Source organism: Bifidobacterium miconisargentati (genome assembly GCF_019331675.1).
GTDB lineage: Bacteria > Actinomycetota > Actinomycetes > Actinomycetales > Bifidobacteriaceae > Bifidobacterium > Bifidobacterium miconisargentati.
Map to the genome: position 1 here is coordinate 57,672 of NZ_JAHBBJ010000009.1, position 53,844 is coordinate 111,515.

Annotated in this window: 66 protein-coding genes and 2 pseudogenes (2 of these 68 running past the window's edge); 53 read left to right on the forward strand and 15 right to left on the reverse strand. The window is 64.4% G+C overall.

Translation table 11 applies throughout. The features are described from left to right. From KIH81_RS06870 to KIH81_RS06895, 6 genes are all read left to right on the forward strand, one after another. On the forward strand, window positions 1-230 hold the 3' portion of the coding sequence (locus tag KIH81_RS06870) for a hypothetical protein (protein ID WP_214304679.1). It extends 22 nt beyond the left edge of the window; only the last 230 of its 252 coding nucleotides appear in the window; its start codon lies beyond the left edge, outside the window; it ends in the stop codon at window positions 228-230. Next, window positions 227-517 carry a hypothetical protein gene (locus KIH81_RS06875; protein WP_214304680.1) on the forward strand — a complete coding sequence of 97 codons (291 nt, stop codon included), beginning with the start codon at window positions 227-229 and terminating at the stop codon, window positions 515-517. The genes KIH81_RS06870 and KIH81_RS06875 overlap by 4 nt, the downstream gene beginning before the upstream one ends. Before the next feature lie 104 nt (window positions 518-621). Next, the gene (locus KIH81_RS06880) at window positions 622-915 is read left to right on the forward strand and encodes a helix-turn-helix transcriptional regulator (RefSeq protein ID WP_214304681.1); all 294 of its coding nucleotides are present in this window, start codon (window positions 622-624) and stop codon (window positions 913-915) included. Then, window positions 912-1,136, forward strand: a complete 225-nt coding sequence (locus KIH81_RS06885; protein ID WP_214304682.1) for a hypothetical protein — start codon at window positions 912-914, stop codon at window positions 1,134-1,136. The genes KIH81_RS06880 and KIH81_RS06885 overlap by 4 nt, the downstream gene beginning before the upstream one ends. Next, the gene (locus KIH81_RS06890) at window positions 1,133-1,408 is read left to right on the forward strand and encodes a hypothetical protein (RefSeq protein ID WP_214304683.1); all 276 of its coding nucleotides are present in this window, start codon (window positions 1,133-1,135) and stop codon (window positions 1,406-1,408) included. The genes KIH81_RS06885 and KIH81_RS06890 overlap by 4 nt, the downstream gene beginning before the upstream one ends. After that, window positions 1,392-1,853, forward strand: a complete 462-nt coding sequence (locus KIH81_RS06895; RefSeq protein WP_214304684.1) for a RusA family crossover junction endodeoxyribonuclease — start codon at window positions 1,392-1,394, stop codon at window positions 1,851-1,853. The genes KIH81_RS06890 and KIH81_RS06895 overlap by 17 nt, the downstream gene beginning before the upstream one ends. On the opposite strand, the gene KIH81_RS06900 is transcribed toward KIH81_RS06895, so the two are convergent. Further along, the gene (locus KIH81_RS06900; protein ID WP_214304685.1) at window positions 1,846-2,010 is read right to left on the reverse strand and encodes a hypothetical protein; all 165 of its coding nucleotides are present in this window, start codon (window positions 2,008-2,010) and stop codon (window positions 1,846-1,848) included. The genes KIH81_RS06895 and KIH81_RS06900 overlap by 8 nt on opposite strands. 71 nt (window positions 2,011-2,081) lie before the next feature. Between KIH81_RS06900 and KIH81_RS06905 the strand changes: the two genes are divergently transcribed. From KIH81_RS06905 to KIH81_RS06975, 15 genes are all read left to right on the forward strand, one after another. Further along, window positions 2,082-2,474, forward strand: coding sequence for a hypothetical protein (locus KIH81_RS06905; RefSeq protein WP_214304686.1), 393 nt, complete (start codon window positions 2,082-2,084; stop codon window positions 2,472-2,474). Next, window positions 2,471-2,701, forward strand: coding sequence for a hypothetical protein (locus KIH81_RS06910; protein WP_214304687.1), 231 nt, complete (start codon window positions 2,471-2,473; stop codon window positions 2,699-2,701). The genes KIH81_RS06905 and KIH81_RS06910 overlap by 4 nt, the downstream gene beginning before the upstream one ends. Before the next feature lie 4 nt (window positions 2,702-2,705). Continuing rightward, a complete protein-coding gene (locus KIH81_RS06915) occupies window positions 2,706-2,933 on the forward strand; it encodes a hypothetical protein (protein ID WP_214304688.1) in 228 nt (75 codons plus the stop codon). Then, complete coding sequence (locus KIH81_RS06920) at window positions 2,923-3,831, forward strand: hypothetical protein (protein WP_214304689.1); 909 nt, start codon at window positions 2,923-2,925, stop codon at window positions 3,829-3,831. The genes KIH81_RS06915 and KIH81_RS06920 overlap by 11 nt, the downstream gene beginning before the upstream one ends. Window positions 3,832-3,850: 19 nt before the next feature. Continuing rightward, on the forward strand, window positions 3,851-4,720 hold the full coding sequence (locus KIH81_RS06925) for a hypothetical protein (protein WP_214304690.1): 870 nt from the start codon (window positions 3,851-3,853) through the stop codon (window positions 4,718-4,720). Beyond that, window positions 4,720-4,896, forward strand: coding sequence for a hypothetical protein (locus KIH81_RS06930; protein ID WP_214304691.1), 177 nt, complete (start codon window positions 4,720-4,722; stop codon window positions 4,894-4,896). Before KIH81_RS06925 ends, KIH81_RS06930 begins: the two co-directional genes overlap by 1 nt. A gap of 91 nt (window positions 4,897-4,987) precedes the next feature. Next, the gene (locus KIH81_RS06935; RefSeq protein WP_236029387.1) at window positions 4,988-7,276 is read left to right on the forward strand and encodes a bifunctional DNA primase/polymerase; all 2,289 of its coding nucleotides are present in this window, start codon (window positions 4,988-4,990) and stop codon (window positions 7,274-7,276) included. Between the two features lie 193 nt (window positions 7,277-7,469). Then, complete coding sequence (locus KIH81_RS06940; RefSeq protein ID WP_214304692.1) at window positions 7,470-7,844, forward strand: hypothetical protein; 375 nt, start codon at window positions 7,470-7,472, stop codon at window positions 7,842-7,844. Further along, on the forward strand, window positions 7,841-8,041 hold the full coding sequence (locus KIH81_RS06945) for a hypothetical protein (protein WP_214304693.1): 201 nt from the start codon (window positions 7,841-7,843) through the stop codon (window positions 8,039-8,041). Before KIH81_RS06940 ends, KIH81_RS06945 begins: the two co-directional genes overlap by 4 nt. Continuing rightward, window positions 8,025-8,207: a hypothetical protein gene (locus KIH81_RS06950; protein WP_214304694.1), complete on the forward strand. Its 183-nt coding sequence runs from the start codon at window positions 8,025-8,027 to the stop codon at window positions 8,205-8,207. Before KIH81_RS06945 ends, KIH81_RS06950 begins: the two co-directional genes overlap by 17 nt. Beyond that, the gene (locus KIH81_RS06955; protein ID WP_214304695.1) at window positions 8,204-8,521 is read left to right on the forward strand and encodes a hypothetical protein; all 318 of its coding nucleotides are present in this window, start codon (window positions 8,204-8,206) and stop codon (window positions 8,519-8,521) included. The genes KIH81_RS06950 and KIH81_RS06955 overlap by 4 nt, the downstream gene beginning before the upstream one ends. Beyond that, a complete protein-coding gene (locus tag KIH81_RS06960; protein WP_214304696.1) occupies window positions 8,518-8,790 on the forward strand; it encodes a hypothetical protein in 273 nt (90 codons plus the stop codon). The genes KIH81_RS06955 and KIH81_RS06960 overlap by 4 nt, the downstream gene beginning before the upstream one ends. Then, entirely contained in the window at window positions 8,787-9,245 is a 459-nt protein-coding gene (locus tag KIH81_RS06965; protein ID WP_236029389.1) for a hypothetical protein, read from the forward strand. The genes KIH81_RS06960 and KIH81_RS06965 overlap by 4 nt, the downstream gene beginning before the upstream one ends. 78 nt (window positions 9,246-9,323) lie before the next feature. Further along, complete coding sequence (locus KIH81_RS12080) at window positions 9,324-10,073, forward strand: hypothetical protein (RefSeq protein WP_236029391.1); 750 nt, start codon at window positions 9,324-9,326, stop codon at window positions 10,071-10,073. A 321-nt stretch (window positions 10,074-10,394) separates the two neighbouring features. Next, window positions 10,395-10,976: a PBECR4 domain-containing protein gene (locus tag KIH81_RS06975; RefSeq protein WP_214304697.1), complete on the forward strand. Its 582-nt coding sequence runs from the start codon at window positions 10,395-10,397 to the stop codon at window positions 10,974-10,976. Between the two features lie 107 nt (window positions 10,977-11,083). Here the strand turns inward: KIH81_RS06975 and KIH81_RS06980 are convergent, their stop codons facing one another. From KIH81_RS06980 to KIH81_RS12190, 3 genes are all read right to left on the reverse strand, one after another. After that, window positions 11,084-11,281, reverse strand: a complete 198-nt coding sequence (locus KIH81_RS06980) for a hypothetical protein (protein WP_214304698.1) — start codon at window positions 11,279-11,281, stop codon at window positions 11,084-11,086. After that, a complete protein-coding gene (locus tag KIH81_RS06985) occupies window positions 11,271-11,417 on the reverse strand; it encodes a hypothetical protein (RefSeq protein ID WP_214304699.1) in 147 nt (48 codons plus the stop codon). Before KIH81_RS06985 ends, KIH81_RS06980 begins: the two co-directional genes overlap by 11 nt. A 66-nt stretch (window positions 11,418-11,483) precedes the next feature. After that, entirely contained in the window at window positions 11,484-11,618 is a 135-nt protein-coding gene (locus tag KIH81_RS12190) for a hypothetical protein (protein ID WP_274608209.1), read from the reverse strand. 111 nt (window positions 11,619-11,729) lie between these two features. Here KIH81_RS12190 and KIH81_RS06990 point away from each other — a divergent pair, with 111 nt between their 5' ends. From KIH81_RS06990 to KIH81_RS07115, 26 genes are all read left to right on the forward strand, one after another. After that, entirely contained in the window at window positions 11,730-12,038 is a 309-nt protein-coding gene (locus KIH81_RS06990; RefSeq protein WP_214304700.1) for a hypothetical protein, read from the forward strand. A 143-nt stretch (window positions 12,039-12,181) separates the two neighbouring features. Beyond that, window positions 12,182-12,565: a terminase small subunit gene (locus KIH81_RS06995; RefSeq protein WP_214304701.1), complete on the forward strand. Its 384-nt coding sequence runs from the start codon at window positions 12,182-12,184 to the stop codon at window positions 12,563-12,565. 11 nt (window positions 12,566-12,576) lie between these two features. Then, window positions 12,577-14,169: a phage terminase family protein gene (locus KIH81_RS07000; protein ID WP_214304702.1), complete on the forward strand. Its 1,593-nt coding sequence runs from the start codon at window positions 12,577-12,579 to the stop codon at window positions 14,167-14,169. A gap of 13 nt (window positions 14,170-14,182) precedes the next feature. Continuing rightward, window positions 14,183-15,592: a phage portal protein gene (locus tag KIH81_RS07005; protein WP_214304703.1), complete on the forward strand. Its 1,410-nt coding sequence runs from the start codon at window positions 14,183-14,185 to the stop codon at window positions 15,590-15,592. Continuing rightward, entirely contained in the window at window positions 15,582-16,298 is a 717-nt protein-coding gene (locus KIH81_RS07010; RefSeq protein WP_214304704.1) for an HK97 family phage prohead protease, read from the forward strand. The genes KIH81_RS07005 and KIH81_RS07010 overlap by 11 nt, the downstream gene beginning before the upstream one ends. 16 nt (window positions 16,299-16,314) lie before the next feature. Further along, complete coding sequence (locus KIH81_RS07015; RefSeq protein WP_214304705.1) at window positions 16,315-17,514, forward strand: phage major capsid protein; 1,200 nt, start codon at window positions 16,315-16,317, stop codon at window positions 17,512-17,514. A gap of 7 nt (window positions 17,515-17,521) precedes the next feature. Then, window positions 17,522-17,959 (forward strand): hypothetical protein, encoded by a 438-nt coding sequence (locus KIH81_RS07020; RefSeq protein ID WP_214304706.1) that lies wholly within the window; start codon window positions 17,522-17,524, stop codon window positions 17,957-17,959. Between the two features lie 8 nt (window positions 17,960-17,967). Next, window positions 17,968-18,489 carry a hypothetical protein gene (locus KIH81_RS07025; protein WP_236029393.1) on the forward strand — a complete coding sequence of 174 codons (522 nt, stop codon included), beginning with the start codon at window positions 17,968-17,970 and terminating at the stop codon, window positions 18,487-18,489. Beyond that, window positions 18,486-18,872: a hypothetical protein gene (locus KIH81_RS07030; protein WP_214304707.1), complete on the forward strand. Its 387-nt coding sequence runs from the start codon at window positions 18,486-18,488 to the stop codon at window positions 18,870-18,872. Before KIH81_RS07025 ends, KIH81_RS07030 begins: the two co-directional genes overlap by 4 nt. 1 nt (window position 18,873) lies before the next feature. Continuing rightward, the gene (locus KIH81_RS07035; RefSeq protein ID WP_214304708.1) at window positions 18,874-19,155 is read left to right on the forward strand and encodes an HK97 gp10 family phage protein; all 282 of its coding nucleotides are present in this window, start codon (window positions 18,874-18,876) and stop codon (window positions 19,153-19,155) included. Further along, window positions 19,152-19,568, forward strand: coding sequence for a hypothetical protein (locus KIH81_RS07040; RefSeq protein WP_214304709.1), 417 nt, complete (start codon window positions 19,152-19,154; stop codon window positions 19,566-19,568). The genes KIH81_RS07035 and KIH81_RS07040 overlap by 4 nt, the downstream gene beginning before the upstream one ends. A gap of 68 nt (window positions 19,569-19,636) precedes the next feature. Then, window positions 19,637-20,506 (forward strand): Ig-like domain-containing protein, encoded by an 870-nt coding sequence (locus KIH81_RS07045; protein WP_214304710.1) that lies wholly within the window; start codon window positions 19,637-19,639, stop codon window positions 20,504-20,506. 5 nt (window positions 20,507-20,511) lie between these two features. Continuing rightward, a complete protein-coding gene (locus KIH81_RS07050) occupies window positions 20,512-21,327 on the forward strand; it encodes an Ig-like domain-containing protein (RefSeq protein ID WP_214304711.1) in 816 nt (271 codons plus the stop codon). A gap of 17 nt (window positions 21,328-21,344) precedes the next feature. Continuing rightward, entirely contained in the window at window positions 21,345-22,691 is a 1,347-nt protein-coding gene (locus KIH81_RS07055) for an Ig-like domain-containing protein (protein ID WP_214304712.1), read from the forward strand. A gap of 39 nt (window positions 22,692-22,730) precedes the next feature. After that, window positions 22,731-23,237: a hypothetical protein gene (locus KIH81_RS07060; RefSeq protein ID WP_214304713.1), complete on the forward strand. Its 507-nt coding sequence runs from the start codon at window positions 22,731-22,733 to the stop codon at window positions 23,235-23,237. Then, window positions 23,234-23,752, forward strand: a complete 519-nt coding sequence (locus KIH81_RS07065) for a hypothetical protein (protein WP_214304714.1) — start codon at window positions 23,234-23,236, stop codon at window positions 23,750-23,752. The genes KIH81_RS07060 and KIH81_RS07065 overlap by 4 nt, the downstream gene beginning before the upstream one ends. A gap of 124 nt (window positions 23,753-23,876) precedes the next feature. Continuing rightward, window positions 23,877-24,296 carry a hypothetical protein gene (locus KIH81_RS07070; protein ID WP_214304715.1) on the forward strand — a complete coding sequence of 140 codons (420 nt, stop codon included), beginning with the start codon at window positions 23,877-23,879 and terminating at the stop codon, window positions 24,294-24,296. 167 nt (window positions 24,297-24,463) lie between these two features. Further along, window positions 24,464-24,607 carry a hypothetical protein gene (locus tag KIH81_RS07075; protein WP_214304716.1) on the forward strand — a complete coding sequence of 48 codons (144 nt, stop codon included), beginning with the start codon at window positions 24,464-24,466 and terminating at the stop codon, window positions 24,605-24,607. 19 nt (window positions 24,608-24,626) lie between these two features. Beyond that, window positions 24,627-28,298: a hypothetical protein gene (locus KIH81_RS07080; protein ID WP_214304717.1), complete on the forward strand. Its 3,672-nt coding sequence runs from the start codon at window positions 24,627-24,629 to the stop codon at window positions 28,296-28,298. Continuing rightward, a complete protein-coding gene (locus KIH81_RS07085; protein ID WP_214304718.1) occupies window positions 28,295-29,089 on the forward strand; it encodes a phage distal tail protein in 795 nt (264 codons plus the stop codon). The genes KIH81_RS07080 and KIH81_RS07085 overlap by 4 nt, the downstream gene beginning before the upstream one ends. 12 nt (window positions 29,090-29,101) lie before the next feature. Further along, window positions 29,102-30,709 carry a phage tail spike protein gene (locus KIH81_RS07090; RefSeq protein WP_214304719.1) on the forward strand — a complete coding sequence of 536 codons (1,608 nt, stop codon included), beginning with the start codon at window positions 29,102-29,104 and terminating at the stop codon, window positions 30,707-30,709. Then, window positions 30,706-31,824 (forward strand): hypothetical protein, encoded by a 1,119-nt coding sequence (locus KIH81_RS07095; protein ID WP_214304720.1) that lies wholly within the window; start codon window positions 30,706-30,708, stop codon window positions 31,822-31,824. Before KIH81_RS07090 ends, KIH81_RS07095 begins: the two co-directional genes overlap by 4 nt. A gap of 70 nt (window positions 31,825-31,894) precedes the next feature. Then, a complete protein-coding gene (locus KIH81_RS07100) occupies window positions 31,895-33,745 on the forward strand; it encodes a hypothetical protein (RefSeq protein ID WP_214304721.1) in 1,851 nt (616 codons plus the stop codon). 18 nt (window positions 33,746-33,763) lie between these two features. Beyond that, window positions 33,764-34,225 (forward strand): hypothetical protein, encoded by a 462-nt coding sequence (locus KIH81_RS07105; protein WP_214304722.1) that lies wholly within the window; start codon window positions 33,764-33,766, stop codon window positions 34,223-34,225. Window positions 34,226-34,239: 14 nt separating this feature from the next. Next, window positions 34,240-35,133: a peptidoglycan recognition protein family protein gene (locus KIH81_RS12085; RefSeq protein WP_236029395.1), complete on the forward strand. Its 894-nt coding sequence runs from the start codon at window positions 34,240-34,242 to the stop codon at window positions 35,131-35,133. Further along, window positions 35,130-35,447, forward strand: a complete 318-nt coding sequence (locus tag KIH81_RS07115; protein WP_214304723.1) for a hypothetical protein — start codon at window positions 35,130-35,132, stop codon at window positions 35,445-35,447. Before KIH81_RS12085 ends, KIH81_RS07115 begins: the two co-directional genes overlap by 4 nt. 503 nt (window positions 35,448-35,950) lie before the next feature. On the opposite strand, the gene KIH81_RS07120 is transcribed toward KIH81_RS07115, so the two are convergent. Continuing rightward, a complete protein-coding gene (locus KIH81_RS07120) occupies window positions 35,951-37,513 on the reverse strand; it encodes an ATP-dependent helicase (protein WP_214304724.1) in 1,563 nt (520 codons plus the stop codon). Window positions 37,514-37,639: 126 nt separating this feature from the next. On the opposite strand from KIH81_RS07120, the pseudogene KIH81_RS07125 reads away from it, so the two are divergent. Then, window positions 37,640-39,160: pseudogene (locus KIH81_RS07125) on the forward strand (phosphotransferase); the annotation flags it as partial. Window positions 39,161-39,781: 621 nt separating this feature from the next. Then, window positions 39,782-40,006 (forward strand): DUF3107 domain-containing protein, encoded by a 225-nt coding sequence (locus KIH81_RS07130; RefSeq protein ID WP_214304726.1) that lies wholly within the window; start codon window positions 39,782-39,784, stop codon window positions 40,004-40,006. A 378-nt stretch (window positions 40,007-40,384) separates the two neighbouring features. On the opposite strand, the gene KIH81_RS07135 is transcribed toward KIH81_RS07130, so the two are convergent. Continuing rightward, window positions 40,385-41,278, reverse strand: a complete 894-nt coding sequence (locus KIH81_RS07135; protein ID WP_214304749.1) for a PHP domain-containing protein — start codon at window positions 41,276-41,278, stop codon at window positions 40,385-40,387. 230 nt (window positions 41,279-41,508) lie between these two features. On the opposite strand from KIH81_RS07135, the gene KIH81_RS07140 reads away from it, so the two are divergent. Continuing rightward, window positions 41,509-42,087, forward strand: coding sequence for a vitamin K epoxide reductase family protein (locus KIH81_RS07140; RefSeq protein WP_214304750.1), 579 nt, complete (start codon window positions 41,509-41,511; stop codon window positions 42,085-42,087). Window positions 42,088-42,298: 211 nt separating this feature from the next. On the opposite strand, the gene dapF is transcribed toward KIH81_RS07140, so the two are convergent. Next, a complete protein-coding gene (gene dapF / locus KIH81_RS07145) occupies window positions 42,299-43,192 on the reverse strand; it encodes a diaminopimelate epimerase (protein WP_214304727.1) in 894 nt (297 codons plus the stop codon). Between the two features lie 48 nt (window positions 43,193-43,240). On the opposite strand from dapF, the gene murI reads away from it, so the two are divergent. Together murI and KIH81_RS07155 are read left to right on the forward strand one after the other, a co-directional pair. Next, a complete protein-coding gene (gene murI, locus KIH81_RS07150; protein ID WP_214304728.1) occupies window positions 43,241-44,035 on the forward strand; it encodes a glutamate racemase in 795 nt (264 codons plus the stop codon). Between the two features lie 87 nt (window positions 44,036-44,122). Then, the gene (locus KIH81_RS07155; protein ID WP_214304729.1) at window positions 44,123-44,971 is read left to right on the forward strand and encodes a patatin family protein; all 849 of its coding nucleotides are present in this window, start codon (window positions 44,123-44,125) and stop codon (window positions 44,969-44,971) included. Between the two features lie 271 nt (window positions 44,972-45,242). On the opposite strand, the gene KIH81_RS07160 is transcribed toward KIH81_RS07155, so the two are convergent. From KIH81_RS07160 to KIH81_RS07190, 7 genes are all read right to left on the reverse strand, one after another. Continuing rightward, window positions 45,243-46,139 (reverse strand): SPFH domain-containing protein, encoded by an 897-nt coding sequence (locus tag KIH81_RS07160; protein WP_109058217.1) that lies wholly within the window; start codon window positions 46,137-46,139, stop codon window positions 45,243-45,245. Between the two features lie 177 nt (window positions 46,140-46,316). Next, window positions 46,317-47,612, reverse strand: a complete 1,296-nt coding sequence (locus tag KIH81_RS07165; protein ID WP_214304730.1) for an O-acetylhomoserine aminocarboxypropyltransferase/cysteine synthase family protein — start codon at window positions 47,610-47,612, stop codon at window positions 46,317-46,319. An 84-nt stretch (window positions 47,613-47,696) separates the two neighbouring features. Continuing rightward, window positions 47,697-48,926 (reverse strand): trans-sulfuration enzyme family protein, encoded by a 1,230-nt coding sequence (locus KIH81_RS07170; protein WP_214304731.1) that lies wholly within the window; start codon window positions 48,924-48,926, stop codon window positions 47,697-47,699. 298 nt (window positions 48,927-49,224) lie between these two features. Next, on the reverse strand, window positions 49,225-50,133 hold the full coding sequence (locus tag KIH81_RS07175; RefSeq protein WP_214304732.1) for a cysteine ABC transporter substrate-binding protein: 909 nt from the start codon (window positions 50,131-50,133) through the stop codon (window positions 49,225-49,227). A gap of 92 nt (window positions 50,134-50,225) precedes the next feature. Further along, entirely contained in the window at window positions 50,226-51,104 is an 879-nt protein-coding gene (locus tag KIH81_RS07180) for an amino acid ABC transporter ATP-binding protein (RefSeq protein WP_236029398.1), read from the reverse strand. Continuing rightward, complete coding sequence (locus KIH81_RS07185; RefSeq protein WP_214304733.1) at window positions 51,097-51,771, reverse strand: amino acid ABC transporter permease; 675 nt, start codon at window positions 51,769-51,771, stop codon at window positions 51,097-51,099. Before KIH81_RS07185 ends, KIH81_RS07180 begins: the two co-directional genes overlap by 8 nt. Beyond that, window positions 51,758-52,417 carry an amino acid ABC transporter permease gene (locus KIH81_RS07190; RefSeq protein WP_214304734.1) on the reverse strand — a complete coding sequence of 220 codons (660 nt, stop codon included), beginning with the start codon at window positions 52,415-52,417 and terminating at the stop codon, window positions 51,758-51,760. The genes KIH81_RS07185 and KIH81_RS07190 overlap by 14 nt, the downstream gene beginning before the upstream one ends. 458 nt (window positions 52,418-52,875) lie before the next feature. Here KIH81_RS07190 and KIH81_RS07195 point away from each other — a divergent pair, with 458 nt between their 5' ends. Then, on the forward strand, window positions 52,876-53,526 hold the full coding sequence (locus tag KIH81_RS07195) for an alpha/beta hydrolase (protein ID WP_214304735.1): 651 nt from the start codon (window positions 52,876-52,878) through the stop codon (window positions 53,524-53,526). A gap of 142 nt (window positions 53,527-53,668) precedes the next feature. Here KIH81_RS07195 and KIH81_RS12370 read toward each other — a convergent pair. Continuing rightward, window positions 53,669-53,844: pseudogene (locus KIH81_RS12370) on the reverse strand (GTP-binding protein); its annotated part runs 838 nt beyond the window's last position; the annotation flags it as partial.

A 53,844-nucleotide genomic window follows, 5' to 3' on the forward strand; every position in this document is an offset into this window, starting at 1 on the left:
CGGCCGCCAAGGCCGTCGAGAACACGAAGAAACGCATGCTCCTGACCAAGACCCCACGGGTCAGGATCGCCGAGGAAAGCGGCGTAAACCGTCAGACCGTCGCCAAATACATCGAACACTCGAACGACATGACCATCAGCATGTTCGTCGCCGCCCAGCAGCTCACCGGCGGGGATCCCGTCAAGGAGCTCGCCGACGCACTGCAGGCCACGGAAAAGGACCCCGCATGAACAGGCCGGAACCACCCACGCTCCAGTTGGAGCACTCCCCCGGGTTCACGTTGCGCGAATACCGGGATCCCGGAAACGAATGCTCGCTGGTCGTGTTCGAAACCGAACTCGACGAGTTCGGCCTGAGTTTCGCCATCGACCTGTTCGAGGACGGACAGACCAGCAACGTGATCGAAACCAATGGCCCCATCGGCGAGGACCTGACCGCGGAACAACTCAACACGTTCGGCGACCGATGCGACCTGCTGCAGGAATGGTTCGACGACTGCGCCACCGCCCAGGCATGAGCCGACCGACACCGGCGGGAGCTCACGCGGCTCCTGACCGGCCAGACAAAAGAAATGCCGCCGATTGCAGCGGCGGCGACAACCACATGAAAGGAATGATCCAAATGGTCAAATCCAGTATACAGGGGTTCCTCCTCGGCCCGGACGACCGGTACCTCACATGCAAGGAGGCCATGGAGGTGACCGGCAAAAGCTACCAGTCGCTGGCCCACATGCGCCACTACGGGGGCGGCCCCGAATTCATAAAACTCCCGCCCGTCAGAGGCAAGACCCAAGGCAAGCTGCGCGACACGCTGCCCGTCCGCTACTCGCTCAAACGCTGCCAGCGATGGATGGAATCCCGCGGCACCCAAACCAGCACCAGACTGCCCGAACCAGCGAAAGGAACCAGATCATGAAATCAGACAGCACGATCCTCGACGACGTCGACATTCCCGGCGTGAAAACCCAATACTACCGGGACAAGCTGGCCGACGCATTCCAGGTCATACACCAGCTCGCATCCGCCGCGTTCATGAACGGCGACCACAGGATATACGAGCTCGCCAACCAGGCGGAACTGAAGATCCACGTGCTCGACATGGCCGTCGACCAACTCGACAAGAAGGAGGAGTCATGAGCATCGACGCATTGCACAAGAACCGGAACAAACGCCGTCGCCGTTGGCCGAGACCACGGTTGACGGACGCCCGCAGGGCGATGCTCCTGCTCTCATTGGCGTTCACGGAGGGTTGGCTGTGCTGCTACACGGTCACCCACAGCAGGCTCCCCCAGCCGTTGGGCACGGGCACCCCGCAGTGGATGATCACCGGCAGCCTGCTCACGGCCATCATCCTGCCGTTCATATTCCTGCTAATCATCGCAAGGTACGAGCATGACGGCGACCGGTGACGGGTTCACGCTCCTGCTGCCGGGCGATCCGACACCAAAGGGCAGGCCGCGCGTCTACCGGGGGCATGCGGTCACGCCGCAACGCACCGCCCAGGCGGAAAACCGGCTGCGCATGGAATTCCGCCGCAAATACCCGCGGGCGGAACCCTACCGGTGCCCGGTCAGGTTGGACGCGGAGTTCTGGATGAGCCACCGTGGCCGTCCCGACCTGGACAACCTGCTGAAGCTCGTGTTGGACGGGTTGAACGGCGTCGCCTACCTGGACGACCAGCAGGTCGCGGAGACGCATGCGTTCAAACGGGTGCCCGACCCATGGGCGTACGGGGCGCGCGGACGCTACCGGCGGCGCAAGGCCGGCGACCCGTACACATCCTGCGGCCACGAATACGAGCCACACCTGTACATCCGCGTCCAACCGTTGCCGGAATGGACGCCACTCACATGACCATCATCGCGATCATCCTGCTGGCATTCACCGTGCTGGTCGGATGGATAGGAGGCAGACATTGAGCCGCCAGTACATGCCGCGCTGCCGCACCTGCGGCCCATTGGGACCGGCCGGAAACCTCGAACAGGCAGTCCGACAATGCGACGCGCATCATCTCAGACTTCCCACGCACCGGACCTTCTGGATGCCCGTCAAAACAACCGAACCGAACGAAAGGACAACATCATGAACACCGCTCCCATACCCGCCTGCACGCTCGTCGACGGGGAGCCGGACGACGGACTGCGCAGGCAGCGCCTGCTGAACGCGCAGGCCAAACGGATCAGCATCCTGCAGGAGGAGATCGCCACCCGTCAGGAGGAGGTCGAACGGTTGAAGGCGCAGATCCTCGACTCGCATGCGCCCGGCACCTACCAGGCCGGCGGACTGAAGGTCCAGGTCAAACCAGGCAGCCGTCGAGTGGACGCGGCCCGGTTCATGAAGACGTATCCGGCCGACAAATATCCGAACGCTTACCAGTTGAAACCGAAACCGTTGTCCCAGTTGGAACGGTTGCTGACCGCGGACGCGGTGGCCGCGTACGCGGTTTCGGCGAAGCCGACGGTGGTGGTCTCATGAGCATGCTCATCGGCGTGAACGTGACCCGCAAGGCGGTGATCACGGAGAAGGTATGCATCGACTGGCCGGAAGACCGGTTCGGGAAGCCGACCGACGAGAACGTGCTCAAGGCGTTACGAGCCGGTTGGGTCAGCGAGGTCGACAGTCTCGACCTCGACGTGGAGGAAATCCTGTCGAACGAATCCGTGGACGTGTTCGACACGGGCGACGATGAGGAAGAAAGGTGATGAGATGCTCGCCAGCATAAACATCGCGGACATCATCGGCCGCACCATCGTCGACTACGACCTGAAGGACGAGGACGGCGTCTCACCCACGGACGACCTGTACATGATCCGCTCCAGCCAGTTGGACGACCTGTGCACGCGCGCCGCCCTACGCATCCTGCACGCCGAACAACGCCTGCGTCGACGGGTGGAACAGGAAGCCGAAGAGGAGGACGAGTCAGATGGATGTTGACCAGATCCTCGCGGTAGCCCACGCCACCACGTTCGAACCACCGTCCACCCCGGTCGGGGAGGCGACGTTATGGCCGGAGATCCGGGGGCTCATCGAACACGGGATCGCGAACCAGCCGCGCGAACTGCAGAAGGAGATCGGACCAAGCGAACTGGGCACGGACTGCGTGCACTGCCTGGCCGCGAAGCTCGCGGGCTGGCCCGAACGCCGCCAACCCGGATGGCTGCCGTTCATCGGAACATGCGTCCACGAACGCTTCGAGCACATGTTCGAAGCGTTGAACACGGGCGAACAAACGGACGACAGTCTGCCGGACGGACGTTGGCGCACCGAACACCGGGTCACGGTCGGACGCCTGCAGGGATTGCACGGCGGATACGACGTGTCCGGATCCATCGACCTGTGGGACCGGAAGACGTGCAGCACCATCGACTGGAAGATCGTCGGCAACACGACGGTCACCAGGGTCAAGGCGCACGGGCCCAGCCAGCAATACCGGATCCAGGCGAGCCTGTACGGCATCGGTTTGGAGAACGCCGGGGAACAAGTGTTGCGCAACTGCATCTACTTCCTGCCCAGGAACAAGACCAGCCTGGGTGACGCGCTCCCATGGGAGACCGGCTTCGATTCGAAGCCGGGCCGGTGGGCGTTGGCCCGCGCCCAACTGCTCGTCAACCTCATGGACTGCATCGAACAGGCGGCTGGCGTGGACGTGCGCGACAGCTGGATCAGACAGTTGCCGGCGGCCGGCCCGGACAGGTGCTTCGCATGCAAGGGCCGCGTGTGGCCCGACATGCCGGCCCTGCCCGAATTCGACGAAAGGCCATGGCCGGACGTGCCCGGCAAGTGGCTGGACCTCATCCCATTGATCGAACCCGAATACAAGTTCGCCGAATAACGAAAGGAAACCATAGATCATGTTCGGACAGCAACCACAACAGTACGGCTACCCGTCGCAGGGCTACCCTCAGCAGGCCTACCAGCCCGTCGCCCAGCCTGCCGTCCGGTTGAGCAGTTTGGACGACCTGCTCTCCGGCAACAGCGCCAAGGCGTATTTCACCGGGGACAGCCAGCCGGGCGACAGCGTGACCGGCGTCATCGAGAAGATCGAGACCACGCAGGTCAACGACTTCCAGACCAAGCAGCCCGCCTATTGGAACGACGGGCGGCCGAAGGAGCAGATCCACATCATCATCCAGACCCAGCTCAGGGATCCGAGCGTGGATGACGACGACGGCCGGCGCAGCCTGTGGGTCAAGGGTTGGGGCCTGCAGTTGAAGGCGTTCCGTGAAGCGTGCAAGCAGGCTGGCGTGAAGGCGCCGAAACCGGGCGACACGATCACGGAACGGTACATGGGGTTGGGGCAGCGGGGCAACGCGCCCCAACCGCCGAAAATGTACGAGTTCCACATCGAACCCGCCAACAACGTGAACACGCTCATCAACGGCCCGCAGGCCCCACAGCAGCCCGTCCGACCGCAACCCCAGCAAGGTTACGGACAGTCGGCGTACGCCCCGCAGGCGGGCTTGCAGGCCCCGAATCAGGGGTATGCGCCGACTCCCGTGGACCCGTGGAACCCGCAGGCGCGGCCGGTGCAGCTCACCCAACCCCAGGCGCCGGCGGCGGATCCGATGAAAGTCCAGCAGTTGAAGGCGTTGGGCAAGCCGCCGCAGGAGATCGCCGGCCTGCTGGGCGTGCCCGTCGAGGCGGTCACCGCGGTCACCGACCAGGCGCAACCGCAGAACCACGGAGGCAGCGAGCAGATGCCGGAGACGGGTGAGTTCTGATGGACGAGCTCCTCAAACACCTGCGACGCCAATGCGCGCAGCTGCGCGACGACATGACGTCCCTCGGCCACGACCTGGCCGGATTCACCGACGTCGATTCGGAAAGCTGGGAGCTGCTCGCCATGAAGCTCGCGCTCATGGGCTGGCGCAAATCCAAGGATTCCGACGGGGAATAAACCCCAGCCGTAGCCGTATCCAAGCGGCCGGCCGCGTGCAAGGCGCGGAACGGCACCATATGACACGTTATCCACGAGGAAAGGGAAGAGCATGGGAATGACCAGCGTTTACGGTTACGCGCAGGCCGCGCCCCTGTACCGTGCGGCCGGATGGATGCAGGTCATCCCCCTGCCCGAAGGCAGGAAGACGCCGCCGCCCGCCGGTTTCACCGGCCGCAACCGGCAACCCGTCACCGACGACCAGATCATGCTCTGGTCGCAGTGGACTCCGCAGGGCAACACGGGCCTGGTCATCCCCGAAGGCGTGCTCGTCCTCGACATCGACAGCATGCAGGGCCATCAGGCGAAGGCCGACGGCGTACGCAACATGGGTGAGCTCACGCGCGAACTCGGCGAACTGCCCGACACGTGGTCGAGCACCGCGCACGGACAGGCCTCGCCCGCACGCCATTTGTTCTACAAGGTGCCCGAAGGCGTCGCGTGGAAGGGCGGCGCCATCGAAGGCGTCGACATCCTCCAACCCGGCCACCGGTACAGCGTGGTCTGGCCTTCCATCCACCCGTCCGGCGAACAATACCAGTGGTACGCGCCCGACCATACTCCCGCCGACCGGATCCCCCATATCACGGACCTGGCCTCCATGCCCCGCAAATGGGTCGACTGGCTGCGCAAACCCGACCGGGAAGACACGCCGAACCCGGCGCAACCCGCCCCCATACCCGTAAACCCCTCGATTTCGAGGGGTTATGACGCGCGCATGTGCAAGGCCGTGAACACGTTCCTGGACAGGATCCTCGCCAACCCGGCGGCCAAGGGGTCACGCCACGACACCACGCTGCAGGCCGTGTGGACGCTCGTGCATTTCGCGCAGGAAGGGCATCGGGGCGCGTTGGACGCCATCAACCAGCTCAAACCCCGGTTCATCCGCGAGGTCGCACCCGACCGTCAGGGCGGCGAACAGGAAGCCACCCGCGAATGGGCCGGCATCCTGGGCGGAGCCATGGAAAAGGTCACGGGCATCCCAGCCCATGATGACCCCTGTGAGCAATCCAAGATCGAACGGCTCACCCCCGGCGAAGCCGACATGCTCAACCCCGCGACGAGCGCGGAAAGTTACCAGCAGGCCGCGCAAAACGTTGCAACCACGCCGAAACAGGCCGACGCAAGCCAGGACGACACCCCGGAAGACCGGACGCGGGAAAGTTACGACACGCCATCGGCCCCGTCGAGCTGGCGGTTCGAGGACCTCACCCGACTCGCCGCCGGCGTGGAACTGCCACCCACGCCCACCGTGTTCGAACGCGAGGACGGACAGGGACTCTTCTACATGGGATGCGTGAACGACCTGCACGGCGAACCCGGCTGCGGCAAAAGCCTCATCGCACAGATCGCCATCACCCAGGAACTCAACAAGGAACACCACGTGATCTACATCGACTACGAGGACAACGCCAGGAACATCGTCAAACGACTCCTCCTCATGGGAGCCGACCCGCACGGCATCGCCCACCGGCTGCACTACGTGCGCCCCAACGCGAAGCCCAACAGCCCCACCAGCATCGAAGGATGGAAGGAGACCCTCATGTACGCGGACACCGCCACACTATGCGTCATCGACGGCGTCACCTCGTGCCTCGCCTACGCGGGCCTCGACAGCAACAACGGCGACGACATCGCCGCCTGGTACAACACCATGCCCCGCGTCATCGCCGCCCACGGACCCGCCGTCACGCTCATCGACCACGTCATCAAAAACAAGGAAGCCCGCGGCCGGTACGCCGGCGGTTCGATGCAGAAACTCGCGCTCATCGACGGCATCAGCTACAGCGTGTCGATGAGCAAACCGGTCGGCAAAGGACTCAGAGGCCTGATCGTCATCAGTTCGGGCAAGGACAGGATCAGCGAAATCGAGGAGCATTGCGCCGTCACCTGGAGCAACAACGGCTCACACCTCAGGGAGGCTGCCCGCATCAACGTGGACAACACGAACCCGGACCGGATGCGCGTCACCATCGAACGACCCAACATGATGCCCCACGAGGAGCCATCGGCGAAACGGGACGACTTCCGACCGACCGGACTCATGGAGAAGATCAGCAAAATTCTTGAAGTCGCGAACGAGGAACCAAACCAGAAGGAACTGTTCCAAGCTCTGAAGTCCGATGGCTCCAGTGCTCGAACCGCGGTCATGAGCAACGCAGTCGGTCTCCTGCTGGCGGAGGGGTTCATATCGAATCGTTCCGGCCGCAACAACCGGTCGATATTCAAATCGGTACGCCCGTACAGGCAGATCGATGACCCGAAATCCGATGCCTTCGTGGATCGGATGAGCAGGGAGGAGGCAAGTGGGTTGGATAGCGAGAATCAGCTTCCGGTTTAGCTTTTCCTGTTTTTCCCAGTTTTGCCGAGCTTTTCCCGGAAAAACTGGAGCACCGAGTCTAGCTTTTCCCAGCACTTCCCACCCACACTACGTGTGTGGGTGGGTGCGGGAAAAACTACGGCTCGCCCCTCCGGAACACCCAAAAACACCCCTCAACAACACTAGTTTTTCCCAACCTCAAAGGAGACCCAAAATGACCCTCACATTCAAAGAGCAGATCGAAGCGACCGCGTTCGAACTCGGCAACGGCGAAGACAACGTGCCCGGTCTACGCAAGCGGTTCGATGCGGATCCGGACACCCCGAACTTCGATCCGACGAAGGCACTGGAGATGCTGCACATCCTCCAGCTCGTCAACTACAAACAGACCAAAGCGCCCGGAGGGCAAAGGACCCGCAGCCATTACCTGAAGCGGCCCGAATACTCGCTCCTCGACCTCGACCAACCCAAACCCGCACCCAAGGACGAACGGGAACGGGACATGCGCATCCAATGGGCCGACGACCTGCGCACCATCGCCCACTGGCTCGACGCCAACTGCCACACCACCGAAAGCGACACGAAATGACCAACCTCATCGACCACACGCAACTCGCGTTGAACGACCTCGCCGAAGCGGGCCTCGGCAACGAGTCACCGGCCGAAGCATACGTGACCGGCTGGCGGGCCGGCTGGGACAAGGCCCTCGCCTACGCCATCCACATCGAAACCATGCTCAACCAACAGGCCCCCACGGAAGGAGCGGCCGATGAGCAGGCCGAATGACACGCACGCCACACGCATCCGCAGCGACAACACCCGCGGAGGCCGAACCACCAGCCGATACGCGGCCTACCAGCATGAGGATCCCGGCCTCGTGGCCGAAATGCTGCGCATCGCCCGAGCAGACCGGGAACAAGCGAACCAAACCACGAAGGAGCATGAATCGTGAGTATCCTCAGCGACGAGATCGACAACCGGTATCCCCTACCCGAAGCCGGCGCGGACACCATGGTCAGCATGGGCCGCGTCCAGGCGGAGATGCTGCAACGGAAAGCGTACGCGGCCGGAGCCACACGACAGTTCACACAGGAGGAGATCGAGGCGGCGGCGAAGGCCACGTTCGAAACCTATTGGCGGCTGCTCTATGGGCGCGACGACATGACATGGGAGAACGATTCCAGCGTCGCCAGCACGGAACTGTTCACCATAATCGCCCGAACCGCGCTCGACACCGCACGCGCCAAGACCACGGAGGAATCATGAGAGGGAAAAATTTTACCGTCATCATCCTGACCGGAATCCTAGCGCTCGGACTCACGGGCTGCGGCGACCATGCGGAGACTGACCAGAGTACGGAGGCGGTCACGAAAAGCGAATGCTCAAGGCGGGATGCCATGCTGGAGTTCTCCACCTGCGTGATCACCATGCCGGACTCACGCCGCGTCACCTGCATCATTCCGGCAGGCGGCTACCCGAAAGCCATGTCCTGCGATTGGGCGCACGCCGACGGAGCCGACCAGGGTGCCGAATGAGACGGTCGACGGGCGAACGCAAGCCCGCGTGGCTGCGCTCGTTCATCCCCGAACCGAACCTGTCGCACCTGGTCACCCGCAAATGCGCCGGCTGCGGCCAGTACATCATCGAGGACCGGGAAAACATCTGGCAGCAATGGGACTACGGGATCATCCAAGGCGAGAACCTGACCGTCGCCGTCATCCTCGGCCGACCGTTGACCCGCGTCACCTGGATAACCGCCGCCCGCCAACCCCGACTCACCAACGTGTGCGGCACCGCCGGCCTCAAGCCGGACGGCCGATACCTCGCCGCCCACGAATGCGGGCGCATGAGGATCAGCGTCGAACCGTACAAACCGCCCAGACGGGAACGCCCGCCCGGCCAGCCATGGGGCGGCCCCGATCTGGAGCCGGACGAGCTCGCGGAGTTCACGCGGGTCTGGAATCTGCCATGCGAGGCGCTGAGGACATGAATAAGCCCCATCCGAAAACGGGTCGGACGGGGCGCATAGGAGCACGAACCATTCTAGCCGAACGGAAGGGGCTTATCCATGAACTGCCAATACTGCCACGCCACTGTCAACGAGGGTTGGACCCTGTGCGCCTCCTGCCGTGCGGACTACGCGCGCCAACTCCACCAGCTCCGCCGGAACCTCTACCTCCTGCAACGCATGGCGAACCGGGAATACCGGCTCACCGAACACGCGACGGGCGGGAAAACCAGCGTGCCGCCCACCCCCGCCGACCTCGGCTTGCTCGACGAGATCGACCGGGCGGAAAGCCTGTTGAAGGACATCTGGACGGTAGCGACCGGGGATTGGAATGTGGGCGCACGCTGGCAGCGGCTCATCCCCCGCATGCAGGCCCACATGGGAGATTTGAGCCAATCACCCATGGCCGGCGAACACCTGACCATGCTCATCGCGTTGAACCAACGTTTGGAGGGATTGGTCGACCGGCGTCCCCGCACCCGACGCCTGGTCGGCGTGTGCCCCGACTGCGGACGCGACATACTCGCCGGCAAAGGCGAACTCCTGTGGCGCTGCAGATGCGGTCGGGTCGTGAACGTCCCCCTCCTGCGTGAGGAGACGCGGGAGCGCGTGGAGGCCGTGCATCTGACGCGCACGCCGGCCGGACTGGCGGAATGGCTGCGCGAGAACTACGGGTACCGGGTCAGCAGGAAGCAGGTGACCGATTGGCTGCGCAGGGGCAAACTGCCGTCCTCGAAACCGGTCGAGGACGGGTATTGGGAGTTCAACGTGCGCGAGGTGCTGACACTCGCCATGGGCGCAACCGCTTGACTGCACGGGCGGCAAGGAACTATCTTGAAACCAAGCCTTGGCCCATGCTCCTCTTTCCGTCCGGGAGGACGGGGCTGAAGCTAAAGCTTACCGCAACCGGAATCCTCTGCCGTGATGCTCGCAGCCGCTGCCTGCGGCGGCCACGAAGGAGCACCTAGCCTTGGGAGAAGGCGAAACGCGCCGCAAGACGCGAACCTCCCGTAGACCCGTTCGCGTCACGGGTCGCCTAGCAGAGGGCCATACAAACACGGATTCCCAACAGCGGGGCCGGGGAAAAGTCGCGTTTCCCCGGCTTACAATTCTTTCTTCCAGGAGGATTCGATGACAGGTCGCAGGGATGATGGCATCCCCGACGTCATCGAACGGCTCCGCCCCATGGCCCGCCTCTACAAGCGGGACTTCCTCGACCGTCACACCATCCTCGAATTCAACGGCACCGCGTTCGACGTGCACTGGCATAAACACCATTTCATGCACCTGTGCGGACTCGACTGCACACTCCCCCAACGCCTCTACAGAACCAAGCCGAAACCGGTGAAATCCGAAGTGTTCTTCGACATGCTCGTCTCCGACGGCATGCAGGGATTGACGGTCAGGCACGCGCACAACCGCGGCATCACCGAGGACAAGCTTTCCGTACTGCCGTTGATGCTGCGCACGCCGGAGAGCGTGGAATCGGTCGCGGACTCCGCCAGCCGCGACTACCGGTATTTCTTCGGCTCGGACGAATGGTGCGTTGGCGTCACCCTGACCGAGGAGCGGCCCGTGGATCCGGACGCCGACGTGTACGCGCCCCGGACCGTGCGCAACGTGAGCATCTCCAGCAGGTCCATCCGCTTGGCCGGCACCACCCTGTACCCATTGACCGGCGCGAGGATCATCCCGCCGAGAGACAATCCGTAAAAACAAAACCCTAAGCGGCAGTAGGCTGCCGCCACCCTGTGGTATACTGCGTATCAGCATTAGTGTGAAACCCGGAAGACCGAACGGCTTTCCGGGTTTCATCATATTCAATCCTTGTTCTTGCGGGGCCTGCCACCGCCGACGCCACGGCCGGGACGGTTCCGGTTCCACTCGTCGATGGTCTCGGGAAGCCAGCCTTTGGTATCGCCGATGTAGGCGTCCGGCTCGGGCAGCTTGTAAGCGGCGGCGTTCTTGACGCCGAGCCGCTCGCCGACCTGCTTGACGCCGAGGTATCTAGTCGCCATCGCCGCGCCTCCCGTATGCAAGCGCGATGATCACGCCACACAGGCCGAACACTCCGGCGGGGACGCCATGCCCGGCGACGCCGAGCGCCAGCGACGCGATGCCGCACGCCAAGGGGATGATGTTTTTCCTGTTCATGGCTTTCATGGATTAGTCTGGAATGGGGCGCGGCCCCGGATAGGTGCAGAATCCGGGACCGGCCTTTTACTTTTTCCGCCGCTTGCCGGGCTTGTCGTCCGGCTTACGAGCCTCGGTATAGGCGGCCAGTCCGATGACCAGCGTGCCGACGCCGAGAAGGAAGTTGCCAATCGCGTTGATTGCATTCCAGATGTTCTCCATGTCACCTCCTTTCTTTCTTGCTGACATAACTATTATATGTCAGATATATAAGTTACGCAAGCCGAGAAGCCGCGACACGCCGAGGATTCCAACGATTGTGAGGTGACGGCGATGGTCAGTTACAGCCGTCAGGTTCGAAAAGGCGGCCGCCGGTTCGAGAAGGACCGCAAGGCTTTCTTCCTCAGATGCAAGGCCGAGCATGCGCCCTGTTGGCTGTGCGGCATGCCCATCGACTACGACGCGGCGCAGAACACCACGGACGACTCATATAACCTCGACCATTTCTATCCCGTCACCAAACGTCCCGAACTCCAGCACGACCCGGCCGGCTTCCGCCCAAGTCATACGCAATGCAACAATCTGCGCGGCAACAAGGATCCGGCCGAACCCATCGGCCAGCTCAGCCGCCAATGGATATAGAAATCAACCGATCCGACCGGGAGGGGCGGTGGAATCCCAAAACCGCGCGCTGCCGGGGCACGTCCCGCGTGGCCGCTCTTCCTCTCCCCCTGAACTTCCGTGAAATTGCGACCGGGGGTCGCGCGCGCGAAAGCGAGGCCATCATGACATCGAAGACGACATCCAGACGGGAACGATTCCCCCACGAGACCGTGTCCGAAGCGCTCGAACGCTCCATCCGCAACGCATCCCACCTCAAGGCGAAGGATTCCGCGGCCATCGCGGCCGCCCGCGAGCTCGCCTGGCGCATCGACAACTGGAACGCGCTCGCGGAACGCGCGCTCCATGACGCCAACGAGTCCGGCAAGCGTCCCGCGGTCCCGCAGAACGACAACACGTCGCTGCCGACGTTCCTGAAATACTGCACGTCCCTCGGTCTGGTGCCGGAGGAGGACAAACCGGCCAAGCCGACCCGCGCGAAGGCCACGCGCATGGCCGAGCCCACGGTGGCTGACGAGTTCGAGGAGTATCTGGCGAACATCGGCTGACGGGAGGCGTCATGGATCTCGGCGAAATCATCGACGGCGACCATGGCATGACCACGCCGCGCATATACACTCCCCCGCTGCGCGAGCTGACGCCGAAGACCTCGAACGGGTTCATGGTCATCGAGTTCGCGGAGCGGTTCCTCGGCGTGCGCCTGTACCCGTGGCAGAAATGGCTGCTCATCCACGCGCTCGAACTGAATCCCGACGGGAGCTATCGGTTCCGCCGCGTGATCACGCTGGTGGCGCGCCAGAACGGCAAGACCACGGTCATGGGCGTGCTGTGCGCCTGGTGGCTGTTCGTGGATTCGGGCCGGCATCCGGAACTGTCTCCCGCATGGAAGTTCCTCGTGGTCGGCGCCGCCCAGACGTTGGACAACGCACGCGCCCCGTACCAGGCGGTGCTGAACTGGTGCAACCCGTTCCCCCAGTCCGATGCGGAGGCGCAACTGGTGGTGCCCGCCCTGCAGCGGCGCGTGCAGCGCATCAACAACTCGCATGGCGAGGAGGCGATCGTCTGCCGCAACAAGGCGCAGTACATCGTGCGCGCCGACAAGAACATCCGTTCCAAGTCCGCGTCCCGCGTGGTGTTCGACGAGTTGCGCGAGCAGCATACGGACGACGGGTGGAACGCCGTGTCCCAGACCACGAAGGCCATATGGTCGTCGCAGTTGTGGGGCATCTCGAATGCGGGCGACTACCGCAGCGTCATCCTGCGCAAGCTCGTGGACGAGGGGCGTGCCCTGGCCGACTCCTGGAACGCGCAGGTCGTCGCCGAGAAACATGCCCCGTCCGACTGGGCGGAATCGCATGACCAGTCCTACGGGTATTTCGAGTGGAGCGCCCCGGACGGATGCGAGCTGGACGACCGGGACGCGATACGCCAGGCGAACCCGTCCATGGGGTATGGGCCCATGACCCACCGGAGCATCTGCGCGGACATCAACGGCCTGACCGAGGCGGCGTACCGCACCGAGGTGCTGTGCCAATGGGTCACGGCCGACATCATCCCGTACATCGACCCGAAACTGTGGAAGCGCGGCATCGACAAGGATTCGCGCATCCCCGACGACGGGCGCGTGGTGCTGAGCGTGGACACGAGCGCGGATCGCGAGACCACGTACATCGCCGCGGCCGGCTACCGGTCGGACGGCCTGCCGCACGTGGAGCTGATCGTGCGCCGCGACGGCATGCTGTGGGTGCCCCGCTACCTGAGCATGCTCAGGGAACGCTGGCCCGACATCCATGAGATAGCCATCCAGTCGAAGGGCTGTCCGGCGGTGGATTTCTGCGACCCGCTCACCGAGGCCGGGTGGACGGTGCACCTCATCGAGGGTTTCCGCATGGGTGCGGCCGCGGGCCGGTTCCGCGACCGTGTGCGCGACGGCAAGCTGCGTCACCTGCCCCAGCCGGCGGTGGAGCAGCAGGCGGCCGTGGCGATCACCCGCAGGCTCGGCGAGGTCGAGGTGTGGGACCGCAACCAGTCGGCCATGCACATCAGCGGTCTCATCGCGGAATCGCAGGCGCTGTACGCGCTGGAGACGATGAGCGGCGAGCCGGAGAAACCGAAATACCAGCCCAGCGTGGGCGTGAGAGTCACCTTCTAACGATCGGAGCCGTATGGGATTCCTGGATGATCTGCTGCGCGGCCCGGCCGCGCTGGCCATGAAATCCGCCGACACGGAGCGCCTGCCGACCATGGCGGACGCGATGCCGCCGGCCATCAGCTGGCCCACGGACGTGGAGTTCGCCGGGCACGTGTCCGGCATGTACTGCCGCGAGTACGCGGTGCATGTCGTGGTCGAATACATCACCCGCCAGCTCGCGTCCCTGCCGTTGAAGGTGTACCGCAGGAACGCGGACGGCGACGCCGAGGAGGTGCGCGACGGCAACCTGGCCCGACTGGTCCGGCACCCGTCCGGACTGCCCGGCGTGAGCCGCTACCGGTTCTACGCCTCACTCATCCGGGACATGCTCCTGGAGGACCGGTGGCTGTGCACGCTCGGCCTGAAACCCGGCGGCGACTATTCGCTGCGCCGCATCCCCGCCGACGGGTACAGCCTCACGGCGAACGGTTTCGGCGAACTCACCGGCGTGACCATCGACTCGGTGGACGGCAACCCCGGCGGCACATACCGTCTGCCCTCCCCCAACGTCATCCTGGACGTCGGCTACATCGACGGCCTGAACATCGGCGAACCTATAGCAAACGTGCTGCGCCCGCTGCTCGCCGAAGCACGGGCCATGGCCGAATACCGGCGCAACATCGCCAAAAACGGCTACCAGATACCCGCCTACGTGTACCGGCCCAAGGAAATGCCGTGGATATCGCAGGACGACTACGACGACTTCACCCAAGGACTCAGGAACTACGTGCAGGGCGGCGGCATGGCCGGCACCTGGCCCGTGTTCAAGGACGGCATGGAAATCCGCACGGTCGACAACCTGTTCAAACCCGTGGACATGGCCGACCTCGAAGCACGCGAGAAAATCAACGAACAAGTCGCGCTCGCGTTCCACATCAGCCCCGAGAACATCGGATTCCGCACCGGCACGAACAGCAACATCGCCGCATACAAGGAGAAACTCTGGAACGTGGAGCTGCTGCCCTACCTCGTCGCATTCGAAGAGGCGCTCAACCTCACGCTCCCCGAAGCAGTGGGCGAACCCGACTGCTACATCCGGGCGAACCTCGACGCGAAACTGCGCGGCACCATGGAAACCCAGTTCCAGGCACTGTCCACCGCGACAGGACGCCCGTTCATGACCACCGACGAAGCACGCGAGCTCCTCGACCGGCCCAAACTGCCCGGCGGCGACCAGCTCATCACACCACTCAACGTATCCGAAGGCGGACAACCCTCACCCCAGGACGGCGGACGGACACAGAACGCCCAACAAGCCGCAAGCCCGAACGGCAAACAGGCGCTCGCCATGTTCGACCAGTTCCGCCGCCTCTACCGGTACGACGCCGGTTTCCGTTCGGCGTGGGATGCAATGACGAAGGGAGAAGACCAGAATGACTCTTGACCACAGGGGCTTCGAATTCAAGGAGGCCCCGAACAATGACGACGCGAGGGCCGGAGTGTTCTCCGGCTACGCGAGCACATGGGACAAAGACCTGTACGACGACGTGATTGTCCAGGGCGCGTTCGAGCAGACGCTCGCGAACGATTTCAGGGACGGCGGCGCGGGTATCCCCATCCACTGGCAGCACAAGGACGGCTCCCCGAACGACATCATCGGCGAGACCCTCTCCGCCGTGGAGGACGAGCACGGCCTGCTCGTCACCGCAAGGCTCGACACCGACATCCCCGAGGGCAAACGCGCCTACGACCTGCTCAAGCGCGGTCTCATCCATCAGATGAGCATCGGCTTCATCGCGGAGAAGACCGCATGGGTCGAGGACGAGGAGTCCAAAAGCCCATGGGACGGGTACAGGGAGATCCGCCAGGTCAAGCTTTTCGAGATCTCGCTGGTGCAGGTCGCCGCGAACCAGGGCGCGGAAGTGCTCGAGGTGAAGGCCGGCAGCGCCATATCGAAGGCGAACGAAAGCAAGATCCGGGTGGCGTACGACGCGCTCGGCGAACTGCTCGACGCCATCACCGACACGCCCGACGACGAACCGGACTCCGACGGCGACGACGGCAAGACCGCCGACAGCAAGGACTTTGACCCGGCCTGGGTCAGGGAATTCAACGAAATCAGCGACTTCCTCTCGCTGGCAAACCACTAACAGGAAAGGATGATCCATGAACCTCATGGAACAGCTCGCCGCCGAGAAGAAGGCGGCACATGCCCTCGTCGACAAGGGCATGGAAAACCTCGCCGAAGACGAGGTGACGCAGCTCAAGCAGCATTACACCGAAGCCAAGCGTCTGCAGGAACGCATCGACCTGTTCAAGGGCGTCAACGACCTGAACGCGGACGAGGCCAAGCCCGCCGCCAAGTCGGCCCCGGCACGCTCCCTGGGCGACCTGTACGCGCAGGAGCTGAAGAAGGCCGGCCTGAGCGTCTCGGAGACGAAGGGCTTCACCACCCCGGACTTCAAGGAGGCGACCGACACGCACGTGGCCGGCACCGGTTCGGCGGGCACCGGCTACGAGCCGGTCGTCACGCAGATCGACATGAACGGCGTGTGGCCGTACGAGCGTCAGCTCGTCGTGGCCGACCTGTTCGGCTCCGTGACCCTGTCCGGCAACGCGAACACCGTGGAGTACCCGGTGTACGGCGCATTGGAGGGCGGCGCGGGCACCGTGGGCGAGGGCGGCGCCAAGCCACAGACCCACCTGCCGGCCCCGAAGTGGGAGTCCGACAGCCTCAAGGAGGTCGCCGCCTGGTGGAAGGTCACCGACAACATGGCCGAGGACCTGTCCTACATCGTGAGCGAGATCAACAACCACGCACGCTACAACCTCCAGCTGCTGGAGGAGACCCAGCTGCTGTCCGGCGACGGCACGAACGCGAACATCAAGGGCCTGCTCGCCCGCGACATCCAGACCATGCCGCAGGCCGCCGACTCCGATCCGGACCGCATCTTCAAGGCCCGCACCAAGATCGCGCTGGCCACCGGCTTCCGCGCGGACGCGCTCGTGATCAACCCGGCCGACTACGAGGCCATCCGCCTGTCCAAGGATTCGAACGGACAGTATTACGGCGGCGGCTACTTCAACGGCCAGTACGGCAACGGCACCATCATGCAGGATCCGCCGCTGTGGGGCCTGACCACCGTGGTCACCGAGGCCGTTGCGGCCGGCACCGCCATCGTGGGCGCGTTCAAGCTCGGCGGCGCGGTCATCCGCAAGGGCGGCCTGCGCGCCGAGTCCACGAACTCGCACGAGTCGGACTTCACGAACGACCTGATCACGTTCCGCGTGCGCGAACGCATCGGCCTGCAGGTCAAGTACCCGCAGGCGTTCGTGAAGGTCGAGCTCGGCAAGGCCACGAAGTGAGGCAATGATGAGTGACGCCACCAAGATCCTGCAGACCGGCGTGGGCGATGCGGGAGACGGCTCCCAGTATCCGACGCCGGTGACCATCGTGGACGCCGACGGCAACCCGGTCGATATCGGCGGAGGCCCGGCCGTCGAGGCCCCGACCGCGGACACGCTGGCCGGAGCCACCGCCACCGGACGCGCCGTGTTGAAGGCCGCGGACGCCGCGGCGGCGCGCAAGGCCATCGGGGCTGGCATCAGCTCGTTCTCCGGCTCGTACAACGACCTGACGAACAAGCCGACGATTCCGACCGTGCCCGCCGCGCCGACATGGGCGACCATCTCCGGCAAGCCCGCGGCCGCAGCGGCCATCGCGGATGTCGCCACGGACGGCACGGTCACGCCCGCGGCGTTCAACGCGCTGCTCGCCGCCTGCCGCGCATTCGGCATCATCGCCAAGTAAGGGAGGCCATGATGGCCGACGAGACCATCGAACCGATTCCCGACATCATCGCCGACCCGTCCGCGTTCGAAACGGACGGGTCGTTCTGGTTGAAGGCGGCGCAGTCGGCGATACGAAGGGAATGCGGGTGGCACATCACGCCGAACCTCCCCTTGGAGGGCGCGGTCAACTCGCGCGGCGGCGCGGTCATCCGGCTGCCCGCCCGGCATGTGACCAGCATCGAGAGTCTGACCGACCGGACCGGCAACCCGCTGGCCTATGTCTACGATCCGGAAACCGGTCTCGTGGAGGCGGTCAACGGCACGTTCCCCGTCGGCGTGGCCGCCGTACGGTATGCGATCCACGCGGGCTACGACGACTGTCCGGACGTGCAGGGCGTGCTCGTCAACGCGGCGAAACGCGCCAGCATGGCCGCGGCCGGCGTCATCGCCAGCCAGTCGGTCAACGGCAGTTCCGTGAGCTACAACGTCACCTTGATGGCGGACGAGCTCGCCAAGCTCAAACCGTACAAGCTGGGGGTGCTGCCGTGAGCCTGCTCGATGATCTCGGCGGAGGCTTCCGTCTGGGAGGTGCGACCCTGTTCGAACGATTGCGGGCCGCACGCATCCCGGACGCCTACAACCCGATGCAGTCAGCCGAGGACTGGGAGCATCCCGACGTCCTCGAACTGCGCGGCGCGTTGGCGTCCTCGTCCAGCACGCGCACCCCGGACGTCCTGGACAACCAGACCACGAGCGTCGCGTACCTGACCGTCGACAACCCGATGGCCGACGTGCGCATAGGCGACCGAATCCGGGCGAAACCGGACGACGGACGCATGTGGGAGGTGTCCGGCTTCCCCAGCCGGGACGTGAACGCCTTCACCGGCTGGCGGCCCACGTTGGAAATCCAGCTCAACGAATGGAGGGGATGACATGGCCACGGTCAGCGTGAAGTTCAACGACCGGTATTTCGACGAAATCCTGAACTCCGCCGGAGTGCGGGCCCTGACGCGAGGCGCGGCCGAAAAGGCCCTCAGCGTCGCCAGGGCCAACGCCCCGGTGGACACGGGCGCATACAGGAACGGCCTGACGGTCGAACAGGTGCAACGCGCGCACCGCGTCACCTACATGGTGGTCGGCCATGACCCGAAGACCATGCTCGTCGAATCCCGCACCGGCAACCTGGCACGCTCCATAAAGGCGGCGAAGCTATGAGCGTCGTGCTTCCTCCGGACATGGAGGCGTGGCTGTGCGGGTATCTGCGGGCCCGGCTCCCCGACGTCGCCGGTCTGCAGGCGGGCAACAAACGACCGCAGGACTACCGGGGCTCGTATCCGCTGATCGTCGTGCGCGACGACGGCGGCTCCCAATCCGACCGGATCTCGTTCGATCGGAGCATCGGCGTGACCGTCACCGGATGGACCCGCTCCAACGACAGGCCATGCAAGGACCTCGCCCGCCGCGTGTACGGCCTGCTCACCGACGATTCCATACCGTTCGCGGCAGGCTCGCCCGTCGCCGCCGTGGTCGAGCAAGGGTGCAACGGCCCTTACCCGGTCACCGACGATCTGGACGTGGCCTGCTACTACCTGACCGTCGAATACTCGGCGGCAGGAGTCCTCAACTAACCCATCGATTGTTTCCACCCCGGGCCGAGCATGCGCGCCCGGGGCTTTTGTCTGAAAGGAGCACTGCCATGACGGCAGACGCGCAGGGCAACGACCTCGAAAAGGTCAAGTACGTAGTCACTTCGAAAATCAAGCTCGCCCCCTACGACCCGTCCAAGGCGCTCGTCGCGGCCATGATCGCCGCCGGCGTCAAGGACCCGTTCACCACCCTCGCGGACATCTTCGCGGACGGTTCGTTCGTGGGCCTCATCACGTCCGACGGAGCGCCGCAAGACGCGCGAGACAGCGACGACGCGATTGAGTTCCACCAGCCCGGCTACTCGCTCAACGCAGACCCGTCCCTCACGCTCGCGTTCACCGTCGCCGAGGACAACGATCTCACCCGCGAACTGACCATCGGCAAACCAGACGCCAACGGCGTGTACCACGTCAAGGACACCATCCAGGACACGAAGTGGTTCGCCTACCAGGAGACCGTATACAAGTCCAACATCGTCCGCCGCCGCTTGGGCGTCATCCAGATCACCGGCAACGAACCGGCCCAGGATACGCGCGGCGAGGTCTCCGGTCTCGCGCTGACCGCCCAGTGGCAGATCGACTCCACCGTGGACGCCGGCAACAGCCGTTACCTGCAGTCCTACTACGATCCGGCCAACGAGCCCGTCGCCGTGGAGGCCATCAGCCTCACTCCGGCCACGGCCGATGTGAAGGTGGACGCCGATGTGGAATTCACCGTCGCATTCACCCCGACCGACGCCGCCGACCAGACCTACACGGTCGAATCCTCGGACACCGACAAGGCGACCGTCACAAAGGACGGCCTGAAGGTCACGGTGCACGGCGTGACCGAGACCACCGCCCCGGTGACCGTCACCGTAACCAGCACGGACGGCGCGAAGACCGCGGCCGCTCAGGTGAACGTACTCCCAAAAGCGTGACGTCGGTGACGGTAACCGCCGCTGACGGCGGATCCGCCCCGACCGAGGTCATGGTCGGCCACACCATCACGTTGAAAGCCACCGCCCTGTACGAGGACGGGACGCAGGCTCCGGCCCTGGCTGTGAAATGGAAGTCCAGCGTCCCCGCCAACGCCACCGTCACCGACGGCGTGGTCTCCGGCGCTGCCACCGGCACGACGGACATCACCGCCACCGTGAACGGCGTCACCAGCGACCCGTTGACCATCACGGTGATTCCGGTACCGGTCGAATCGGTCGCGTTCACCAGCACCGTGAACTCAGGCGTCCTGGGCACGGACGTGACCCTGACCGCCGAAATCACGCCGGAGGACGCGACGGACAAGACCCTCACATGGGAGTCCTCGAAGCCGGACGTGGCCGCGTTCACCAAGACCGGCGCCCCCGCGGGCGGCAAGATCCTCTCGCTGCTCAAAGCCGGCGCCACCACAATCACCGTAACGGCCGGCGGCAAGACCGCCACCATGGAATTCACCGTGGAGAATCCCCCGCTCGACGCCCTGACCGTGACCGCCGAGGCGCGTGCGGGCGGCCAGACCCTGACCGTCGCGGAAGCCCTGGGCACGGACCTCCAGCGCCGCTACAAGATCACCGCCGAGGCGGACAAGCCCACGGTCACGTACGACCAGGTGCTCGCCACCGCGGACGGCTGGCTCGCCTACCCGGCCAACGGGCAGGTGTCCGGCGCGGAAGGTGATGTGGCGACCGTCGTGGACGTGAAGAACAAGGGAGCCAACGCCCGCGCGGTCGGAACGGTCACGCTCCCGGCCCCTTTAGCGTGAGCCCGGAAAGCATTACCGTGAGCCCCGAATCCGTGACCGTGCGGGTCGGCGAGACCGTGAACCTGTCCTATAGGGTGCTGCCCGAAGGCGCATCCCAGGACGTGACGTTCACGGTCACCGACCCGTCCATCGTTTCGGTGACCTCCGTTCCGGGGGGGGGCAAGCTGACCGGGCTTAAGACCGGAGTCACCACCGTCACCATGCAAGCCGGGGACGTGACGACCGCGCTTACAGTAAGCGTGTTCGAGCCCGTCCCGGCAAGCCTGCCCGCGGACCTGCCCGAAGGCGTGAGTCTGGACGCGACGCACGTGAAATACGCCACGCAGGCCGTCAAAATCACCGCACCGGCGGGCAAGGATGGACTGACCGCGGACCTGTTTCCTTCGTACAAGCCCCGACAGGCCGAGACCATCGGCATATGGGTGTACGTGGAACCCACAGCCCTTTCCCCCAACCCGCAGAACGGCTACGCGAACGTGGGCATGGGCCGCATCGGCCAAGCCGGCTCGCTGGCGAAGCTCATGGGCTGCGACCAGATGAACGGCCTGCACGCGGGATGGAACCTGTGCCTGTTCACCAGCATGGCATGGCAGTCGGGCGCCACAGTCCAATTCATCTGCGAACGGGGCGGAAGCATCTGGGTGGACTCACTGATCGTCAATCCCCCCACGCAGAAAGGCGTCATCGTGTTCACCCACGACGTCAGTCCATCGCGTTCGGCCGTGAACCTCACCGGCCTGTACGCGGAATACGGGCTCCCGTTCGACTGGGATTCGTCCGCCACACACTCCGGCGTGACGGACAAATCCATCCAGGCCATGCGGGACGCGGGCCTCACCGACTGGGGTGTGTATAGCGGCATGGAAGGCGGAGGCCGCCCGGACGAGGACTACCTGTCCGGCGACTGGACGCAAACCGTCCAGGCCATGACCCAGGCCAGCCGCATAGACGGGCTGCCGCGAGCCAGCTACGTCGCCAGCACGAACAACCGGCTCGGCCCCGCGTACACCAGCGCCCTCACGCAGGCCGGCTGGCCCCTCATCCGGGGCACGTACGGCGGCGGCGCGGCTACGAGCATCGACCCCGCCCGACGCGAGGTCATGACCGTGCCCTACGACAAGGCACTCGCGGGCCTCGAAACATGGGCCCGAGCCGGGTACATCACCGTCGTGACCGCGCACGACGTACCCCCGGACGACCAGGTCACCGGCGACACGGACACCAAACAATCCGAATACAAGCCCCTCCTCGCCCTGGCGAGACGGCTCATCGACGCCGGCGACCTCGAATGTCTCACCATGCGACAACTCGCCGAACGATACACGCCCAACGCGCTGAACGCATGGGACGGGCAAACCCACTAGCCCCATGACGGGGCTCCCACCACCACAAGGAGGCCCATCATGGGCACCATCACCGTGGCCGGACTCGACACCGGCCAGACCAACCTCAACCTGACCGCGGGAGACGCCACGGCGACGGTGCCCGTCACCGTCCTCGAACCACCTAACCTCATGCCCGCGATCACCACGATCTGGCGCGAGGACAACGGCATCAACTACGCCATCACCGACGACGGGACATCGTTCACCGCCAAGGGCGGCATCGGTGAGAAACGCGACTACAGCCTGGTCCCGCTCGGCACCATCATCCTGACCGCCGGCACGTACACGCTCGCCAAGACCCGGTTCGACGGGGCCGGGTTCACGACGGCGTCCCTCGTGCAGCTCGCCAACGTGACGAACGCGAACAGCAACCGCACGTCGTTCAACGTCCCCAAGGACGGCGAGTACACGATCCAGTTCGTCACCCGCGACCCGACCGTGGACGGCACCGTCACCCCCATGCTCACCATCAGCACCACCACGCCCGCGGCCGACGAAACCAGCGAGGAGGACCCGTTCGCATGACACAAGCACCAACCGAGAGAGAGAGAGAGAGAGAGAACGGATTCCGCATCACCGGCGTCACGCCCGGGACCACGGAACTCGTCCTGACCGCCGGTGACATCACCCGGCATATTCCCGTGACCGTGCTCGAACCCCTGAATCTGTTCCCGACCATTCCACCGTTCACCCGCAACGGGGTCACGGTCACGAACAACGAAAACGGGACCATCGTCATCGACGGCACCGCGACCGCGGGCTCCAGCTGGTACGGGGACATTGAACTGGAGGCCGGACGATACAAGGCGGAGGGATGCTTCATCTCATGGAGCCTGTTCATCAGGTTCCGCAACCCCGCCGGCACATACATCCTGTCAGGCAACGGCACGTTCACACTCACCGAGAAGACGACCATCACCGTCCATCTGCTCATCAACCAGGGCCAGCCCGAGAACCCACCCGTCACGCTCACACCCAAACTCACCCGCATCGGCGACGCCGCCGCAGACGAGACCATAGACGGCCCCGACATCATCTAGCTTCCCCGCGGGTTTCCTGCCTTTCTTCCCCGCGGGGCTTCAAAACGTCCCCATGCGGTCTCCTATCCGCCGCATGGGGATTCCCTTTATCCACGGATAGGACATTCAAGGATAGGAGCCGAATATGGCTGAAAACACGCAGATTCCCACCATTGACGAGTTCGATGCGTGGACGGACGAGGCCGAGGAGCAGGCCATCGCCGAGACCGCGACGCAGACCCGCGTCAGGCACATCATCAAGAACGGCGAATACTGGGCGTTGGCGCCAGGCGGCACAATCTACAAGCTGCCCCTGTTCCTGAGCATCAAGGATTTCGAGGCATTGTCCGGCGCGGCGGATGATTCGCAAAGCATCGAGCAGGTCAAGCGCATCCTGACCGTATTCGCCGGTGAGGATCAGGCCAAGCGTCTCGAAAGCGAGCCTATGCAGGTCGCATTCAACCTGCTGCAGGATTATGGCGCGACGCTCTCCCGCACCCAGGGCGTGGATGGCCTGGGAAAATCGCCAGTTTCTGCGCGGCACTCCGCACCGACGGCGGAGTAGCGATACGTGCGGATTTCGCCCGAGCCGGGTGGAGTCTCGAACGTGACCTGGGCGACCGTCTGCGCTACGCGGACGCCATCGCCCTGCATGAGTCGTTCACGACGGACCCGCATACGTATTCGGGAGCGGCATCGTTCGGTCTGGCGTTCCCGATGGATGCCTCGGACATGGTGTTGCTGTCCATGTCTGGCGGCGGCGCGCTGCTGGGCGACATCGGCGCTTCCTCCAGCGAAACCATAACCACGGATTCCCAACCCACGGCCGATGAGGTGCGCGAGGCCGAATCCCATATGAGCAGCATGTTCCAGTAATCCCTTAAGGAGGCCCGTCATGGCATTCGGTTCCGAGGTCGGCACCGGCCATATCTCGATTTTCCCCACCATGAAGGGGTTCCGCAGCGCAGTCAACAAGGAGATGCAGGGAGCCGGCAAGTCCGGTTCCAGCCGGTTCTCCCAGGCGTTCGGCGACGGTTCGAAAATTGGCAGGAGCTTCGGTACCGGTTTCAAGAATTCGTTCAAGAACGGTGCCGGCAACATGTCGCAGGACGTGTTGAAATCGTTCCAGCGTGACGTGGCACAGGCATCAAGCAAGGCCACGTCGGCGATGCTGAACTACCGGCAGGCCACGGTCAACGTGCAGGCGGCCCAGGAGAAACTGAACGCGGCGGTCGCGAAATACGGGGAGGATTCCACCCAAGCGCAGACCGCGGCCATCAATGTCGAGAAAGCGCAGCTGCGTCAGGTCGCCGCATTGGAGAAATCGAACGCGGCAGCCGAAGCCAAAGCCGATGCCGTCAAGGCATTGAAGGCAGCCGAGGAGGAGCTCGAGAAATCCTCGGACACGGTGTCCGGCTCGTTCAGGACCATGGCCAGCTCGTTCGCCAACGGGTTCTCCAGCATATCGCGCGGTCAGTCCTCGTTCACAAGTCTGTCCGGCGCGTTCGGCTCCCTCGCGCGTAGCCTGCTCGGAGTGGACGCGATATGGCAGCCGTTGGGCGCGAAGATCAGCAGTTTCGTGTCCACCGCCATCCAATCATTGAATGGTTTCGCGGTGCAGGCGGGCGCGAAGATCCAGACGGGGCTCAAGGCCGCCGTGGACGCTGCACAACAGACCCTCAAGGGCTGGGGATCCGGCATATCAGGCTGGGCGTCCAGAACAGCCGGAACGATCGGGGCAAAGGTTTCGGAATGGACCGAGCCCATGCGCTCGTTCGGAACCAAGGCCGCCGCCCATATCTCCTCCGGACTGAACTCCGCCGCGACATCGGTCAGGACGTTCGGGTCGACCATCGCCGCCGCGGTCGCGCCGACGGTGGAAAAGATGAGCGGCCCATTCCGTTCGTTCGGAAAGCTCGTCACGCCTTATGTGTCGTCGGCCATGCAGTCGGTGTCCTCGACTTTCGGACGGTACACGTCAAATATCGCATCCGCGGCCAGTGCGGTATGGTCCAAACTGCCGGACGGACTCCAGTCCGCCGCCAGCACCATCGGCTCCGCACTAGGCGGCATGGCATCCAATGCGGCCGGCAAGTTCCGGGAGCTCGGCAGCAACGCCTTGTCCTCCATCAAGAGCCTGGCCACCGGAGCCGTGGCCGCCATCGGAGCCGGAGCCGCCGCCATAGGCGCATCGGTCGTGACGGCAGGCAAGCAGGCGCTGGACGCCTATGCATCCTGGGAGCAGGCGGTCGGCGGCGTGGACACGCTGTTCAAGGACGCCAGCGGCACCGTGCAGCAGTATGCGGCCGACGCTTACAAAACCGCTGGGGTCTCCGCGAATGACTACATGAACCAGGTCACGAGCTTCGCCGCGAGCCTCGTGAGTTCTCTGGGCGGTGATACCGCCAAGGCCGCCGAGATGGGCAACCAGGCCATCATCGACATGTCGGACAACGCCAACAAGATGGGCACCGACATCGGCAGCATCCAGCAGACGTACCAGAGCCTCGCCCGAGGCAACTACGCCATGCTGGACAACCTGAAGCTGGGTTACGGCGGCACCAAGGCCGAACTGCAGCGCCTGATGGACGACGCGAACAAAATGCCGGCCGTCCTCAAGGAGGGCAACGACCTCTCCATCGACTCGTTCGGCGACGTAGTCGAGGCCATCAGCCGAGTGCAGCACAATCTCGGCATCAGCGGCACGACGGCCAAGGAAGCCGCAACCACCATCGAGGGCTCCGTGAACTCGATGAAGGCCGCATGGCAGAACTGGCTGGCGGGTCTTGGCAACGAGAACGCCGACATGGGCGCTTTGAGCCAGCAGCTTGCGGATTCCATTGGTACGGCGTTAAAGAACATCGTTCCTCGTATCGGCGCCATCGCTTCGGGCGTGGTGTCCGCGATACCCTCCCTGTTCTCCGGTCTGGTTGATCTGCTTCCCCAGCCGTTTCAAAAGGCCGTGGACGCGGTGGGTAACGTGTTCCGGAACTTCGGAGACGTGCTTGCTCCCCTTGGTGCCGCGTTCGGCGTTCTGGGTGCGAGCGGTTTGACGGAGCTGCTTTCGAAGATTCCGCTGATAGGCGGCGCGTTCGTCACTGCGGGCGAGGGAGCCACCCTGTTCGGTCGGGCCCTGGGCGTCATCACCGGCCCCATCGGCATGGTCGCGGCGGCCCTAGGTGTCTTGATAGCCACCACGCCGGAGCTCAGTCAGGCGTTCGGCGCGCAGGCGTCGGCGTTGGGTTCCCGTTTCATGGCGGAACTGCAGACCCTGCAGCCGGCATTCGACGCATTGATGCAGTCGATTCAGGGAATGGTCGGCCAGATCATGCCGGTCATCACCCAGTCGGTGGGCGCGTTGATTCCGATGGTCGGGTCGATCATCCAGGCGTTGCTGCCGTTGATTCCGACGGTCATGGAACCGTTGATGGCCGCGTTGACGGCCATCATGCCGGTCATCGGCCAGCTTGTATCCTCGATACTGCCTCCGTTGACGAGTATGGTCACGTCGCTCCTGCCGCTGATCACGCAGGTGATCGCGGCGAACGGCGAGATCATCGGCCAGATCTCCTCCGCTCTGGTGCCGATCATCCAGCAGGTGGCGCAGTTCGTCACCGATCTGATAGTCGCGCTTGGACCTGTCATCCAGTCGCTGGTGCCTTTGGTATCGGAGGTGGTGCAGGGCATCATGGCGCTCATCGATGCGGCATTGCCTGTCATTCAGGGCATCATCGGTGTCGTTTCCAATGTGGTCAGCACGATCGTGGGATTCCTCACGGGCGCGCTGATGCCCACGGTGCAGTCGATGGTCCCCCATGTCACGGCGGTCATCAACAACATCACCGCGGTGGTGAGGAACGTGGTTGGTGTCATCAAGGGCGTGTTCAACATGATCACCGCCCTGGTCAACGGCGATTGGAAGGGCGCGTGGGAGGCGTTCAAGAGCATTCTTTCGAACGCGGTCGGAGCGGTCGGCAACATCGCCAAGGGGATCCTCAACGCCATCAAGGGCGTGTTCGCCGGCGCGGGCACGCTGCTGCTCGAATCCGGCAAGGCGCTCATCCGAGGTTTCATCGATGGCATCAAGTCGATGGCCAGCGCGGCGGGCGATGCGGTGAAGGGCGTCATGGATTGGGTCAGCGGGTTCTTCCCGCATTCCCCTGCCAAGCGCGGCCCGTTCTCGGGCCATGGATGGACGCCGTATTCGGGACAGGCGCTGGTCGAAGGGCTCGCCGAAGGCATGGATTCTGCAACACCCGCCGCGGTACGGACCATCCGTGGAGTCATGCGAGACGTGCATGACAATCTCGGCGGCGACGCGACGATGGGCGTCGGCGTGCAGGCGGCGCAGGCCACAGGTACGAACGGCACCGTGTCCGCGCGTTCCGCGTCGGGAGGATTGTCCGCGGAGCAGCTCGGCGAAGCCGTGTACACGGCGGTCGTGCGCGCGTTGGCCGGATTGCCGGAACTGCAGGTGTACCGCACGCCGCAGCAGTTGGCGCTGGCCATCGCGCCGGCCGTCGACAGCGAACTGGCGAAACGACGTGAGAGGGGCATCATCAAATGAGTCTCATGCCATTGGGCGCGTTCGACCGGCGGCGCATCCCGGTCGACCAGTCAGGCCTGCGGTTGGGCGGCAAGCCCATCCGGGATTACGGGCTGAACCTGCTGCTGGGCGGCGTCGAGATAGAGGCCGCCTCGGCGTCCACTGATTTCGTGAACGTGCCCGGCCTGTCGGGCAGCGTGAACCGCACGCTGCTGGACGAGTCGGGGCACGCCTACACGGACAGGCGCACCATCACCATGCACGTGGCCACCACCGGCCGCGAGCCCGAGGCCGTGGAGACCAAAATCATGCTGGGCGGTCTCGACGGCACGGACACGACCCTGGAATGGGGTTCCCTGCCGGGCCGGTACGAGGGTTTCCTCACGGTCGGCACATGGTCGGACGTGTACGGGCACGGCGGCATATACCGTCACTCGACCTGCGACCTGACCATGCTCGCCAACCCCGACCTGATAGGCGACGCCCGTTCGTTCGACCTGTCCACCACGGAGCGGGGAGTGTGGATCAAAGGCAACCGTCCGAGCCGCCCCGTCATCGAGGCGCTGCCGTCGGCCGGCACGAAGCGTTTCTACATCACCGTCAACGGAATGCAACTGGTCTACAACCTGGCGAACGCAGACGGTGTCAGGAAGCTGCTCGTGGACTGCGACAGCCGGGAAAGCACGTACGGGAACGCTCCCGTGTTTCCCACGGTCGATTCCGACTATCCGGTGCTGACACCAGGCGTGGTGATGGCGCAGGTGAGCGCTGGGACCGCGACGGTGACCTACCATCCACACAACCGCATCTGACGGGAGGCCCGTATGCGTTTCATCCTGTTCGACCGTTGGGGCAATCCCAAGGGCGAGATAGCGAACCCGGTGGAGGCGAAGGTCACTCGCAGCATCGGCGATGAATGGCAGGACACGTTGGACATCACCTGCGACACCGGCGTGGACAAGGGCGACCGTCTGCTGCTCAACGACGGAGAATGGCGCGAATACGTGTGCACCAGCCCGGACGAGACGCGCGAGCAGTCGTTCGTCAGCAGCCCGCATTTCGTCAATTCGGTTCAGGAGCTGCAGACGGCCCGGTACATCGACTCGTACCACGAGACCGTCGTGTCGCCCCGCCGCGCGCTGGAGTACGTGGTCGAGGGCACCCGCTGGCAGGTGGGCGAGATCGCCACGGACATGGACTCGATAGAGCTCACGTTGGAGCGCGTCTGCGGGTACGACGCGCTCAAGTCCGTGGCCGACACGCTCGGCCTGGAGATAGCGACCCGCATCAAGGTGCTCGGCACCGGCACGGGCGTGGAGCAACGCTACGTGTCGCTGGTCCACCGCGTCGGCGAGGACACGAGGCAGCGTTTCGAGTTCGGATCGAGCCTGGACAGCGTGCGGCGGACGTTCTCGGACCAGGACGTGATAACCCGCCTGTACGTGTACGGGAAAAGCAAGGAGGACGAGAACGGCGACGACAAGCCCATAACCATCACCGGTGTCGCCGGCAAACCATATCTCGACGCGGACGAGAGCGCGCTCGCGGAATGGGGCCTGCCCGACGGCAAGGGCGGCCGGATTCCGGCCGTGGGCGTCGTCGAGCATTCGGACATCGACAGCGTCTCGAAGCTCTACGACGCGGCGGTCGCCGACCTCGCGTCGCTCAGCAAGCCGAAGGTCACCTATGAGGCGAGCGTGAGCACGCTGAAGGCGGCCGGCATGGACGTGTCCAAACTCGATATCGGCGACATGATCCAGGTCATTGACACGTGTTTCACTCCCGCACTCCGGTTGGAAGCGCGTATTAGCGAATACGTGGAGGATCTGCTTAACGAGGCCGGTTCGACCATCACGCTCGGCTCGGTCATCGAGAACGTGTCCCAACGGCAGACCACGGTGAACAGGACCGTCGAAATCGTCAATGCCGGCAAACCCGTGTGGGATGCATCCGCGAACGTGGCGGCCAGTGCGCACGACGCGGCCAGTTCCGCGTTGAGCGAGGCCAGCGGACTGACCGGGAAGGTGGATACGGCCGTGTCTTCGGCTGCCGCCGCCTCCACCGCGGCCTCGGCTGCGGCCTCGAAGGCGGATGCGGCGCAGACCACCGCCGTGACGGCGAACACGGTGGCCCAGTCGGCCATGCAGCAGGTCAACATGGTGGGCGGCATGACCGATGTCACGTTCACCGTCGCGGAGTTCAATGGCGGGCTTTCCGCGACGAAGCAGGTGGCGGACCTGCCCGCGTCGATCGTGGCCGGCCCTCCCCCGATACGAGCCCAACTCGATCTGTGGGGAGCCTGCCAGCCCATCGTCCTCGACCATGACTCCGACAGCACGATACCCGCCGGTTCGATCCGCGTGGACGTGACCGCCACGCCCGCCACCGCGCTGACCGTCCGACTGGCGGCGTTGAAGGGAGCCACAGCATGATCATCCAGTCCTCCGGCGGCGTCGGCACGGTCGAACCCGCCGAGACCCTGACGGCCACGGACGTGCTCCTCCTGCATGCCAAGGCCGGACTGCAACTCATCTCAGCGGACGACGCCGCGGCCGTGGCCTGCAAGGCCCTCGGCCGGGACGCGATGACGCTCGCCCAGTTGCAGGCCGACGCGACCGTGCTCGCACAGGTGAGGAACAGTCCGCTGGCGGTCGCGTGCATCCGGTTGAGCGCGGACGCGGCCCACGCGCTCGGCCTGGACGAGACGGACGTGACCAGCGAACAGGAGATGACCCTCCTCGCCACGGACACGGACAGGCTCATGGAGTTCTGCCGTTCCGGCAGGATGCTCTCCCGCATGGCCCGCAACCCGGTCAACAAGGGCACGCTCGCGGTCATCAAGGCCATCAACAAAAGCCAATCCCTGCTGCAGCAGGTATGGCAGACCGTCGGCGGCAGCGGATGGTTCACCAGCAAGACGACCTCCTCGCAGGACGGCGTGACCGCGCTCAACCAGTACTGCACCGCATCCACCGCGGCCAACTGCCTCATCCTCGTCGCCACCGGCTACTGGTCATCGACCAGCCAGTACACGAACGTGTTCGTCAACGGCGAGCAGGTGTCCGACGGGCAGACCGTCAACACGCAGCAGCCCTCCTCGGTCACCAAGGCCACCATCGGCGCCATCGCACTGCCGACGGCGACGTTCACCGAGACCGGCGACGGGTATGCCTCCATCGGCGTGTTCACCGCGTTGAACCTGGACGACAATATCTGGCAGTTCCCCGACAGCACGTCGCTGACCACGGGAGGAGTCACGTTCATCCGCTCCGGCAGCAGCGTGCATGTCAGGGGAACGTCCACGTCCAGCGCGTGGCCCATCTACGGCAAATCCGTGACCCTCGCGGCAGGCAAATACCACATCGGATTGAGTGGCGCGACGAACGTGAAGGCCGAAATCAAGGCCGGCAGCACAAGCTACCTCAACACGGGCGCGAGCAAATACGAGGCCACGCTCACTGCCGGCACGTACAACCTGAACCTGTTCGTTAGCCCCAGCACAAGCGTGGACGAGACCGTCACCCCCGTCCTCGCCAAACTCTCATAACCCAACACCCAACCAATCCGAAGCCATCCACACCAGTGGGTGGCTTTTCTTTTACCCGAAGGAGCCCGGCATGGCATTGAAAAACCATCGCACGAAGTACAAGACGCTGGATCTAGCGGACGATCCGAGCGAACCCATCCGCATCAACCAGGGCGACTACATGGGCCGCATCCTGCACGTACGTGTCACCGACGACCACGTACCCGTCGCCGACACCGGCGTGACCGCACGACTCACATTCAACACGAACGACCCCACCGCCGTCAGCGCACTCAGCCTCGCGGACGGTACCGCAGCCGGTGACTTCGTACCCATGACCCGCGTCAACGACGACACCACCATGGCATTCGAAGCCGCCATCCCACAAGGCGCGCTCGCCCGCAGCGGCGAGATCGTCATGGGAGTGGATCTCATCGACTCGGACGGTTCGATCATCGCTTCCCGCCCGTTCAAGGCCATCGTGGATCCGGCCAACATCAACCTGAACCTGAAGATCGCGGACGGACGCGGTTATTTCGAGGCCATGCTCCAGACCATGGAGGAAATTCACGAATCCTGTGCGGACTACGCCGAGCTTGTCAAGAATCTCGCCGCGAACTTCGGCCTGGAGATCGGCACCGTGACCACGGTGGACTACGACCAGCCCGCCCGCGTCGAGCTGCGGGACAACGGCGACGTGAAGACCATCGATTTCTGGATTCCCCGCGGCAAGCCCGGTCCACAGGGAATCCAAGGGCCACAGGGCGTCCAAGGCGTCCAAGGACCACGAGGCATCACCGGCGCTGGACTACGCATCCGCGGCAGCGCCACGAGTCAGGAAGGCCTACCCACCGAAGGAATGGAGGAAGGTGACGGATATCTTGTCGGCCGCGACCTGTGGCTGTGGACGAACGGCGCGTGGCAGGAACATGGCGACTTCATGGGTCCCGCAGGCACGAACGTCATGCTCGCATCCGTCGCAATCGAGCCCAATAGCCAGGTCTCGAAAAGCAGTCTGCCGACTCCGCTCGCCGACATGGTGAAGGTGGGCGACGGCCTTATCGGTTCCGATGGACGCGGCTATCACGTCGAGACCGTCGCAGATGACTATGTGACCGTCGGCACGCAGATCAGCAACATCAACGTCGGCACGCCAGGCCCACAAGGGGAGCCCGGCCCGCAAGGCATCCAAGGCATCCAAGGGCCAGTCGGCCCGGTCGGCCCCATGCCGTTCCAGACAGCATCCTCCGAAACAGTCACAGCAGAAGAGGGATTCAGTCTCGCGCTCGTCAAGAACGGCGATACGACAGATCTGCACGCGAAAATCCCCATCGCCGGCCCGCAAGGCAAGCAGGGCGAGAAAGGTGAGAAAGGCGACCCAGGCGAATCGATTGTCGGCCCCGAAGGTCCTCAAGGCCCCGCAGGACCCCAAGGCGAGCCGGGCCGTGACGGTCAGGACGGTATCAGCGAGAGCGATGTCAACAAGCTCATCTCGAACGCGACCAGCGTGTTCCTTAAAAGCGCCGACGCGAGCTCGACCTACGCGACGAAAACCGACCTGAACAACCTCAAGCCGAATCTCGCGTACAGGACCGGCTCCCTGTCCGGCAGCAGCCTGTCCAACGGCCAGACGTTAGGCAATCTGACCGCGCCCAGCGCCGGCACGTACCTGATCCTGTGGTACGCGCGAGTCGGCTCGCTCAACGGCAACGGCACCACCAGCGCGTCGATCCTGTGCAACGCGGGCAACAAGTCATTCCCCGCCCAGGGCGGTGTCGCGGTCGGCGGCAACGCGACCTATGACGGCAGCGCCCAGGTGTTCATCGGCTGGGCCGTCGTCAGCATGGCCTCGGGCGGCATGGCCTACTTCGAATGGCAGACCACCAAGAGCGGCGGCTCCGTGTCCAACAGCCGCACCGCGCTTGTCCGCATCAGCAGCTGACCAAACGAAAGGAACCCATTGACCGGAACCATCCCCTTATGGGCCACCGTCCTGCTGGGCGTGCTCAGCGGCGGCGCGACCGTGCCCCTGGTCACATGGCTGCTCGCCCGCATCGACCGGCACGACCGGCTCCTGACCCGCGAGGACCTCGACGACGCATTGGAGGACAGCACCGTCATCCGGGACGTGCGCGACAAACTCGACCGCGACTGGAAACGCTTCGACAAGGCCGACCAGGACCGGCTCGAGATCCGCGACGACATGCGCCAGCTCCAACTCAACCAGCTGCGCGCCGAACTGTTCGCCCACACCCGAAGCCGCACCCAGCACGAACGCCAGTTGGAGGCCGGCCGCGAATACCTCGACCGCGGCGGCAACGGGCTCGGCCACGCCCGCTTCGACTGGCTCACCAAGGATTACGAGCAACGCCTCGCCGACTGCGACTGGGACTACACCAAAACACACCACGACAACGACTAGGAAAGGAGAACCGCATGCAGGACTGGAACACGCTCGCCACCGACGAGACCATGCTCCTGAACACCCACTACACGCCGGGCCGCGCGGGCCGCACGGTCGACAAGATCGTGCTGCACCACAACGCCGGCAACCTGTCCATACCGGACTGCTGGAACGTGTGGCAGACCCGCGCCGCGTCCGCCCACTACCAGGTCGACGCCAACGGGCGCATCGGACGCCTCGTCAACGACACGGACACCGCATGGCACTCCGGCGACTGGGACGCGAACCTCACGTCCATCGGCATCGAACACGCCGACGTCTCCACCAGCCCGTGGCTCATCAGCCAGGCCACGCTCGACAACGGCGCGCACCTCGTGGCCGCCCTATGCCACCACTACGGTCTCGGACGGCCTGAATGGCTCGTCAACGTGTACCCCCACAACCATTTCCAGGCGACCGCCTGCCCCGCCAGTATCGCCGACACGCAACGCGACGAATACATGCGCCGCGCCCAGGAATACTACGACCAGATCCAAGGAGAAGACAACATGCCCACCGCACAGGAAATCGCCAACGCCGTCTGGAACTTCGACCAGAACGGAGTCCTCATGCGCGACCGCGTCCAGGGAACCGACACCGCCGCCAACAAGACCCTCGCCATCGCCCAACGCAACGACGGGCGACTGGCCCGCATGCTCATGAGCCTCAAACGCTACACCGGCATCCCCGACGACGACACCACCACCGTGCCCGACCTCAACAACAGCATGACCGGCGACCGCGTCCGCCGCATCACCCTCATGCTCAAACGACTGTGCGGCATCCCCGACGACGACACCACGCTGCCCGACACCATCACCCTGTCCGACACCCAGCTCGACGCCATCGCCGACCGCGTCGCCACACGACTCAAGGGGAACGCATGACCATCATCCAGGCCATCAGCACCCTGATCAGCGTGCTCGTCATCCCATGGGTCGTGCAGCTCATCAAAACCCAGGCCATGACCGGCACCACCGCACGATGGGTAAGCCTCGCCATCAGCCTCGCCGCGGGCGCCGCCACCGGCCTCCTCGGCGGCATCCCCAACACGCCCGGCGACTGGGTCACGTGCATCCTCGCCGTCGTCGGCGGCACCCAAATCGCCTACTCGGCATTCAAAGCCGTCGGCATCACCAACAACTGGCTCGACGCATTGCTCAACGTCGGCAACGTCAACACACCAAAACACGCGGCATAATAATCACCAAGGCCCTGTCCGGCATCGCATCACCGCGGGCCGGACAGGGCCGATTCCCTTTTGCCGGAGCAGACGTCGTTTTTGGCCACATTTTGGCCACACTTTTCGGAAATAGCGGTAAATAATACCAAATTCCATAAAACACGAAAAAGTCTCTCAGCCCTACTCCCGTAAGGGGAAACAGCCATTTCACAAGGGCTCCGGAATCCGCAGGGCGGGGGTTCGAGTCCCTCATTGCCCACTTTTCTAGACCGTTGGAATGCCGGCGGAATCAATCATCCCAATGGGCATCGGCTCATTCTTGGCTACATTTTGCCTTATTCCGGAAAATAAGTGGGCAGAATGTGGGCAACGACGGCCCTCGCCACATCATTGCAAAAGGCTCTGGTAAACCAAGATTGACATGAATCCGTGTCTGACTACCCCTCAGTCGGCTTCGCCGCCAGCTCCCCTGACAAGGGGAGCCGAGAATAAATGCCCCATATCAATCTTGATTTAACGCCTTACAAAAACCGCGAGGGACGACGCTGCTGGGCGCCATAGCCGTCCTTGGTGCGGGCGTAGGACAGGTGCAGCGAATCCTCGGCTCGGGTGATGCCCACGTACATGAGCCGCCGTTCCTCCTCCAGCGTCTCCCCCGGTTCGGGCGCGCCGTACGGCAGCAGGCCTTCGGAGCAGCCCGCCAGAAACACATGCTTGAATTCCAGGCCCTTGGCCGCGTGAATGGTGGAGATCGTGACGCCCGGATCGTCCTCGAGCTTCAATCCGGTGGCGTCCAGCCCCATGGCCTCCAGCAGCGCACGCTTGGCCGCGGCCTCACCGGCGAGCGCGGACGACTGCCAACCCGCGTCCTTGCGCACGCGGAACTTGATGCCGGCAGCACGCAGCGCCGCGCCGAACACCGGCTGCTGCGCGTTGATGCGCGTCAGGATCGCGCAGTCGGAGGGCTTGACGCCGGCGGCCATGAGCTTGCGGATGCGGGCCGTCACCCCCTGGGCCTCCTCCACGTCGGTCTCGTACACGGTCCGGCTCACGCGGCGCCCCGGTTCACGCGCCGAAACGAGTTTCAGGTAGTCGTCGCGGTTCGGTGCGGCCGCGAGCACCCGGTTGGCGAGGTTCACCACCTCGGGCGTGGAACGGTAGTCGGTGCCGAGGTTGATGTCCGCGGCGAGCGGCCCGAATTCGTCCGCGAATCGCAGCAGATCCCAGCTGGACGCGCCGGCGAACGAGTAGATGGTCTGCGCGGGGTCCCCCACCACGCACACGTTGCGGTTCATGGCGGCCTTGCCGTCCGGCCCGCCGCCGCCCAGCCACAGGGTCATCAGCCGGTGCTGCAGCGGGGAGACGTCCTGGTACTCGTCCACGGTGAGCCAGCCGATGGTGGAACGGATCTGCGCCGCCGCCTCGGGGAAATCGTCCATGATGTGACAGACGAGCAGCAGGATGTCGTCGAAGTCGATTTCGCCGCGGGAGGTCTTCTCCCGCTCATACTCGTCGTAGATGGACTTGAATCGTTCGGCGTCAAGCCCGGCGGGCGGCAGATGGTTCGCGGCCGCGCACACGCGCGCGTAATCCTCGACGGCCACCAGGGAGATCTTGGCCCAGTTGATTTCGGCGAGCACGTCGCGCACGGTGAGCGGATCGACGTCCGACTGCGCGGTGACGTGCATGATGGCGCGGGCGACGGTGTCCCGCTGGTCCTCGATGAGATGCGGGAAGGGCGCCTCACACACATCCGCCCAGACGCTGTTGAGCTGGTTCAGCGCGGCCGAATGGAAGGTCGCGGCCGTGACCCCGTTGCCGGCTCCCTGCCGCGCGCTGCCGCCGACGCCCAACCGTTCGAGGCGCACGCGCATCTCGGTGGCCGCCTTGACCGAGAACGTGACGGCGAGCACCCGCTCCGGCTTCCACGCCCCGGTGGCGCAGGCGTAGGCGATGCGCCGCGTGACCGTGCGCGTCTTGCCCGCGCCCGCGCCCGCGATGATGCGCACCGGCCCGTTCAGCGTGGTGGCCGCCCGCCGCTGCTGTCCGTCAAGGCCTTCGAGAATCGTCTGCGCCTGTTCCATGCCCTCCATTGTGGCACGCTCCGGCCCGGACCAGGACTGTCCGAGACGCCGCATGCCGCGCAAATGGCTCATTCGATGGTGTCGACCGGCCTTTCCGCACAAGGCATGTATTAGTGTTAAAGGGTGATGAAACGTAGCAACTATGTGTTGGCGGCGCTGACTTCGGCCGTCCTGCCGAACCTGGCGGTCGCCGGCGTGAGGGAGAGCGCGCAGGCCAGCTCGACCGACGAGGCCAAAGGCATCGATCAGGCCGTGGTGCAGGATGCCTCGGGCCGCCTGTATGACGTATATGCCACCGACACCGCGGCGGGTCGCACCCGTTTGGTCCGTCGCGTGAAGGCCGCGCAGACGCTGGCCGCCGCGCGCGAGCCCGGAGGCCTCGGCTTCGATCTGGACCGCGTGATCGCGTTCGCCCCCGGCGACGTGTCCAAGCCCGGTCAGACCGCCACCGCCCAGGCGTTCAACAAGGACGAGGAGACCGTCAAAGCCACGGCCACCGTGGATACCAGCAAGCCGAGCCCCACCGGTTCGACCACCGTGCTGATCGCCGCCCACCGTGACGGCCAGTCGCGTCCGCTGGATTTGCTGACGTTGGACGACTGCGCGGCGGTGGGCACCGCGCTCGGCGCCATCCATCGTCTCTCCCCCGCGTTTCTGAACGCCGCCAAGTACCCGGTGTTCACCACCGGCCAGATCCGCTCGCAGCTGACCGCATGGATCAGGCGTCTGCGCTCGGCCGGTCACGTGCCCACCGAAATCACCAACAGCTGGGCGCGCGTCATCGAGACCGAGGGACTGTGGTCGTTCGCCACCTGCACCGTGCACGGCGGGTTCTCGGACGGCGACTTCCTGTTCTCCGGCTCCACCATCACCGCCGTGACCAACTGGCAGGACATGCAGGTCAACGACCCGGCCCGCGATCTGGCGTGGATCTTCGGCAAGCTGGACGAATCGCACCGCAACGCTGTGCTCGCCGCCTACGGTCGCATGATGGGCTCCCGACTGGACGACCTCATCATGCTGCGCGCCAACCTGTGGCTGCAGATGGAGCAGGTAGGCGAGTTCATCCAGGCCATCAACCGCGGCGACAACGACCGCATCATGCAGTTCAAGGCACAGGTGGAACGTCTTGCGCATCAGCTCGGCATCATCAGCCGGGACACCACGCCGGCACCGGACGCCAAGGAGGCCAGCGCGCGCGAAACGAAGCCCGGTTCGCCGTCGACCATCACTGTGGGCACGCTGCTGCAGGACGATGAGCGTCGCGGTTCCGGCGCCTCCGGTTCGTCCGTGACCGTGGCCGAGTCCGCCGATGTTTCCGACGACACCCCCGACCCGGATCGCACCGGTTCCGCCGAAATTTCGGCGGCGGGTCAGGTGGGGATGACGCCGGTGGTCGGCTCGTCACCGGCAGCCGACCGCACGGCCGACCATCCACTGGCCAGCACCCCGCTTGCCGGCGGCTCCCGCCCCGGATTCGGCGGCACCGGTTCGACCAAGCCGCAGCCGTCCCATGCCACGTCGTCCCCGCATTCCTCGGTGACCATCACCCTCAAGGAACTGCTGGAGATGGACCGTCAGGAGAAGGCCGGCCAGTCGCAGGAATCGCGCAACCAGTCCGCCGCGGGCGCTTCGACCGGCGTCAATGGCACCGGCACGACCGGCAATGCCAACGCGCACGGCCATTTCGGCGGCGCTGGCACCACGCAGTCCAACGGCCGCCCGATGTCCCATCCGAGGCCATTGTTCCCGGGACCGGTCAGCCTGCACGGCCCGGTGGCCGGCAATGTCCTGATGGACTCCGACGACACCGGCGAACGGTTCTCGCACTCCTCCACCGCGAAGACCACGGTCATTCCGCTGCTGGAACGCGAGGAACGCGCCCTGCGCGACGCGCACGCCGGACTGGAGGGCTACGACGAGGACGGCAACCCGCTGAGTTCGCCGAGCAGCCCGGCGACGCCGGAGCACACGGACGAGACGCATGACGCGGGCACACCGGCCGGTGACGGAACCGCTGAATCCCAAGATTCCACGGTTTCCGCCAATGTCACCCCCGATGCCACTGTCGCACCTGCCGACGCCGACATCGATCCGGACGATACGGGCGACTCGACCCCCGTCTCGGGCACCGCGGGGAACGGCACCGCGGAAGAGGCCACGCCGAGCGCGTAACCGTCCGGCACCGCCGCGCGCACGCGGCACAATGGAACCATTGACACACAACCGAACAACCCGCGGCCGCGAGGCCGAAAGCGAGGAGCATTCATGGACATCGAACTGGGCATTCAGAACGTGGCTCGACCGGTGAACTTCAGCACCGATGACTCAGCCGACAAGGTCAGCCAGGTCATCGCGCAGGCCGTCAAGACCGGTACGACCATCGACCTGACCGATGACAAGGGCCGCCGCATCATCGTGCCGGCCAAGGCGCTGGGATACGCCATCATCGGCTCCGAAACCAAGCACGCCGTCGGTTTCGGCGCGCTGTGACGCGCGGCTTCCCGTATTTGGCTCCGTTAAACCAAAACTGACGTGCCACCACTCATTCTTGGCTCCCCTTGTCAGGACATCGCCGTGATGCAAACAGCAGAGCTGTTTGTAGGCGATGTGCGAGACGACAGTCGAGCCAGTGGACTGCGAACGAAGTTCGTCCCTAATTGCAGGATGAGCTGGCCACGAAGCGGACTGAGGGGTAGTTCGGTGGAACTTGGTTTAACGGATTTTTTTAGGCTCTGTTAAACCAAGATTGACATGAATCCATGTCTGACTACCCCTCAGTCGGCTTCGCCGACAGCTCCCCTGACAAGGGGAGCCGAGAATAAGGGCCATGTCAATCTTGGTTTAACAGAGCCTTTTTTATTTTCAGGATTACCGATACAGCGGCAGCACCCCGCGACGCACGATTTCGGCGACGGTGGCCTCATCGGTGAGGTTCTCCCCCAGTCCGTTCGGCTTGCCCTTGCCATGCCAGTCGGATCCGCCGGTGACCAGCAGACCGAAGCGGCGGCACAGCGTCAGCAGCCGTTCGCGTTGTTCGGGCGGATTGCCGCGATGCCACACTTCCAGACCATCCAAACCCTCCCGCGCCAGCGTCTCGATCTGCCCATCGGAGAGCAGCCGCCGGTTGCGGCTCAGATCGCCGGCGTGGGCGACGAGCACCACGCCCCCGGCCTCCTTGACCGCGGCCACCACCTCGTGCGAGGTCGGCGACGGCGTGGGAATGTAGTACTTGGAAGACGAGTTGACGGCATCGGCGAAAGCCTGCGAACGGTTCTCGTACACGCCGGCGCTGACCAGCGCGTCGGCGATGTGTGGTCGGCCGATCGTCGTCTTGCTGCCCTCACGCACCTGCGCGAGCACGGATTCCCAGGAGATGGGGTAATCGCGCGCGAGCAGTTCGACCATGCGCTGCGTGCGTCGCAGACGAGCCTCGCGGGTGGCGGCGAACAGGTTCACGATATGCGGGCTGGCGGGATCGTACTGGTAGCCCAGCATGTGTACGGACACGTCCTCGTCCGTGGCGGTGATCTCGGTGCCGCGCAGCAGCGGCAATCCCATCCGACGGGCCGCGGTTTCGGCGTCCTGCCAGCCGGCGGTGGTGTCATGGTCGGAAATGGATACGCCCTTCAGGCCGAGCGCCTTCGATTGCTCGGCGAGCGTGGCAGGTGTCTCTGTGCCGTCGGAGAAGACGGTATGGCAATGGATGTCCCATCCGGTTGCGGGCGGCGCCACAGGCATCACGTATCCAGTCATACCTTTTATCGTAACCCGTTTCACCGGCGTTTCCCGTTCGGACAGGCCGCATGACAACCGCAGACGCTACGCTGGAGCGCAGCATCCATATTCAGGGGGTAGGTATGAGCAGCAACGCGACCGTTGGACAGAAGCACGCCGACGTTTCCGGTACCGGGGAGCCGCAGATCGCGGCAGGCTCCGGGAACGCGACGGGGCTTTCGGGATGGCGTCACGGCGCCACGTGGACGTACCTCATTATGCTGATCGCCTCCGCTGTGGCGCTGGGTACCTCGTTCATCCTGTCCGCGGAGACGCTGCAGCTGGCCCGCAACCCCTCCGCCTCGCTCGGTTGCGATGTGAACGCGGTGATCTCCTGCTCCACGGTGGCCCAATCCTGGCAGGCGGAGATCGTGAAGTTCGGCGGACTGTCCTATCCGAACGCCTTCTTCGGCATCGCGGCGGAAAGCGTGTTCGTGACCATCGCGGTGATCGGTCTGGCCCGCGTGCGCGTGCCGCGCTGGTTCGCCGCCTGCACCTGGCTGGGCGGGCTTGCGGCGCTCGCATACTCGTATTGGCTGAGCACGCAGTCGCTGTTCGTGATCCACGCGCTGTGCCCGTGGTGCCTGACGCTCATGTTCTCCACCACCATCCAGTTCATGGCGCTGAGCCATGCGACCGTGGCCGTACAGGGGCTGCCGACCGGCAAGGACGGCGAGGTTCCCGCCGGATTGGCGAAGTACTACCGGCTCAACATCGACCTGATGATCGATGTGCTGTGGATCGTGGCGATCGTGGTGCTCATCCTCGTGACCGAGGGCGCGGCGCTGTTTGCGTAGTCGATTGCTCCGGATTGCTTCGCGGCACCGGCAGCACAAAGGTAATGGCTCTGTTACACCAAGATTGACATGGTCCTTATCTTGGCTCCCCTTGTCAGGGGAGCTGTCGGCGAAGCCGACTGAGGGGTAGTCCAATGGGATCCATGCCGATCTTGGCGCAACAGAGTCAAGGTAATAAACATCGGGCGGCCTTTCAGGGCCGCCCTTTCGTTTACAGCAACGTCACGTCGGCGACGAGCGTGGCCGAACCGGTCAGACGCACGTCATGGTCGGTCACGTCCACGCGCAGGGTGCCGCCACGCACGGTGATGTCCCAGTGGCCGATGCCGGTCTTGGACCGCAGCACGATGCCCGTGGCGCACAGGCCGGTGCCGCAGGACAGCGTCTCGCCGCAGCCACGCTCGTTGACGCGCATCGTGGCCTCGCCCACGCCGGTGTTCTCGTCGATGTCGTCGATGCGCACGAACTCCACGTTCTGATCGGATTCGATGATCGGACGGACCTCGGGCTTGGTCACGAGGTCCAGGTCCTCGACGCGGGGCAGCGTGGCGAAGGCGTCCTCGATCACCGCCACCACATGCGGATTGCCCATGTCCACGAACGTGCCGCGGGCCGCGCCGGCGGTTCCGGGAATGGTGACCTCATAGGCGTCCTGTTCGCCGATATGCCACTGACCCATCTCGACCTGGAACACGTTGGCGCCGTACGGCTTCATGTTGCCGCGGGGCGTGAGGATCTTCACGCCGGCGCGCGTGCCCAGACGGAACGGTTCGGTGGAATCGGCCACGCCCACGCGCTGGGCGAACAGCGTGATGGCGCGCGTGCCGTTGCCGCACATCTCCGCCAGCGAGCCGTCGGCGTTGCGGTAGTCCATGAACCACTTGGCACCGCCCGCGAGCGCGTCCGAGATCTGGTCGTCGCTCAGGTCGGAGACGAAATCGGGACGGGTCAGACGGATGAGGCCGTCGCCCCCGATGCCGAAGTGGCGGTCGCACAGGAAGCGGACCTCCTCGGGCGTGGGTTCGAATTTGCCGGAGCGGTCGAGGTAGACGACGAAATCGTTGCCGGTGGCGTGTGCCTTGGTCACTTGTTGCGGAAGACTCATGGCTTACAGAGTACTCTGGTAGTGACACAACACAGGGAGGAATCAGGCATGAGTTCTTTGGCTCCGATTGGCGTGTTCGATTCGGGCCTCGGCGGCATTTCGGTGGTACGTCAGATCGTCCGGGACATGCCGGCCGAGCATGTGCTGTATTTCGGCGATTCGGCGAACGCGCCGTATGGCACCAAGACGCCGGAGCAGGTGCGCGCGTTGAGCTTCGCCATTGTGGAGCGCTTCGTGGAGCGGGGCGTCAAGGCCGTGGTCATCGCCTGCAACACCGCCACCTCCGCTGCGGTCAACGAGCTGCGCGAGCATTACGACATCCCGATCATCGGCATGGAGCCGGCGCTGAAGGTGGCCTGCGACCGCGGCGACGTGCCGTCCGACCCGCATCACATCCCGCAGCGCGTGATCGTGGCCGCCACTCCCCTGACGTTGCGCGAACGCAAGTTCGCCAAGCTGATGGAACGCTTCGATTCCGACAACGAGATCTACAAGGAGCCCTGCCCCGATCTGGTGGAGATCGTGGAGTCCGGCCGGCTTGGCGACCATGACCTGGTGATGCGCACGTTGCACGGGTACTTCGACCAGTACGACCTGAATCGCATCGACTCGGTGGTGCTCGGATGCACGCATTTCGTGTTCTACCGTGATTACTTCCGTGAGCTGCTGCCGGAACGCGCCGCGATCATCGACGGCAACGAGGGTACGGTCCGCCATCTCGGCGTGGTGCTGGAGTCGCTGGGCCAGCTGGCCCCGGAGGGCTCGGACGGCGGCGTGGAGCTCGCCAATTCCGACCCGTCCGAGCGTATTGCCGCGCTCTCGCGCGACTTGCTGGGCCGCTAGGCCTCGCCAATCCTCCCTTGTCCAGTCGGCGCGCGTAAGCTCGAATCCATTAGCCAACGCAGGGGTTTTCTTACACAGGGGGTAGTCATGGCAGTCAAGTCCGCGATGATCGATGTGGGCGGCGGATTCCGCGCGATTTTCGGATGCGGCGTAATGGACCGCATACTCGAGGACGGCATCGATGTGGACATGTGCTACGGCGTCTCCGCAGGCGCGGCCAACATGACCTCGTTCATCGCCCGCCAGCACGGCCGCAACCACACGTTCTACACCAAGTACGCCTTCCGCAAGGAGTACGCCAGCGCGGAAAGCTACTTCAAGAACCACAACTTCGCCAACCTTGATTACATCTACGGCACGCTGAGCAACCATGACGGTGAGTATCCAGTGGATTTCGAGGCGTTCGAGGCCAACCCCACCGGATTCACGGTGGTGGCCTGCAACGCGGAGGACGGTTCGACCAAGTACTTCGACAAGTCACGCATCCATTTCGACGACTTCGACGTGGTCAAGGCGTCCTCGGCGGTGCCGATAGCCTGCGAACCGTATGTGGTGGACGGCGTGCCGTATTACGACGGCGGCATCGCCGATCCGGTGCCGGTGCAGAAGGCGCTGGACGACGGCTATGAGAAGGTGATCCTGATTCTCTCCCGTCTGCGTGACGAGGTACGCCAGCAACGCAAGGACCTGCCGCCGGCCCGTATCCTGGAGCGCACCTATCCGGCGGCGGCGGAACGCCTGCGTATGCGCTACAAGACCTACAACGACGAAATCGAGCTCGCCAAGCGCTATGAGGAGGAAGGCCGCGTGCTCATCCTGGCGCCGGAGGACCTGTACGGCCTCAATACGTTGAAGAAGAACTTCGAGGGCCTGGAGATGATGTACCGCAAGGGGTACGCCGCCGCCGAGGCCATTCCCGAATTCCTGGCGGAATAGGCTCCTTAGCCCTGTCAAACCAAGATTGGCATGCCTTATTCTTGGCTCCCCTTGTCAGGACATTGCCGTGAAGCAGACAGCGGAGCTGTTTGCAGGCAATGTGCGAGACGACAGTCGAGCTGGAAAAGCGCGAACGAAGTTCGGCCATAATTGCGGGACGATCTGTCACCATAGGTGACTGAGGGGTAGTTCCTCATTCCTTTGGCGAGACTACCCCTCAGTCGGCTTCGCCGACAGCTCCCCTGACAAGGGGAGCCAAGTGGGGGGACTACTACTTGCCCGACTTCACGTCGGAGGCGGTGAGCATGGCCTTGGTGACCTGCTCGTACAGATCCTGGTAGCCGCCCGGCGTGGAGGCCGGCAACACCACGGTTTTGGCGTTGCCGGATTCGGACAGGGACCGCATCACGTCGAGGTACTGGTTGAACAGCACCACGTTGTTCACGTCGTTGATGCTCATGCCTACGGCCTGCAGGCTCTTGATCTGATCCACGATGCCGTTGGCGATCTCACGACGGTAGTTGGCCTGGCCTTCACCCTGCAGACGGGTCTTCTCGGCCTCGGCGGCGGCCTGCGTCTCGATCTGGATGCGCTGGGCCTCGGCGCGCTGGCGGGTGGCCTCCTTCTCACGCTGGGCGGCGTTGATGGAGTCCATCGCGTTCTTGACCTGCGGCGAGGGGTCGATGGCGGTGATCAGCGTCTTGACCACGGTGAAGCCGAACCGGCTCATCTCGTTGCCCACGGTCTTCTGCACGTCGGAGGCGACATCGTCCTTGCGGGCGAAGGCGTCGTCCAGGGTCAGGGCGGGGATGGCGGAACGCAGCGCGTCCTCCATGTACGAGCGCAGCTGGCCGGCCGGGTCGCGCAGCTCGTAGTAGGCGGTGGCCACGTTCTCGGGGTTCACGCGGAACTGGGTGGAGGCCACCACGGTGACGAACACGTTGTCCAACGTCTTGGTCTCCAGCTGCACGTTGAGCTGGTTCACGCGCATGTTGGTCTTCATGGCGATGCGATCCACGAACGGAATCCTCATGTGGATGCCGGCGAACTGCACCTTCTGGAACTTGCCGAATCGTTCGATGATGTACGCCTGCTGCTGCGGCACCACGAAGATGGCGGCGAACAGCAACAGGATGATGATAATGAGCAGGATAAGCAGCAATAGCATGGTCCCTCCGAAAACAGCCATAATAGACGACATCGAAAGCCCCCTTTCAACAAGGGCCAAGCACGGCCTTCCTTGAGCCGTGACCCAACATCTTCCATGCTACCAGCGCGAAGGCCGGCCGGACAGGTGGGTGCGCAGGCGTTTACCGGCTGTTCAGCGAAGGAACCGACGGATGATTCAGTATGCGCCGGCTATGGCCTGATCAAGGTCGGCGATCAGGTCGTCCGCCGACTCCAGTCCGATGGACAGGCGGATCAGATTGTCGCTGACCCCGGCCGCGATGCGGGCATCCACGGGCACCTCGCGGTGGGTGATGTGCGCGGGGTCCACGATCAGCGAACGCGCGTCGCCGATATTCGGGATGTAGGAGAAGAGCCGGGTGCCGTCGATGATGCGACGCACGTTGTCGGCGCTGCCGTCCACCAGGAACGAGAGGATCTGGCCCACGCCGCGCGGGAAGTACTTGCCCACCAGGTCATATTGGGGCGTGTATCCGAGGCCGGAGTAGTTGACTTTCATCACATGCGGGCTGCGGGTCAGGTGTTCGGCGATGCGACAGGCGGAGTCGACCTGCTGGCTCACGCGCTGGGGCAGCGTCTCGAGGCCCACGAGCGACAGATAGGCGTTGAAGGGGCTTGCCACCGCGCCGAATGTGCGCAGGTACTTGATGCGGATACGTTTGATGAACGCGGCCGCGCCGAACTTTTCGGCGAAGCTGTGCCATTCGCCGGCGCGGTCGTCGCTGATGACTTGCTGACGTGCGGTGAATTGCGGGAACCGGCCGTTGGCCCAGTCGAACCGGCCGCCGTCAATGATGGCGCCGCCGATGGCGTTGCCGTGTCCGGTGATGCCTTTGGTGGTGGAGTGTACGACGATGTCCGCGCCGAAACGGATGGGATTGAGCAGGTAGGGCGTGGGCACGGTGTTGTCCACGATCAGGGCAACGCCGTGCGCGTGGGCGAGTTCGGCAAGCGGCTCGATGTCGAGGAGTTCGGTGGACGGGTTGGCCACGGTCTCGGCGAAGATCGCGCGGGTGTCCGGACCGATTTTGGAGGCGACCTCGTCCAGGTCGTTGATGTTCCTCACGAAGTCGGTGTGGATGCCGAACTGCGGCAGGAAGTCGCCGAGCGCGTCCACGCTGGCGCCGTACAGGTTGGTGGGGGCGATGATGCGGCCGCCGCCCTCTCCCGCGCACATGAGCGCATAGCTGACGGCAGCCATGCCGGAGGCGAGGGCCACCGCGCCGATGCCACCTTCAAGCGCGGCGAGACGCTTCTCCAGGGCATCCACGGTCGGGTTGGCCACACGCGAGTATTCGAACCCGTCGATCAGGCCACCGGCGAGCGCGTCGCCGCGCACGGCGTTTTCGAGGTCGAACGCGGCCGAGGCGTAGATGGGCGGCACCGCCGCATGCCCGTGGTCCAGCGGTTCATACCCCGCGTGAATGGCTTTCGTAGCGAAATCGTTGTCCATGGGCGTGCGGAATTCCTTTTTGTGATGCGGTCCGGCCGGTCGCGGCCGTGCCGTCGGTATGTGCGGCTGGGTGGCGGTTCGGGCTCAGGCAAAGATGCCGGAGGTGATCTGGCTGAAGATGTCGGACTCGCCGTGGCGTTCGAGGTAGCGCTCGTAGGCGATGTCGAAGGCCTGCCCCAGGTCCTCGATGAGATCGGCGGCGTCCTCGATGCCGATGGCGAGGCGGACCAGTTCGTCGGTGATGCCGACCTTGAGTCGTTCCTCGCGCGGCAGTTCGAAGTGCGTCATGCGACAGGGCAACTCGGCGAGCGACTCGACCGCGCCCAGGGAGACGGCCAGACGGAAGACCCGCAGGTTGTTGAGCACGTCGGCCGGATCCACGCCGGGCACGACCTCGAAGCTCAGCACGCCGCCGGCCCCGCGCAGCCCCTTGGCGGCCAGTTCCCGGTCACGGCCGGGAAGGCCCGGATAGTTCACGGTCTTGACCAGCGGATGGGCGAGCAGGTACTGGGCGATGGCCTTGGCGTTTTCCTGCTGGCGGTCCATGCGCAGGGCAAGCGTCTGGATGCCGCGACGGACCGCGTCGCATTCGGCGGGGGCGAGCACGCCGCCGAAACGGTTCTGCGCGAAGTAGACGGCCTTGCCGATCTCCTCGCTCAGGGTGACCACGAGTCCGGCGTTCACGTCGGAATGTCCGGCGAGGTACTTGGTGGCGGAGTGGATGACCACGTCCGCGCCCAGGTCGAGCGGACGCTGCAGGTACGGGGTCACGAAGGTGTTGTCCACGATGGCGATGGCGCCGTGCTTGTGGGCGATGTTGGCGATGAGGCGCACATCGTTGACGTCGAGCAGCGGATTGGTGAGGACTTCGAAATAGACGGCCTTGGCCGCGGGGACGCCCTGCTGCGGGTCGCCTGCGACGGCGGTTTCCAATGCCTTGGCGTCGTGCGTGTCCGCCGCCTCGAAGATGAGGCCGCGGTCGGCGAAGTATTCGTGGAACAGCGAGTAGGTGCCGCCGTAGATGTTCTTGCCCACGATGATGCGGTCGCCGGGCTTGAAGATGGAGAGGACGGCGTGGATGGCGGCCAGGCCCGAGGCGAAGGCGAAGCCGCGTGCGCCGTGTTCGAGCTGGGCGATCTGGCGCTCGAGGAAGTCGCGCGTGGGGTTGCCGCTGCGCGCGTAGTCGTAGCGGGGCATCGCATCGACCTTCTCGAAGGCATATGTCGTTGAGTTGTAGATCGGCGGGTTCACGGCTCCGGTGGTGTTGTCATCAACCGGCAGTCCGTGGACGAGCTGAGTGTTGAACCTGGTCATTGCGCACCTCCCTTACGGTGTTTCCTTGGCGCCATTTCTGATTGCGGGGACTCTCCCCACCGGGCACGATTACGACAGTAATGCAAAACGCCGGCCCGCAGGCCGGCGTCGTTATATGTGTTGGTTATGGGAGGCTATGCGCGGAACCGCGTCAGGTTCCATCTATCAGATTTGCCGCAATTACGGACGGCCTACGGCCGGCTCAGCGTTACCTTCGCTCGGCTATCGCCTCGCTCAGGCGTCGCCTACTGGCAGTCCACCGGACTGCCAGCCTGATGCAGCGGCACGAGCCGCTTCATCAGACGGCTCCGCCTTCCACCACGATCTCGTCGGGGTTGACCTCGTCGCCGTAGACGGGTTCGAGGGTCTGCTCGTAGTCCTTGTGGAAGAAGTTCTCCTCGCCGAGCTTGACGATCTCCTCGTTCACGAAGTCGAGGAGCTCCTTGTTGCCCTTCTGCACGGCGGGGGCGATGGTGTCGTCGTCGCCCAGGTGGGTGATGCCGACCTTGAATCCCTTGTTGGCCTTGGCCCAGGCGAGCACCTCGGTGTTGTCGGTGGAGAAGGCGTCGCCGCGGCCGTCAAGCAGGGCGTTGTAGGCGTCGGCGTACTGGTCGTACTTCTGAAGCTTGACGTTCGGGGCGTTCTTCTCGAACCAAGTCTCGGCGGTGGTGCCCTTGGCGATGATCAGGGTCTTGCCGTCCAGCTGGCTCACGTCGGTGATCTGCGCGTCCTCCGGGGAGACCACGCCGAGGGCCACCTTCATGTACGGCTTGGCGAAGTCGACCTTCTCGGCACGTTCGTCGGTCACGGTGAAGTTGGCGAGCACCAGATCCACCTTGTTGGAGGTGAGCACGTCCACGCGGGCGGCCGGGTCCACGGAGGTGTATTCGACCTCGACGCCCAGATCCTTGGCCAGACGCTCGGCGAAGACGATGTCGTAGCCCTGGTACTTGCCGTCCTGGTCCACGTAGCCGAACGGGGCCTTGTCGGAGAAGACGGCGATCTTGATCTTGCCGCTCTTCTTGATCTCGTCCAGGCTGCGGGCCTTGGCGTTGGCGTCGGAGCTGGATGAGGTGTCGGAACCGGAGGATGCGGTATCGCTTGGGGTGGCGGCGGACGGGCCGCATGCGGCCACGGACACGGCCATCATCAGGGCCGCGCCGGTAGCGACGATCGTTTTCAGTGCGTTGCCAATCTTGATGGTCATTGGCGGTTTCCTTCTCTTCTTGTGGTTGGTTATTGGGATGGTAGGTCTGTTTTCGGAAGGCGGGCGGCGGAATCACCGAGGCCCACGGCCTGTCACTCGAATTCGAACGTGCGCAGGAACTGACGGGCGCGTTCGGTTTCGGGGTGGGCGAAGAAGGCGTGCGCGTCGTGCGATTCCTCCACGATATGGCCGCCGTCCAGCAGGATCACGTGGTCGGCGATGGCGCGGGCGAACTGCATCTCGTGGGTCACGATGAGCATGGTCTGTCCGGCCTTGGCCAGTTCCAGGACCACATCGAGCACCTCGCGCACCATTTCGGGGTCGAGGGCCGCGGTGATCTCGTCCAGCAGCAGCACCTCCGGGTGGAGGATGAGTGCGCGGCAGATGGCCACGCGCTGGCGCTGGCCGCCGGAGAGCTCATGCGGCCAGGCGTCCTTGCGGTCGGCGAGTCCCACGCGCTCCAGGAGCTTCAGCGCCTCGGCCTCCACTTCGGCCTTGTCGCGCTTCTGCACAAGCAGCGGGGCCATGGTGATGTTGCCGAGCACGGTCTTGTTCGGGAACAGGTCATAGCTCTGGAACACCATGCCGATGCGCGTGCGCAGCTCGCTGGAACGGTTGGAGCGGCCGGCCTTTTCGGTGCCGGGGCGGCCTTCGTCGATGACCTTCTCGTTGATGGAGATCGTGCCGCCCTGAATCGGTTCGAGGCCGGCGATGGTGCGCAGCAGCGTGGATTTGCCGGAGCCCGAGGGGCCGAGCACCACGAGCACCGTGCCGTGCTCCACCTTGAAGGAGATGTCGTTGAGCACGGGCTTGTCCGCGTTGGCGTACTGCTTGACCAGGTGCTTCACCTCGAAGCCCTTGCAGTCGGAAACGGCGGACGGGCCCGCGGTTTCGAACGCGGCGACCGCCTCAGTGGATCGGGCCTGCGGCTTCTGCCCCGCCTGCACGGTTCGTTCGGTTCGCTCAGTCATGAGACCACCTCTTTTCCAGACGGCGGGCCACGATGGACAGCGGCCAGCACACGATGAAGTACATGAAGAAAATGGCTCCGTAGATCCATAGGGTTCCGGTCGGATACTGGAACCGGTTCGCATCGATGATCTGCTGGCCCACCTTGATGACCTCGACCACGCCGAGCAGCACGGCCAGGGACGTGGTCTTGACGATGCGGGTGGCCAGGTTCACGCTCGCGGGCAGAAGCCGGCGAATGGCCTGCGGCAGAATCACGCGGGAGAAGGTCTGCCAGGGGCTCAGGCCCAGCACGTAGCTGGATTCGTACTGCACCTTGGGGATCGACTGCAACGCGCCGCGCACCAGATCGCCGAGCTCCGCGCCACCCCAGAGGATGAACACGAGCACGCAGGCGCCGGTGGCGTCGAGGTTCCAGTCGAACCAGCGGGCGAAGCCGTAGTAGGCCAGGAACAGGAGTGCCAGCTGGGGCATGATGCGGATGAAGTCGAGGTAGACGCGCATGATCGCACGCACCACGGGGTTCCTGAGCGTCATCAGCCAGCCGACCAGCAGGCCCACCGGGATGGACACGCCCACGGACACGCCGGCGATCCAGACCGTAACCCACAGACCCTGCAGCAGACGGGGGAAGACGCCGGGCTGGAGAAGAATCTCAGCGCCGTGCATAGTCGAACCTCCTCTCCAGCCAGGTGCCGAGGATGGAGATCGGCAGCAGGATCACCAGGTAGGCCACCACCAGCATGAACAGCGATTCGTAGGTGCTGTAGTACATGCCGATAAGGTCCTTGGCCATGTACATCACGTCCGCGAGGGCGATGGCGGAGACCACGCTCGACTCCTTGAACAGGAAGATCACGTTGGCCACGAGACCGGGCACCGCGGTGGAGATGGCCTGCGGCAGCACCACGCGGGTGATGGACTGCACCGGGGTCAGGCCCAGCACGTAGGCGGTCTCGCGCTGCACCTTGGGCACCGATTCGAGTCCTCCTCGCATGGCCTCGGCCATGTAGGATCCGCCCAGGAAGCCGAGTCCCACGATGGCGCAGGTCTCGGCGGACCAGACCACGCCCAGCTTGGGCAGGCCGAAGTACAGGAAATACAGCTGCACCAGCAGTGGGGTGTTGCGGCTCAGCTCGATGTACGCGCGCACGATCTGCCGGGCCACCGGGACTCGCGCGATCTCCACGCCGGCGCATACCAGTCCCACCGCGATGGCGAGCAGGATGCCGAACACGGAGATGAATATGGTCATCACGGTGCCGTTGACGAAGAAGGGTGCGTAGCGCTGCACGAACGACCAGTCAAACGCCATGGACGCACTCCTTTCCCTTCGGTTCTCTCATGTCTCTTGTCTTTATGTCTTCTGATGTCTCTCGGTTGCGTTCGTATGCGCTGCCGATGCTCCGTTTGCGACGCCGCCGGGCGGGGCTGCAAGTCTCGAAGGGATATCGTTCACATACGATTCGGGGGCCGAACAATCCGTTCCAGCCCCCGTTGGTTATCGTAGAGTATCACAGCGCGCAACGGTGCCGTCTGGCTATAGAGGTTGGTTATAGGGTCTTATTTGCGGCGGCGTTTCAGGGTTTTCGGGCTATCTCGGTTTCACAGGGCACCGACTGGGATGCGCTACCAGCGGAACCGGTTGCGGCGCGCACCCTGGACCGAGGCGAACGTGTGCCAGCCGATGCGCATCAACGAACGTGCGTAACGGGCGACCGGTCAGGCATGGGCCTACCGGCGGCGAACATGGGCGGACTACACTGTGGAGACATGAAGATTTCCAAGGCTTTGACCCGGTTGAAGGGTCCGCAAACCACTCCGGTGTTCGTGCTGCTGCACGGTTGGGGTTCCAACGAGTACGATCTGCCCGATCTATTGAATTACTGCGGTGCCGGTTCGGCCGACTACGCCAGCCTGCAGGCACCCATCGCCTATGGCATGGGATACACATGGTTCGGTGACTGGGCTCATGAGGGCGTGCCGGAGGGCGACTCGCTGGACAGGCAGGCGCTTGAGGCGGCGCAGGCCATCAATGCCTGGGTGGCGGAGAACATCCCCGCGGACCGTCCGGTGGTGACCATGGGATTCTCGCAGGGCGGTCTGCTGGCATGCCATCTGCTGCGCGTGAATCCCAAGCGCTATGCGGCCGCCGTGTCCTGCTCGGGATGGCTGGCTCCCGGACCGGTCGCCGGCGATGCCGAATTGGCTTCGCTCAAGCCGCCGGTGTTCTACGGCCATGGTGCCATCGATGACATTTTTCCGAAGACGGACGTGGCGGCCATGGGCGAGTTCTGGCGCGGGCATGGCACGCTGACCGAGCAGGTCTATCCCGGTATGGCGCATTCCATCAATATGCCCGAAATGCGCGATATTCAGCGCTTCCTGGAGTCCAACGGCTTTGTTCGTCCGCAGATCTGGTAGTCGGTGGCATGATGATGGCAAGCCGTCACAAATCTTGCCATCATCGTGATGCTGGCGGTTCCGCCACTCCCCTCAGTCGGCTCCGCCGACAGCTCCCCTCAAAGAGGGGAGCCTCTATCAGCCACATAACCAATATCATCGACTATGCCGTGGCGTAGTCGAGGTGCTTGAATTCCGGCACTTTGTACCATTTGACGGGGTAGCCGGCGCCGTGGGCGCAGAAGACCGAGTCGGGGGTGTTGTCCAGGTCGGATTCGGGGTCGTAATGGGCTTCGCGGATGATCTCGTCCTCGTTATGGCAGGGTCGGTAGCCGCCGA

What these genes read in the sequence shown, in the direction of transcription:
- KIH81_RS06875 (WP_214304680.1), top strand. Translation starts at nt 227, where the DNA reads ATGAACAGGCCGGAACCACCCACGCTCCAGTTGGAGCACTCCCCCGGG.
- KIH81_RS06880 (WP_214304681.1), top strand. Translation starts at nt 622, where the DNA reads ATGGTCAAATCCAGTATACAGGGGTTCCTCCTCGGCCCGGACGACCGG.
- KIH81_RS06885 (WP_214304682.1), top strand. Translation starts at nt 912, where the DNA reads ATGAAATCAGACAGCACGATCCTCGACGACGTCGACATTCCCGGCGTG.
- KIH81_RS06890 (WP_214304683.1), top strand. Translation starts at nt 1,133, where the DNA reads ATGAGCATCGACGCATTGCACAAGAACCGGAACAAACGCCGTCGCCGT.
- KIH81_RS06895 (WP_214304684.1), top strand. Translation starts at nt 1,392, where the DNA reads ATGACGGCGACCGGTGACGGGTTCACGCTCCTGCTGCCGGGCGATCCG.
- KIH81_RS06900 (WP_214304685.1), bottom strand. Translation starts at nt 2,010, where the DNA reads ATGATGCGCGTCGCATTGTCGGACTGCCTGTTCGAGGTTTCCGGCCGG.
- KIH81_RS06905 (WP_214304686.1), top strand. Translation starts at nt 2,082, where the DNA reads ATGAACACCGCTCCCATACCCGCCTGCACGCTCGTCGACGGGGAGCCG.
- KIH81_RS06910 (WP_214304687.1), top strand. Translation starts at nt 2,471, where the DNA reads ATGAGCATGCTCATCGGCGTGAACGTGACCCGCAAGGCGGTGATCACG.
- KIH81_RS06915 (WP_214304688.1), top strand. Translation starts at nt 2,706, where the DNA reads ATGCTCGCCAGCATAAACATCGCGGACATCATCGGCCGCACCATCGTC.
- KIH81_RS06920 (WP_214304689.1), top strand. Translation starts at nt 2,923, where the DNA reads ATGGATGTTGACCAGATCCTCGCGGTAGCCCACGCCACCACGTTCGAA.
- KIH81_RS06925 (WP_214304690.1), top strand. Translation starts at nt 3,851, where the DNA reads ATGTTCGGACAGCAACCACAACAGTACGGCTACCCGTCGCAGGGCTAC.
- KIH81_RS06930 (WP_214304691.1), top strand. Translation starts at nt 4,720, where the DNA reads ATGGACGAGCTCCTCAAACACCTGCGACGCCAATGCGCGCAGCTGCGC.
- KIH81_RS06935 (WP_236029387.1), top strand. Translation starts at nt 4,988, where the DNA reads ATGGGAATGACCAGCGTTTACGGTTACGCGCAGGCCGCGCCCCTGTAC.
- KIH81_RS06940 (WP_214304692.1), top strand. Translation starts at nt 7,470, where the DNA reads ATGACCCTCACATTCAAAGAGCAGATCGAAGCGACCGCGTTCGAACTC.
- KIH81_RS06945 (WP_214304693.1), top strand. Translation starts at nt 7,841, where the DNA reads ATGACCAACCTCATCGACCACACGCAACTCGCGTTGAACGACCTCGCC.
- KIH81_RS06950 (WP_214304694.1), top strand. Translation starts at nt 8,025, where the DNA reads ATGAGCAGGCCGAATGACACGCACGCCACACGCATCCGCAGCGACAAC.
- KIH81_RS06960 (WP_214304696.1), top strand. Translation starts at nt 8,518, where the DNA reads ATGAGAGGGAAAAATTTTACCGTCATCATCCTGACCGGAATCCTAGCG.
- KIH81_RS06965 (WP_236029389.1), top strand. Translation starts at nt 8,787, where the DNA reads ATGAGACGGTCGACGGGCGAACGCAAGCCCGCGTGGCTGCGCTCGTTC.
- KIH81_RS12080 (WP_236029391.1), top strand. Translation starts at nt 9,324, where the DNA reads ATGAACTGCCAATACTGCCACGCCACTGTCAACGAGGGTTGGACCCTG.
- KIH81_RS06975 (WP_214304697.1), top strand. Translation starts at nt 10,395, where the DNA reads ATGACAGGTCGCAGGGATGATGGCATCCCCGACGTCATCGAACGGCTC.
- KIH81_RS06980 (WP_214304698.1), bottom strand. Translation starts at nt 11,281, where the DNA reads ATGGCGACTAGATACCTCGGCGTCAAGCAGGTCGGCGAGCGGCTCGGC.
- KIH81_RS06985 (WP_214304699.1), bottom strand. Translation starts at nt 11,417, where the DNA reads ATGAACAGGAAAAACATCATCCCCTTGGCGTGCGGCATCGCGTCGCTG.
- KIH81_RS12190 (WP_274608209.1), bottom strand. Translation starts at nt 11,618, where the DNA reads ATGGAGAACATCTGGAATGCAATCAACGCGATTGGCAACTTCCTTCTC.
- KIH81_RS06990 (WP_214304700.1), top strand. Translation starts at nt 11,730, where the DNA reads ATGGTCAGTTACAGCCGTCAGGTTCGAAAAGGCGGCCGCCGGTTCGAG.
- KIH81_RS06995 (WP_214304701.1), top strand. Translation starts at nt 12,182, where the DNA reads ATGACATCGAAGACGACATCCAGACGGGAACGATTCCCCCACGAGACC.
- KIH81_RS07000 (WP_214304702.1), top strand. Translation starts at nt 12,577, where the DNA reads ATGGATCTCGGCGAAATCATCGACGGCGACCATGGCATGACCACGCCG.
- KIH81_RS07005 (WP_214304703.1), top strand. Translation starts at nt 14,183, where the DNA reads ATGGGATTCCTGGATGATCTGCTGCGCGGCCCGGCCGCGCTGGCCATG.
- KIH81_RS07010 (WP_214304704.1), top strand. Translation starts at nt 15,582, where the DNA reads ATGACTCTTGACCACAGGGGCTTCGAATTCAAGGAGGCCCCGAACAAT.
- KIH81_RS07015 (WP_214304705.1), top strand. Translation starts at nt 16,315, where the DNA reads ATGAACCTCATGGAACAGCTCGCCGCCGAGAAGAAGGCGGCACATGCC.
- KIH81_RS07020 (WP_214304706.1), top strand. Translation starts at nt 17,522, where the DNA reads ATGAGTGACGCCACCAAGATCCTGCAGACCGGCGTGGGCGATGCGGGA.
- KIH81_RS07025 (WP_236029393.1), top strand. Translation starts at nt 17,968, where the DNA reads ATGATGGCCGACGAGACCATCGAACCGATTCCCGACATCATCGCCGAC.
- KIH81_RS07035 (WP_214304708.1), top strand. Translation starts at nt 18,874, where the DNA reads ATGGCCACGGTCAGCGTGAAGTTCAACGACCGGTATTTCGACGAAATC.
- KIH81_RS07040 (WP_214304709.1), top strand. Translation starts at nt 19,152, where the DNA reads ATGAGCGTCGTGCTTCCTCCGGACATGGAGGCGTGGCTGTGCGGGTAT.
- KIH81_RS07045 (WP_214304710.1), top strand. Translation starts at nt 19,637, where the DNA reads ATGACGGCAGACGCGCAGGGCAACGACCTCGAAAAGGTCAAGTACGTA.
- KIH81_RS07060 (WP_214304713.1), top strand. Translation starts at nt 22,731, where the DNA reads ATGGGCACCATCACCGTGGCCGGACTCGACACCGGCCAGACCAACCTC.
- KIH81_RS07065 (WP_214304714.1), top strand. Translation starts at nt 23,234, where the DNA reads ATGACACAAGCACCAACCGAGAGAGAGAGAGAGAGAGAGAACGGATTC.
- KIH81_RS07070 (WP_214304715.1), top strand. Translation starts at nt 23,877, where the DNA reads ATGGCTGAAAACACGCAGATTCCCACCATTGACGAGTTCGATGCGTGG.
- KIH81_RS07075 (WP_214304716.1), top strand. Translation starts at nt 24,464, where the DNA reads ATGGTGTTGCTGTCCATGTCTGGCGGCGGCGCGCTGCTGGGCGACATC.
- KIH81_RS07080 (WP_214304717.1), top strand. Translation starts at nt 24,627, where the DNA reads ATGGCATTCGGTTCCGAGGTCGGCACCGGCCATATCTCGATTTTCCCC.
- KIH81_RS07085 (WP_214304718.1), top strand. Translation starts at nt 28,295, where the DNA reads ATGAGTCTCATGCCATTGGGCGCGTTCGACCGGCGGCGCATCCCGGTC.
- KIH81_RS07090 (WP_214304719.1), top strand. Translation starts at nt 29,102, where the DNA reads ATGCGTTTCATCCTGTTCGACCGTTGGGGCAATCCCAAGGGCGAGATA.
- KIH81_RS07095 (WP_214304720.1), top strand. Translation starts at nt 30,706, where the DNA reads ATGATCATCCAGTCCTCCGGCGGCGTCGGCACGGTCGAACCCGCCGAG.
- KIH81_RS07100 (WP_214304721.1), top strand. Translation starts at nt 31,895, where the DNA reads ATGGCATTGAAAAACCATCGCACGAAGTACAAGACGCTGGATCTAGCG.
- KIH81_RS12085 (WP_236029395.1), top strand. Translation starts at nt 34,240, where the DNA reads ATGCAGGACTGGAACACGCTCGCCACCGACGAGACCATGCTCCTGAAC.
- KIH81_RS07115 (WP_214304723.1), top strand. Translation starts at nt 35,130, where the DNA reads ATGACCATCATCCAGGCCATCAGCACCCTGATCAGCGTGCTCGTCATC.
- KIH81_RS07120 (WP_214304724.1), bottom strand. Translation starts at nt 37,513, where the DNA reads ATGGAACAGGCGCAGACGATTCTCGAAGGCCTTGACGGACAGCAGCGG.
- KIH81_RS07130 (WP_214304726.1), top strand. Translation starts at nt 39,782, where the DNA reads ATGGACATCGAACTGGGCATTCAGAACGTGGCTCGACCGGTGAACTTC.
- KIH81_RS07140 (WP_214304750.1), top strand. Translation starts at nt 41,509, where the DNA reads ATGCTGATCGCCTCCGCTGTGGCGCTGGGTACCTCGTTCATCCTGTCC.
- dapF (WP_214304727.1), bottom strand. Translation starts at nt 43,192, where the DNA reads ATGAGTCTTCCGCAACAAGTGACCAAGGCACACGCCACCGGCAACGAT.
- murI (WP_214304728.1), top strand. Translation starts at nt 43,241, where the DNA reads ATGAGTTCTTTGGCTCCGATTGGCGTGTTCGATTCGGGCCTCGGCGGC.
- KIH81_RS07155 (WP_214304729.1), top strand. Translation starts at nt 44,123, where the DNA reads ATGGCAGTCAAGTCCGCGATGATCGATGTGGGCGGCGGATTCCGCGCG.
- KIH81_RS07160 (WP_109058217.1), bottom strand. Translation starts at nt 46,139, where the DNA reads ATGCTATTGCTGCTTATCCTGCTCATTATCATCATCCTGTTGCTGTTC.
- KIH81_RS07165 (WP_214304730.1), bottom strand. Translation starts at nt 47,612, where the DNA reads ATGGACAACGATTTCGCTACGAAAGCCATTCACGCGGGGTATGAACCG.
- KIH81_RS07170 (WP_214304731.1), bottom strand. Translation starts at nt 48,926, where the DNA reads ATGACCAGGTTCAACACTCAGCTCGTCCACGGACTGCCGGTTGATGAC.
- KIH81_RS07175 (WP_214304732.1), bottom strand. Translation starts at nt 50,133, where the DNA reads ATGACCATCAAGATTGGCAACGCACTGAAAACGATCGTCGCTACCGGC.
- KIH81_RS07180 (WP_236029398.1), bottom strand. Translation starts at nt 51,104, where the DNA reads ATGACTGAGCGAACCGAACGAACCGTGCAGGCGGGGCAGAAGCCGCAG.
- KIH81_RS07185 (WP_214304733.1), bottom strand. Translation starts at nt 51,771, where the DNA reads ATGCACGGCGCTGAGATTCTTCTCCAGCCCGGCGTCTTCCCCCGTCTG.
- KIH81_RS07190 (WP_214304734.1), bottom strand. Translation starts at nt 52,417, where the DNA reads ATGGCGTTTGACTGGTCGTTCGTGCAGCGCTACGCACCCTTCTTCGTC.
- KIH81_RS07195 (WP_214304735.1), top strand. Translation starts at nt 52,876, where the DNA reads ATGAAGATTTCCAAGGCTTTGACCCGGTTGAAGGGTCCGCAAACCACT.